The following is a 55,957-nucleotide window of genomic DNA, read 5'->3' on the forward strand; positions in this document are numbered from 1 at the left end:
GATCTCGGACTCGCCGACGCCCGAGGCGTCGACGCGCTGGCGCATGATCGCCACCGCCTGCGCGAGCTGCTCGGCCGTCGGATCGGCGTCCTCGGTCTGCGCCTCCAGCACGATCTGCGTGCCGCCCTGGAGGTCGAGCGCCAGCTCGGGCACCCAGGTGCCGCCCTTGAGGACGTGGGCGCCCAGAGCATTCGCCCCGAACAGCACCGCGGTGATGACCAGCAGACCGGTCAGGACGCGCCAGGCACGGCGCGCAGGAGAGGATGTCGCCACTGGCGTGTCAGCTTTCTGCAGCGGGGGCGGACGGGAGCGCGGGAGGTCAGGCCTTCTTGTCGTCGCCCGGGAGCTCGTCCGCGTCGGGACGGTCGGCGGCGGGCTTCTGCTCCGGCGTCGCGTCCGGGGTCGTGTCGATCAGCGGCTCGTCGGCCGCCTCGGCGTCCGTGGCGTCGACGACCGCGTCGGCCGTGGCCTCCGGCGCGAGGTCGAGCGCCTGGGTGTGCAGCTCGGCGACGACGCCGCGATCTCGACGCGCGCGGGCTTGGACAGGTCGTCCTTGTCGTACTCGACGAGCGTGCCGAACAGGCCGGAGCGCGTCATGACGCGGGCACCCGGGACCATGAGCTGCGCCTTGCGCTCCTGCTCCTCGCGCATCTTCTGCTGGCGGCGGCGCGAGCTGAAGAACATCCAGATCAGCAGCACGGCCAGGACGACGAGAAGAAGGAGGTTCGGATCCATGGGGCGGGGTGTGCCTTTCACGTCAGCGCACGCACCGTCTTCGGCGCGAGGAGGGGGATTCGGCGGGAGCCCGCCAGACCTTCAGCGATTATAGGTCATCGAATTTCAGCGCCCCGTCCGGGTGCGGCACGCCGAGGTGGGTGTACGCCTCCGGGGTGGCGACACGGCCGCGCGGCGTGCGGCCCATGAAGCCGATGCGCACGAGGTACGGCTCGACCACGCTCTCGACCGTGTCGGGCTCCTCGCCGACGGCGACCGCGAGGGTCGAGAGGCCGACGGGTCCGCCGCGGAAGCGCTTCACGAGAGCGTCGAGCACGGCGCGGTCGAGCCGGTCGAGGCCGATCTCGTCGACGTCGTAGAGGTCCAGCGCGGCGCGCACCTCGTCGATGCGCGGCGTCGACCCGCCCGTGTGGACCAGCGCGTAGTCGCGCACGCGGCGCAGCAGCCGGTTCGCGATGCGAGGCGTGCCGCGCGAGCGGCGGGCGATCTCGGCGCGCTGCCGCTCCTTGAGCTCGACCCCCAGCACCGCCGCCGAGCGGCCGATCACGCGCTCCAGCTCGGCCGGCTCGTAGTACTCGAGGTGGGCCGTGAAGCCGAAGCGGTCGCGGAGCGGGTTCGGGAGCATGCCCGAGCGCGTCGTGGCGCCGACCAGCGTGAACGGCGCGAGATCCAGCGGGATGCTGGTCGCGCCGGCGCCCTTGCCGACCATGATGTCGATCCGGAAGTCCTCCATCGCGAGGTAGAGCATCTCCTCGGCGGAGCGCGCCATCCGGTGGATCTCGTCGATGAAGAGGACCTCGCCCGGCGTGAGGCTCGACAGCAGCGCCGCGAGGTCGCCCGCGTGCTGGATCGCCGGGCCGCTCGAGAGCCGCAGCGGCCGGTCGCTCTCGTGCGCGACGATCATCGCGAGCGTGGTCTTGCCGAGCCCGGGCGGTCCCGCGAGCAGGATGTGGTCCGCGGGGCGCTGCTGGATGCGCGCCGCGTCCAGCAGCAGCTGCAGCTGACCGCGGACCTTCTGCTGGCCCACGAACTCGGCCAGCGACCCGGGGCGCAGCGCGCCCTCGATCGCGAGCTCCGTCTCGTCGATCGGGGCCGGCGTCGTCACGTCGAGGTCGCCGTCAGCCACGGGCCGCTCCCTGCTTGGCGGGGCCCAGCAGGGCCAGCGTCAGGCGCAGCAGGGCCTGGACAGAAGCGCGGTCGGCCTCCGACGCCGCCTCGGCGGCCTGCGCGACCGCGTCGCCGGCCACGCGCTCGGGCCAGCCGAGCCCCGCGACCGCCGTCACGACACGCGTGACGACGTCGTCCGGCACCACCGCCGGCGCCGCGCTCGGTGCCGGCGGGGCGAGCTTCCCCTGCAGCTGCACGACGATCAGCTTGGCGGTCTTCGGTCCGATCCCCGACACCTTGCGGAATGGGCGATCGTCGTCCTCCGCGACCGCCGCCGCGATCTGGTCGACCGTGAGCGCGGACAGCACGCCGAGCGCGGACTTCGGTCCGACGCCCGACACGCTCAGCATCGCGCCGAAGACCTCGAGCTCGTCGCGGCTCGCGAAGCCGAAGAGCGACAGCGAGTCCTCGCGCACGATCAGGCTGGTGTGCAGCGCGAGGGTCTCGCCGACCCGCGCGGTGCGCGCGACATCCGGCGGCACGGCGACCGAGAACCCGACTCCCCCGACCTCGACGATGACGCTGTCGGCGCCGGCGTGCAGGACCGTGCCGCGAAGGGAGGAGATCATGCGACCAGCCTACGTGCGGCTTCGCACCTATGTTCGAGCGACACGCGCGCGTCGCGAGCGCTTCTCGGCGTCGGCCCACGCGCGCTGCGCCGGGGTCAGCGAGGTGTCCGCGGCGTGGGCCTGGGCCGACGCACCCCCGCCCCACGCGTGACACAGCGCAAGCGCGAGCGCGTCCGCCGCATCCGCCGGCTGCGGCAGCGCATCCAGCCGCAGCACGCGCGCGATCATGGTCTGCACCTGCCGCTTGTCGGCCGATCCGTAGCCGGTCACGGCGGCCTTCACCTCGCTCGGCGTGTGGGTCGCGGCGGGGATGCCCCGCTCGGCCGCCAGCATGAGCGCGACGCCGCTGGCCTGGGCCGTGCCGGTCACCGAGTGCAGGTTGTGCTGCGCGAACACGCGCTCGACCGCGACGACGTCGGGCCGGTGCGCGTCGAGCACTGCCCGGATGCCGCGGGCGATGGCCGCGAGCCGCTCGGCGATGGGCATGTCGGGCGACGTGCGCACGACATCGACGTGCACGAGCGACGCGCTGCGGTCGCGCGCCACGTCGACGACGCCGACGCCGCAGCGGGTCAGGCCGGGGTCGATGCCCAGCACACGCAGCGAGCTCACCCGCCCAGCGTAGGCGCGGCATCCGACGCGACCCGCGCGAAGCGCCGCGCAGTTCCGAAGACCGGACGGATGAGGCCACGGCGGCGGCTGCGACCCCACCCTCCTCACCAGCAACACCCATCCGGTTTTCGGAACCGGGCACGGATGATCAGGCGCGCAGTCGATCCGCGTCGCGACGGTACATCGCCGCGTGGCCCCTGAGGTCGTCGCGGCCGGTGGCGCGCGCGTGCTCGTCGGTCCACGCCGCCAGCTCGTCGAGCCGGGGCGAGATCGCGGCCCGGAGGTCCGCGACCGACCACGGGCCGCCGTACGCCTCCACGAGCAATGCGACGCGTTCATCCGGCGAGCCGTGCCGCCCGGGATCGAACCTCTCGGCATCCTCGGCGTACGGCGCGATGCGGTACGCGAGATACGCGACGTCCCAGATCCGCGGCCCCGGCGACGCGAAGTCGAAGTCGATCGCGCCGACCAGGCGCCCGTCGCGCACGATGAGGTTGTAGGGCGCGAAGTCGTTGCGACAGACGACCTCGGCAGGACGGTGCACGGGAGCCCGCCAGGTCAGGGACCGTCTGGTGAGCGGTGCGCCCGCGTCGTGGATCCGGCGCAGGAGCCGCGCCGCATCCCGGAGCGCGTCCCGGCTCCACTGGACGTCGGATCCGGCGAGCACCTCCCCCGGCAGGAACGACAGGATCTCGCGACCGTGCTCGTCGATTCCCCGCACGCGCGGGGTGCCGTCCACGCCCGCTTCCTCGCAGCTGATCAGGAGCGCATGGACCGCGGGCGTCCACGGACCGGTCTCGCGGCGCACCGTGTCCCCGACGCGTACGACGGGCGCGATGTTGCCTCCGCCCAGCGCCTCGCCCTCGCCCACGCGCCCACCGTAGCGTTCCGAACGCCGGACGTATGCGACGACAGCGACGGATGGGACCTCACCCACCTCACGAGCACCACCCATCCGGTTTTCGGAACCGCCGGCGCAGACGACGCCGCCCCACCCGGGATCCGGATGGGGCGGCGTCAGAAGGCGTGGTTACTCATCGTCCTGCTCCAGCTCGGCCTGCACCTCGGGCGAGAGGTCGATGTTGGTGAAGACGTTCTGCACGTCGTCGCTGTCCTCGAGCGCGTCGATCAGCTTGAAGACCTTGCGGGCGGTCTCGGCGTCGACCGGGACCTTGACGTTCGCGACGAACTCGGCGTCGGCCGACTCGTACTCGATCCCGGCGTCCTGCAGCGCCGTGCGGACGGCGACCATGTCGCTCGCCTCGGTCACGATCTCGAAGCCGGACGGGTGCGGCTCGACCTCGAGCGCGCCGGCCTCGAGTGCGGCGAGCATGACGTCGTCCTCGGTCGTCCCCTCGCTCGAGGCGACGATGACGCCCTTGCGCTCGAAGTTGAACGACACGCTGCCCGGATCGGCCATGTTGCCGCCGTTGCGGGTGACGGCCGTGCGGACCTCGGCGGCCGCGCGGTTCTTGTTGTCGGTCAGACACTCGATCAGCATCGCGACGCCGCCCGGGGCGTAGCACTCGTACATGATCGTCGTGTAGTCGACCGACTCGCCGCCGATGCCGGCGCCGCGCTTGATCGCGCGGTCGATGTTGTCCTTCGGGACCGAGGTCTTCTTCGCCTTCAGCACCGCGTCGAACAGCGTCGGGTTGCCCGCCAGGTCGGGGCCGCCGAGCTTCGCCGCGACCTCGATGTTCTTGATGAGCTTCGCCCACGACTTCGCGCGCCTGGCGTCGATGACCGCCTTCTTGTGCTTGGTCGTGGCCCACTTGGAATGCCCGGACATATCTCTCCCGCTCTGCTGACGTGGCCCGAGGGCCTCGGGACATTCTACGAGAACCCGTCGGCCGGCTCGCGGTCGCGACCCTCGCGCGGCGGTGCGAGGATCGAGGGATGAAGATCCTCTCGATCCAGTCGGCGGTCGCGTACGGCCACGTGGGCAACTCGGCCGCGGTGTTCCCGCTGCAGCGCATCGGCGTCGAGGTCCTGCCGGTCTACACCGTGAACTTCTCGAACCACACCGGCTACGGCGCCTGGCGCGGTCCGCTCATCGCGCCGGACGACGTGCGCGAGGTCATCACGGGCATCGAGGAGCGCGGCGCCTTCCCGCGCATCGACGCCGTGCTGTCGGGCTACCAGGGCGGCGAGGGCATCGCGGACGTGATCGTCGACGCGGTCGCCCGCGTCAAGGCCGCGAACCCGGATGCGATCTACGCGTGCGACCCGGTGATGGGCAACGCGAAGTCCGGCTGCTTCGTCGCCCCGGCGATCCCGGATCTGCTGCGCGACAAGGTCGTGCCGGTGGCCGACCTGATCACGCCGAACCAGTTCGAGCTGGGCTACCTGACGGGCACGACCCCGCTCGATCTGGAGTCGACGCTCGCCTCCGTGGACCTGGCCCGCGACATGGGCCCGCGCACCGTCCTCGTCACGAGCGTCGAGCGCCCGGACCGCGAGGACGGCACGATCGAGATGCTCGCGGCCGACGACGCGGGTGCCTGGATCGTCCAGACGCCGCACCTGCCATTCAAGGCGAACGGCTCCGGTGATGTCACCGCCGCGCTGTTCACCGCGCACTACCGGGCGACGGGATCGGCGGCCGAGGCCCTCGCGCGCACCGCGTCCAGCGTTTTCGGGCTGCTGGAGCAGACCCTGGCGTCGGGCGAGCGCGAGCTGCAGCTCGTCGAGGCGCAGGAGCACTACGCGAACCCGCGCCTGGAGTTCGAGGCGCGCCAGGTGCGCTGATCCGTGTCTCACTTCGGGCCGGAATCCGCCTGGGATTCCGGCCCGAAGTGAGACATGCGAGTGGGACGTCAGGCCGCCGCGGCGACCTTGTCGAGGAACCGGCGGTGGAACCGGAGCTCCCCCGTCGCCTCGGGATGGAACGAGGTGCCGAGCAGCGCGCCCTGCTCCACCGCGACCACGCGCCCGTCGGGCAGCGCAGCGAGCGCAGACGCGGCGCCGAGCTCCTCGACGACGGGGGCTCGGATGAACGCCGCGCGCACCGGCGGCTCCCCCAGCACGGGCACGTCGAGGTCGGTCTCGAACGACTCCACCTGACCGCCGAACGCGTTGCGGCGGACCGTGACGTCGAGACCGCCGAAGGTCTCCTGACCTTCGATCGCGCCGTGGATCCGGTCGGCCAGCAGGATCAGCCCGGCGCACGTCCCGTAGACCGGCAGGCCGCGGGCGATCGCGTCGCGGATGGGCTGCTGCAGGTCGAATGCGCGCGCGAGCTTGTCGATCACGCTCGACTCGCCGCCTGGCAGCACGAGGCCGTCGACCTCGGCGAGCTCCGACGGCCGGCGCACGAGGGTCACCCGCGCGCCGAGCTCCTCCAGCACCCGGGCGTGCTCGCGGACGTCGCCCTGCAGGGCGAGCACGCCCACGCGCGGGGCCGCCATCGTCACCAGCCGCGCTCGGCCAGGCGGTGCGGCGCGGGCAGGTCGGCGACGTTGATGCCGACCATGGCCTCGCCCAGGCCGCGGGACACCTCGGCGATCACGGACGGGTCGTCGTGGAACGTCGTGGCCTTGACGATCGCCGCGGCGCGCTTGGCCGGGTCGCCCGACTTGAAGATGCCCGAGCCGACGAACACGCCGTCCGCGCCGAGCTGCATCATCATGGCCGCGTCGGCCGGGGTGGCCACGCCGCCCGCGGTGAACAGCACGACCGGCAGCTTGCCCGTCTCGGCCACCTCGGCGACCAGCTCGTAGGGCGCCTGCAGCTCCTTGGCGGCCACGTACAGCTCGTCCTTCGTGAGCGACCGCAGGCGGTTGATCTCGCCCGTGATGGTCCGGATGTGCTTGGTCGCCTCGGACACGTCGCCCGTGCCCGCCTCGCCCTTCGAGCGGATCATGGCGGCGCCCTCCGTGATGCGGCGCAGCGCCTCGCCCAGGTTGGTCGCGCCGCATACGAACGGCACCGTGAAGGGCCACTTGTCGATGTGGTTCACGTAGTCGGCCGGCGAGAGCACCTCGGACTCGTCGATGTAGTCGACGCCGAGCTGCTGCAGCACCTGGGCCTCGACGAAGTGGCCGATGCGGGCCTTCGCCATGACCGGGATCGAGACGGCCTCGATGATGCCGTCGATCATGTCGGGGTCGCTCATGCGGGAGACACCGCCCTGGGCCCGGATGTCGGCGGGCACGCGCTCGAGCGCCATGACGGCGACGGCGCCGGCGTCCTCGGCGATGCGGGCCTGCTCGGGCGTGACGACGTCCATGATGACGCCGCCCTTCAGCATCTCCGCGAGGCCGCGCTTGACGCGGCCGGTGCCCGTGGTCGGGTTCGACGCCGTGGGGTTCGACATGGGATCTCCTGGGGTGGGGACGCGCGTCAGGGTCGCGCAGGGTGGGTTTGATCTAGGCCAAAAAATACCACGATCCAGACCATAGACTCGACGGGATGACATCCCCCACCGGCACGGACGAGATCCACGGCGGTACGGCCGCCGAGATCGGCGCGAGCGTGCGCGAGCTCGTCGAGCGCGGCGCCCTCGCCCCGGGCGACGCGCTGCCCCCGGTGCGGGCGCTCGCGGAGCGACTGGGCGTCAACCGGAACACCGCCGTCGCCGCGTACCGGCTGCTCGCCCGGTCCGGGCTCGTGGTGTCGCAGGGCCGCGCCGGCACGCGCGTCGCGGGCGGCGCCCGCGTGGCGCAGGAGGGCTACTCCCCCGGCTCGGCGCTGCGGGACGTGGCCACCGGCAACCCTGATCCGGCGCTCATCCCGGATCTCTCGCGCGCGCTGCAGGCCGCCGCGGGACGTCCCGTGCTGTACGGCGAGCCCGTGATCGACCAGGCCGTCGAGGAGTGGGCGCGCGGCTGGCTCGCGCCGGACACGCCGTCGGACGACTTCCGCGTCACGGTGACAAGCGGCGCCGTCGACGCGATCGAGCGCCTGCTCGCCCAGGCGCTGATGCGCGACGACGCCGTCGCGCTCGAGGATCCGTGCTTTCTCGCGAGCATCCACACGGTCCGCCTGGGCGGCTACCGGGCGGTGCCCGTGCCGGTCGACGCCGAGGGCATGACGCCGGACGGCCTGCGCGCCGCGCTCGAGGACGGCGTGCGCGCCATGGTCTGCACGCCCCGCGCCCAGAACCCCACCGGGGCCGCGGTCACCGCCGGGCGCGCCGCCGAGCTGCGCGACGTGCTGGCGGATCATCCGTACGTGCTCGTGATCGAGGACGACTACTTCTCGCTGCTCTCTCGCCGCCCCTTCCATTCGATCGTGGGGCCGGGCCACCGTCGCTGGGCGCTCGTGCGCTCGGTGTCGAAGTTCATCGGGCCCGACATGTGCCTGGCCGTGACGGCCTCGGACCCGAAGACCGCCGGCCGGCTCGCCATGCGCCTGAGCCCCGGCACGACGTGGGTGAGCCACCTGCTCCAGCGACTGTCGCACGCCATGCTGTCGGATCCGGACGTGCTGGCGCAGATCGACCGCGCGGGCGCGCATTACGCGGAGCGGAACGAGACGTTCACGCGGCTGCTCGCCGCGCAGGGGATCCAGGCGAGCGCGGGCGACGGCCTGAGCCTCTGGATTCCGGTGGGCGCGCCCGCGCGCGACGTCGCCGAGCAGCTCATGCGCCGCGGCTGGCTCGCCCGCACGGGTGACGAGTTCCAGCTCCGCGAGGACGCTCCCCCGTCGCAGCACCTGCGCGTCACGGTCCACGACCTCACGGACGACGAGATGAAGACCCTCGCATCAGACCTGGCGGCATCAAGAACAGCTTCCTTTTAGCTCGCTTCGCTCGCGCGTCGCACGCTCTCGGGCACCCGCTTCGCGGATGCCGCTCGGCGAGCGACACGCCGTCGCTCCGCTCCGTCGGAGGCGTGCGCTTCGCGCCCGCAGGGTCGCTTCGCTCCACGCTCGCTACGCTCGCACGTCATCCAGCGTCGCGAGCAAGGAAGTCAGGAAACCGGCCAGGCGTCAAACAGGGTGCGACGGACATCGCCGAGCAGCTGCGGCAGGGCCTTGGTGCGGGCGATGATCGGGAAGAAGTTCGCGTCGCTCGCCCAGCGGGGCACGATGTGCTGGTGCAGGTGCTCCTCGACGCCCGCACCCGCCACGTGACCCTGGTTCATGCCGATGTTGAAGCCGTCGCAGCGCGAGACCTCCTTGAGCACCCGCATGGCCGTCTGCGTCAGCTCGCCGATCTCGGCGACCTCCTCCGGCGTGGCCTCGTCGTACATGCCGATGTGGCGATACGGGCACACGAGCAGGTGGCCCGAGTTGTACGGGAACAGGTTCAGCAGGACGAACGCCGTGCGGCCGCGGTGGACGATCAGGCCGGCCTCGTCGTCCTTACCGGGCGCCGCGCAGAACGGGCAGCCCGACCCGCGGTTCACGTCCGCGCCGGCGGCGATGTACACCATCCGATGCGGGGTCCACAGGCGCTGGAACTGATCCGGCACCCCGCTGAAGTCGGAGGCGTGCTCGAGGCGGCCGTCCACGTGGACGTGCCCCTCGGCGCCCGCCTCCGCGGTCACACCAGGTCCTCTGCCGTCTGGATGAGCGCGTGCTGCGCGATCGCCCCCGTCACGAGCGCGACCGCCTCGTCGAGCGGCACGCCGTTGCGCTGCGAGCCGTCGCGGAAGCGGAACGACACCGTGCCGGCGGCGCGGTCCTGCTCGCCCGCGATCAGCAGCAGCGGCACCTTGGAGGTCGTGTGCGTGCGGATCTTCTTCTGCATGCGGTCGTCCGAGTGGTCGACCTCGGCGCGTACGCCGGCGGCGCGCAGCCGGGCCACGGCCTCGTCGAGGTACTCCGCGTACTCGCCCGCGACGGGGACGCCCATGACCTGGACGGGCGCGAGCCAGAGCGGGAAGTCGCCCGCGTAGTGCTCGAGCAGGATCGCGAAGAACCGCTCGATGGATCCGAACAGGGCCCGGTGGATCATGATGGGGCGCTGCTTGGATCCGTCGCGGTCGGTGAACTCGAGGTCGAAGCGCTCGGGCAGGTTGAAGTCGAGCTGCACGGTCGACAGCTGCCACGAGCGCCCGATCGCGTCGGTCACCTTGAGGTCGATCTTGGGGCCGTAGAACGCGGCCTCGCCGGGCTCCTCCACGAGGTGGAGCCCCGTCTTCAGCGCGACGCGGCGCAGGGCGTCGGTCGCCGTGGCCCAGACCTCCTCCTCGCCGATCCACTTGCCCTTCTCGTCGTCGCGCATCGACAGCTCGAGGCGGAAGTCGTCGAGGCCGAAGTCCTTCAGGAGCGACAGCACGAACTCGAGGACCTTCGTGGTCTCGGCCTCGAGCTGCTCGGGCGTGACGAACAGGTGCGCGTCGTCCTGCGTGAAGCCGCGCACGCGGGTCAGCCCGTGCAGCGCGCCGGACAGCTCGTTGCGGTACACCGTGCCGTTCTCGGCCAGGCGCAGCGGCAGGTCGCGGTAGCTGCGGGCGCGCTCCTTGTAGATCAGGATGTGCATCGGGCAGTTCATCGGCTTCAGGTAGTAGTCGACGCCCTGCTTGGTGACGTTGCCCTGCTCGTCGCGCTCCTCGTCCATCCGGATCGGCGGCCAGATCCCCTCGGCGTAGGTCACGAGGTGGTTCGAGGTCACGAAGAGGTCCTTCTTCGTGATGTGCGGCGTGTAGACGTAGCTGTAGCCCTCGGCCATGTGGCGGCGGCGTGCGTGCTGCTCCATCTCGCCGCGGACGATGCCGCCCTTGGGGTGCCACACCGACAGGCCGGAGCCGATCTCGTCGGGGAACGAGAACAGGTCGAGCTCCTTGCCGAGCTTGCGGTGGTCGCGGCGCGCGGCCTCCTCGAGGCGCTCCTGGTAGGCGCGCAGCTCGTCCTTCGACGGCCACGCCGTGCCGTAGATGCGCTGCAGCTGCGGGTTCTTCTCGCTTCCGCGCCAGTAGGCGCCGGCGACGCGCAGGATGTCCCAGCCGTTGCCGACCATCCGCGTGGAGGGCACGTGGGGCCCGCGGCAGAGGTCCTTCCAGACGGTCTCGCCCGTGCGGCCGTCGATGTTGTCGTAGATCGTCAGCTCGCCCTCGCCGACCTCGACGCCGGCGCCCTCGGCGGCCTCCTTCTTGCCGCCCTTCAGCCCGATCAGCTCGAGCTTGAACGGCTCGTCGGCGAGCTCGGCGCGCGCCTCGTCGTCGCTGACCGCGCGGCGGCGGAAGCGCTGCGCGTCGCGGACGATGCGCTGCATCTCCTTCTTGATCGCCTTCAGGTCATCGGGCGTGAAGGGCTCGTCCACGCCGAAGTCGTAGTAGAAGCCGTCGGTGATGAACGGGCCGATGCCGAGCTTCGCGCCGGGGCGCAGCTTCTGCACGGCCTGCGCGAGCACGTGCGCGGTCGAGTGGCGCAGGATGTTCAGCCCGTCGGGGCTGTCGATGGTCACCGGCTCGACCGTCTGCGTCTCCGTGACCTCGGTCGCGAGGTCCTTCAGCTCACCGTCGACGCGGATCGCGACGACGTTCTTCTCGGGGTGCAGATCGAATCCGGTGGTCACCCGTCAATCCTAGTTCGCCGTCGCGCGCTCCCCCGCCGACGCGGCCTCAGACCTCGGGCAGGGTGCGCCCGAACATCTGCGCGGTGGCGCGGGCGGACGGGTTGCCGGCATCCGGGTCGGCACCCGCCTTCAGGAGCGTGCGGATGACGTCGTCGTGCTGCTTGAACACCGCGCCGGCGAGCGGGGTCTGCCCCCGGCCGCTCACGCGGTCCACGTCGGCGCCGCGCTCCGCGAGCGCCGCGACCAGCTCGGCGTGCCCGTGGTACGCGGCGAGCATGAGCAGCGTCGATCCCTGCGCGTCCGCGAGATCGACCGGCACCCCGGAGTCGATGCGATCGAGCAGCCGCGCGGACTGACCCGTGCGCGCCATGTCGAACAGGCGGTCGGCGAACTCGGCGACGTCGGCCGGCATCTCATCCGTCATGCCCTCAGTCAACCATCCCCGGATGCGGAGAAGCCCGGGGCCTGAGGGCCGCCGGGCTTCGGAGTGGAGCGGATGACGAGACTCGAACTCGCGACCCTCACCTTGGCAAGGTGATGCGCTACCAACTGCGCTACATCCGCATGAGCCGGATACGGGATCCGCTCGTGCGCGATACTGGGATCGAACCAGTGACCTCTTCCGTGTCAGGGAAGCGCGCTACCGCTGCGCCAATCGCGCTCATCAAGAGCTGTATTCAATTATGACGAGGTGGCGACGGGATTCGAACCCGTGTAAACGGCTTTGCAGGCCGGTGCCTCGCCTCTCGGCCACGCCACCGCGGGGGATCGAAACCCGCATGCCTGGATCTCCGGGGAGATCCCTGCACTCGAGCGGATGACGAGACTCGAACTCGCGACCCTCACCTTGGCAAGGTGATGCGCTACCAACTGCGCTACATCCGCATCGCCCCCGATTCGCACCGGGCACTTGTTACACACTAGCCGACGACGGCGGCAGAGCCAAACCAGCACCGGTGTCCGGGCGTGTCCGGCGGCTGCCCGCCGACGGCAGGGGCGCCGTGTCAAGCCGCTCCCCCGCGGCGGCGGCCACGCCTAGCCTCGAGCCCATGGGAACCACGGACGACATGACCCCGGAAGAGAAGCGCCACGACCAGCTGACCTCCGCCCCGGGCGCGACCGAGGACGACGCGCGGCCCCGCATCGAGGTCTCCGAGCACGACGGAGTGAAGCGCATCGACATCGCCGACGACGCCCCGGTGCGACCCGGCGACCCCACGGAGGATCCCGAGGCCTGACCGTCGCCGGAGACGGCGAGAGCCCCCGGCGTGCCGGGGGCTCTCTGCGGTGGGCGATACCAGACTCGAACTGATGACCTCTTCCGTGTGAAGGAAGCGCGCTACCAACTGCGCCAATCGCCCGTGCTGTTCAGTTCCTCGGCCTTGCGGGCCGAGAAGTCATACTACCCGATCCTGCCTGCGCGTCCGAACCGCGCCCGCACCGGGCGTGGCCCGCGCCGCGCGTCAGCTCCCCGCGCCCCATCCGTAGCGCCGCTGCAGCGCGGCCGCGACGCGCGTGAAGCGGTCGAGATCGAGAGCCGCCGCCTCGCGGCGCATGCCGTCGGCGTGCACGCTGTACAGCTGGTCGAGATCGACCCAGGACTCCCGGCCGGCCGGATCCCAGGGTCCCGAGCCGAGCGGCAGGAACTCGCGATCCCCGTCCTTCGACTTGCTGGTGAGCTTGACCGCGTAGTGGCGATCGGCGCCGTGGCGGGCGATCAGCAGGACCGGGCGGTCCTTGCCCCGGCCGTCGTTCTCGGCGTACGGCACCCAGGTCCACACCACCTCGCCGGCGTCGGCCTCGCCGTCGTGCTGGGGCGCGTAGGACAGCCGCAGTCGGGGGACGTCCTCCGGTCGCAGCTCCACGGTCTGGATGCCGCTCGGGGCCGCGTCCGCACGCGCGTCGCCGAGGCCGCCCGACTCGCCGCGCGATCCGGGCCGCGGGCCGCGGAGGCCGTCGTCGCGCCCCCGCCTCGGCCGGCGGGTCGCCGTCTCCAGCGCGCCGAGCGCCAGCTTCGCGAGCGTGCCGAGGAAGCTCTGTCGTGCCATGGCCCGAGCCTATCGGCCGGGCCGGGGGCCGATCCTCGCGTGGCGCCGCAACACACGGAGGGCGCCGCGGCCGAAGCCGCGACGCCCTCCGCTCGGTGGGGTCTCCCGGTGCTGGGGGCACCGGTGGTGGGGTCAGTTTGCGAGCGTGTAGCCCGTCTCGCCGTGCACGACGGTGTCGACACCGGCGAGCTCGTCCTCGTTCTTCACGCGGAAGCCGATCGTCTTCTCGATCGCGAAGCCGACCGCGAAGGCGATGACGAAGGAGTACAGCGCCACAGCGACCGCGCTGACGGTCTGCAGGACCAGCTGCGAGAAGTCTCCCGTGTAGAACAGGCCCGCGTCCGTGGCGGCGAAGCCGAGGAAGATCGTGCCGATGAGGCCCGCGACGAGGTGGATGCCTACCACGTCCAGCGAGTCGTCGTAGCCGAGCTTCCACTTCAGCTCGATGGCCAGGGCGGCCACGGCACCCGCGATCGCGCCGAGGACCAGGGCCCAGCCCGGCGTCAGGTTGCCGGCCGCCGGCGTGATGGCGACAAGACCCGCGACGGCGCCCGAGGCGGCGCCGACCGAGGTGGCCTTGCCGTCCTTGAGCTTCTCGACGATCAGCCAGCCCAGCACGGCGGCAGCCGGAGCGCCGATCGTGTTGAGGAAGCTCAGGCCCAGGCCCTCCTGGTCGCCGGAGAGGCCGGTGTTGAAGCCGAACCATCCGAACCACAGGATCGAGGCGCCCAGCACCACGAACGGGACGTTGTGGGGCTGGTGGATGCCCTTCTGGAAGCCGATGCGCTTGCCGAGCACGAGAGCGAGGGCAAGGGCCGCGGCACCCGCGTTGATGTGCACCGCGGTGCCGCCCGCGAGGTCGATGACCGCGTAGTCGCCGATGGTCCAGGACTGGATCCAGCCGCCGCCCCACACCCAGCCGGCGACGGGGAAGTACGACAGCGTCGCCCAGACGCCGGCGAAGACCAGCCACGCGCCGAACTTCGCACGGTCGGCGATCGCGCCCGAGATCAGGGCCACGGTGATGATCGCGAACGTCGAACCGAACGCCACGTCGATCAGGTCGATGCCGGGGGCGGTCAGGCCGAAGCCGGCGAACGGGTTGCCGGCGAAGCCGGGGATCAGCACGGCGGCGCCCTCGAAGTACTCGCCGTCACCGCCCGCGCCGGTGTAGATCATGTAGCCGTAGAGGATCCACAGCACGCCGATGAGGGCGATCGATCCGAAGCTCATCATGATCATGCTGATGACGCTCTTGGCCTTGACGAGTCCGCCGTAGAAGAACGCAAGGCCCGGGGTCATGAACAGCACGAGCGCCGCACTGGCGACGATCCAGATGCTTGACGGGGTGAGTTCCATCACTACCTCTCATGTGTTGGATTGCAGGTCCGTCCGGTCTGACCGCGTGCGGATCCGCCATTCGGGTGCGCCAAGTCTCCCGAGCACCCGTTTCCCGGTGGGTGCTCAGCGTGTTTCCTGGGTGTTACGCCGCGATGCGTCAGGTAAACATCGCGTTTCCTGACAGCGCGAATCCACCCAGATGCGTCGCGAAACGCCCCACGTGCGGCCGTGAGCCGCGCGTGGGGCGTTCGAAGGAGGACGGTCGGCGCGTCAGGCGTGCGTCGAGGCGACGAGGCGGGAGATCGCCCGCAGGTACTTCTTCCGGTAGCCGCCTGCGAGCATGTCGTCGCCGAACACCTGGTCGAGCGACAGGCCGGTCGCGCGGACCGGCAGCTCGGCGTCGTAGACGCGGTCGACGAACGCCACGAAGCGCAGCGCCTCCGACTGGTCCGTGAGCTGGCGCACGTCGCGCAGCCCGATGGCGTCGACCCCGTCGATCAGGCGGATGTACCGCGAAGGGTGCACGCGCGCGAGATGGGAGATGAGGGCGTCGAACCCGTCGTCGCTGGCCGTGCCGAAGGCTGCCAGCGCCGCCTCGTACGCCGCCTCGTCCAGGACGGGCGCGTGCCCGGACAGCGAACGCTGGCGGAAGTCCACGCCGTCGATGCGGATGGTCTGGAAGCTGTCGGCCATCGCGTGGATCTCGCGCAGGAAGTCCTGCGCGGCGAAGCGCCCCTCCCCGAGCGCGTTCGGCGGAGTGTTGCTCGTGGCCGCGAGGCGCGTGCCGCCCTTCACGAGCTCGCCGAGCAGCCGCGTCATGACCATGGTGTCGCCCGGGTCGTCCAGCTCGAACTCGTCGATGCACAGCAGCGCGGAGCCCTGCAGGAGGTCCACGGTCTGCCGGTACCCGAGGGCCCCCACGAGGGCGGTGTACTCGATGAACGAGCCGAAGTACTTCCGGCGGGCGGGCACCGCGTGGTAGATCGACGCGAGCAGGTGCGTCTTGCCGACGCCGAACCCGCCGTCGAGGTACACGCCCGGCTTCATCTCGGGCGTCTTCGGCCGGCGCGAGAACAGCCCACCCCGCTTGGCGGGCGGGGCGCCCACCGCGAAGGTCGTGAGCAGCTCCTTCGCCTCCTGCTGGGACGGATACGACGGATCCGCGCGGTACGTGTCGAAAGTCGCGTCGTCGAACTGCGGCGGCGGCACGAGGCTCGCCAGCATCTCCTCGCCGCTGAGCTGCGGCTGACGCTCGGTGAGGTGAACGATGCCGGTCGCGGTGGAGGTCATGGATTTCCGATCGTTACGCGCGCTGCCGGGGCCCCGATGCGCGCCCGCGCGGGGGCGCCTACCCTCGGAACAGGGGCGTGAACAGCCTAATCGCGCGTCGCCCCGCGGCCCATCCGGCCTCCCACCGCCCGGCATCGCACCACCGACATCCCAGGAGCACACGTGAGCGTCGAGTTCGACCCCTCCCCCGCCTTCGCCGACTACGCCGAGCCCGGCCGCCTGGTCTCGACCGCGTGGGTCGCGGAGCACCTGGGCGCGCCGGGCCTGGTCGTCGTCGAGTCGGACGAGGACGTGCTGCTGTACGAGACCGGCCACATCCCCGGCGCCGTGAAGATCGACTGGCACACCGAGCTGAACGACCCCGTCGTGCGCGATTACGTCGACGGCGAGGGCTTCGCCCGGCTGCTGAGCGCCAAGGGGATCTCCCGCGACGACACGGTCGTGATCTACGGGGACAAGAGCAACTGGTGGGCCGCGTACGCCCTGTGGGTCTTCTCGCTGTTCGGCCACGAGGACGTGCGGCTGATGGACGGCGGGCGCGACCGCTGGATCGCCGAGGGCCGTCCCCTGACGACCGAGCCGGCCGCGCGACACGCGACCGAGTACCCGGTGGTCGAGCGCGACGACTCCGTGCTGCGCGCGTACAAGGAGGACGTCCTGGTCCACCTCGGGAGCCCGCTGATCGACGTCCGGTCCCCCGAGGAGTACACGGGCGCGCGCACCACGGCCCCGGCCTACCCCGAGGAGGGCGCTCTGCGCGCCGGCCACATCCCGACGGCCCGCAACGTGCCGTGGGCCCGCGCGGTCGGCGAGGACGGCGGCTTCAAGCCCCGCGCGGAGCTCGAGGCGCTGTACCGCGACGAGGTCGGGCTGCGCGACGGCGACGACATCGTCGCCTACTGCCGCATCGGCGAGCGCTCGAGCCACACGTGGTTCGTGCTGAAGCACCTCCTGGGTTTCGAGAAGGTCCGCAACTACGACGGCTCATGGACCGAGTGGGGCTCGGCCGTGCGCGTGCCGATCGTGACGGGCGCCGAGCCCGGGGAGGCGCCCGCGGGCTGACCCCGCCGCGCGCGCCGATGGGAGGATGGGGAGATGATGCCCGAGTCTCTCCCCGCGCCGCTCGCCGAGATCCGCGACGAGTTCCTCGAGCTGGACGAGCCCGAGCGACTTCAGCTTCTGCTGGAGTTCTCGCGCGAGCTCCCGGAGGCGCCCGAGGAGTACCGCGACCATCCGGAGCTCACGGAGCGCGTGGCGGAATGTCAGTCGCCCGTGTACATCGTGGTGGAGGTCGCGCAGGACGACACCGTGACCATGCACGCCCTGGCCCCCGCCGAGGCGCCCACGACCCGCGGGTTCGCGAGCATCCTGGCGCAGGGCATCAGCGGGCTCACGGCCCAGGAGGTGCTCGCCGTGCCGGGTGACTATCCACAGTCCCTCGGGCTCACGCGCGCGGTCTCGCCGCTGCGCATCGCGGGCATGACCGGGATGCTGATGCGAGCCAAGCGGCAGGTCCAGGCACGCCTCGACGCGCGCTGAGCGCGTCGATCCGGCCGGCGCTCAGCGGGTGGTGCCGAGCCCGCGCGCGGCGAGCCAGTCGCGGATCGCGGTGGTCCAGCGTCGCTCGTCGTAGTTCCAGAGCTTCGTGTGCCGCGCGACCTCGAACGTCTCCATCGTGACAAGGTCGGGGCGCGCCGCAGCGAGCGCGTGCGAGGCGTCGGACGGCACGTAGCCGTCGTCGTCGCTGTGCATGAGCAGGATCGGCACGTCCAGCTCGCCCGCGCGCGCGACCATGTCGAGCTCGTCGAACGGGATCCCGCGCCCGGCACGGACGACGCGGGCCGTGAGCGGCGTGGACAGCGTGCCGATGGCGGCGGACGCGGCGAACGGCGGCACGCCCAGCTCCCGGGCGTGGTAGCGGAGCACCAGACGCCAGTCCACGACCGGCGACTCGAGGATGAGCCCCTCGAGCACGTCGCGGTGCGCGGAGTTGACCGAGGTCTGCAGCGCGATCGCGCCGCCCATCGACCACCCCATGAGCACGATGCGCCGTGCGCCGTGTTCGCGCGCCCAGCCGATCGCGGCGTCCACGTCGCGCCACTCCCGCGCCCCGAGTCCGTACTTGCCCGTGCGGCTCGGCGGCGCCTCGCCGTCGTTGCGGTACGAGACGACGAGGGACGAGATCCCCGCCGCGTGGAGGACCGGCACGGCGCGCAGGCCCTCGGCACGCGTGGTGCCTCGGCCGTGGACGATCACGGCCCACACGTCGCCGCGTCCGGCGGAGAACAGCCACGCCGGCGCGTGGCCGACGGGGGTGTCGACCCACTCCTCGGTGTACGGAAGGTGCAGCTGCTCCGGCGCGTCGAAGTACCAGCCGCTGAACGACGCGTACGGGCCGACCTTGGTCCCGGCCGCGATGTGGCTGAGCAGCTTGCGCGTCACACCGCGGTCGTCGAGCGCGAGGACCGCCCCCAGCTTCACGTAGCCCGCGCCGTTCGTGAACACCCCGTACCGCCCCGGCAGCACCGTGTCGGGAGTGTGCGAGAGCGTGATGGTCTGGGCCGCGCGGTCGATGCCCACGATCTCGACGTCGGCGACGCGGGGAGCCGGGGTCACGACCTTGCGCGCCACGTCGGCGATCCGCACGCTCAGCGCCGTCGCGACGCCGGTGAACAGCACTCCGAGGCCCACCATCGAGACGAGCGCCGATGCGGCGGCTGGGGAAGCGGCGCGCCTGAGGTGCTTCATGACCCTCCCACTCTAATCTGACGTCGTGAGTGGAGAAGGAGGCGCCCCGGCGGCGTTCGCCGCGGCCGAGGAGCAGCTGCGCGCGTCGACGTTCCGCAGCGACTTCGTGGTGCGCGAGATCCCGTCGCCGCAGGGCGTCGCGCCGTTCAGCCTCGCGCTCGCGGGCGACGTCCGGCCGACCGCCGAGGGCGAGTCGCCGTACGGCACCGGCCGCTTCATCCTGCTGCACGACCCGGCCGAACCCGACGCCTGGGGTGGCGCCTGGCGCATCGTGGCGTTCGCGCAGGCTCCGCTGGAGCCCGAGATCGGCACCGATCCCCTGCTCGCCGACGTCGCCTGGTCGTGGCTGGTCGACGCGCTGGACTCCCGTCACGCGCAGTACCACTCCGCCTCGGGCACGGCCACCAAGATCCTGTCCAAGGGCTTCGGCTCGCTGGCCGACGAGGGCGATGGCGCCCAGATCGAGCTGCGCGCGTCGTGGACGCCCGACGGCCCGTTCGGCGCGCACGTGGAGGCGTGGGCCGAGCTGGTCTGCATGCTGGCGGGTCTCCCGCCCGGGTCGGAGGGCATCGCGGTCCTCGGAGAGCGGAGGAACCTGCATGGCTGAGGCCGCGCACTACGACGTCATCGACACCCCGGAGGAGCTCGCGGCCGCGAGCCGGGCGCTGTCAGCCGGCGAGGGTCCCGTCGCCGTGGACGTGGAGCGCGCCTCGGGCTTCCGCTACTCGCAGCGGGCCTACCTCGTGCAGGTGTTCCGTCGCGGCGCCGGCGTCTTCCTGTTCGACCCGCCGGCGCTCGACGACCTGGCCCCGCTCCAGGAGGCGATCGGCGGCGAGGAGTGGGTGCTCCACGCGGCCAGCCAGGATCTGCCCTCCCTGCGCGAGCTCGACCTGGTTCCGGCCCGGATCTTCGACACCGAGCTGGCGGCGCGCCTCCTCGGCTGGGAGCGCGTGGGCCTCGCGGCGGTCGTGGAGGCCACGCTCGGGATCTCGCTCAAGAAGGAGCACTCGGCGGCCGACTGGTCGACGCGCCCCCTCCCCCAGGCGTGGCTCGAGTACGCGGCGCTCGACGTGGAGCACCTCGTCGACGTCCGCGACGCGCTCGTGGCGGCGCTCGCGGAGGCCCGCAAGACCGAGTTCGCGGCCCAGGAGTTCGACGCCACGCTGCACCGCGAGCCCAAGCCGCCCCGCGCGGAGCCGTGGCGCCGGCTGAGCGGCCTGCACACGGTGCGCGGGCGCCGCAACCTCGCGATCGCGCGCCAGCTCTGGCTCGCCCGCGAGGAGTACGCGCAGCAGCAGGACGTCTCCCCCGGCCGCCTGGTTCCGGACCGCGCGCTGGTCGCCGCGGTGATGGCCGCGCCCGGCTCCAAGAGCGAGCTGGCCGCGCTCAAGGCGTTCAACGGCCGCGCGAGCCGGACGCAGCTCGACCGCTGGTGGAACGCGATCGTCGCCGGGCGCGAGAGCGGAGACCTCCCGGTCGAGCGCGTGCCGAGCGACACGCTGCCGCCGCCGCGGGCGTGGGCCGACCGCAATCCCGAGGCGGACGCGCGCCTCAAGCAGGCGCGTCCCGCGGTCGAGGAGCGCGCCGCCGCGCTGTCGATGCCCACCGAGAACCTGCTCACGCCGGATACGCTCCGCCGCGTGGCGTGGGAGCCGCCCGCGCCCGCCGATGCCGCCGCGATCGCCGGGGCGCTGCGCGCGCTCGGCGCCCGCGAGTGGCAGATCGAGCAGACCGCGGAGCTGATCGCGGAGGCGTTTGTGCGGGCCGTTCAATCCCCCGACGACGCCGTCGAAGCGCGTTAGTCGATCCTGGCCAACCGGTTCCAGGCGCACCGGGCCGCTCCCTAGGCTGAACAGCAATCAACACTGGGAGGCAGAGTGGCCGAGCTCTCTGATGTCTATTTCGTCGACGGCACGCGGACCCCGTTCGGGCGCGCCGGCGAGAAAGGCATGTACTGGAACACGCGTGCGGATGACCTCGTCGTCAAGGCGATGAAGGGTCTCATCGAGCGCAATGCGGAGATCCCGAAGGACCGGATCGACGACGTCGCGATCGCCGCGACCTCGCAGACGGGCGACCAGGGCCTGACGCTGGGGCGCACCGCCGCGATCCTCGCGGGGCTTCCGCAGACCGTGCCCGGCCTGGCGGTCGAGCGCATGTGCGCGGGCGCCATGACGAGCGTGACGACCATGGCCGCGTCGATCGGCGTCGGCATGTACGACGTCGCCATCGCGGGCGGCGTCGAGCACATGGGGCGCCACCCCATCGGCTCGAACTCCGACCCGAATCCCCGCTTCGTGGCGGAGCGCATCGTCGACAGCGGCGCGCTCAACATGGGTGTCACCGCCGAGCGCATCCACGACCGGTTCCCGCACCTGACCAAGGAGCGGGCGGACCGCTACAGCATGCTCAGCCAGCACAAGCTGCAGGCTGCCTACGAGGCCGGGAAGATCCAGCCCGACCTGGTGCCGGTCGCCGTGATCGGCCCCGACGGACAGTGGGGCCTGGCGACCGAGGACGAGGGCCGCCGCCCAGAGACGACGATGGAGGGGCTCGCGACGCTCAAGACGCCGTTCCGCCCGCACGGGCGCGTCACGGCCGGTACGTCGTCGCCGCTCACGGACGGCGCGACCGTGAGCCTGCTGGCGAGCGGCGCGGCCGTGAAGGAGTTCGGCCTCGCCCCGAAGATGAAGCTGGTGTCGTTCGCGTTCGCGGGCGTCGAGCCCGAGATCATGGGCATCGGCCCGATCCCCTCGACCGAGAAGGCGCTCGCCAAGGCCGGCCTCACGGTCGACGACATCGGCCTGTTCGAGCTCAACGAGGCCTTCGCCATCCAGGTGCTCTCGCTCCTGGACCACTTCGGCATCGCCGACGACGATCCGCGGGTCAACCCGTGGGGCGGCGCGATCGCGGTCGGCCACCCGCTCGCGGCCTCCGGCGTGCGCCTCATGATCCAGCTCGCCGCGCAGTTCGCGGAGCACCCCGAGGTGCGCTACGGGCTGACGGCCATGTGCGTCGGTCTGGGTCAGGGCGGCACCGTCATCTGGGAGAACCCCCACTACACCGGCAAGAAGAAGAAGAAGCAGAAGTGAGCCAGGCAGTGACCGACTACACCACCATCGACTTCTCCCCCCTCCAGCAGCTCACTGCCGACGAGGTCGTCACCCATTCGCTCGTGAGCGACGTGAAGCTCCCGAGCGGCCGCACCATCGCGCTCGTCACCCTGCACAACGGGAAGGACCACACGCGCCCGAACACGCTGGGCCCCGCGACCCTCCTCGAGCTCGGCGAACGACTCGACGAGCTCAAGGAGCGCGCGGCCGCGGGTGAGATCGACGCGGTGGCCGTGACCGGCAAGCCGTACATCTTCGCCGCGGGCGCCGACCTCTCCGGGGTCGGCGACCTCCCCTCGAAGGACGTCGCGCGGCTGATCGCCCAGCTCGGGCACCACGTCCTCGGCCGGCTGTCGAAGCTGGGCGTGCCGTCGTTCTCGTTCGTGAACGGCCTCGCGCTCGGCGGCGCGGTCGAGATCGCCCTGAACTCGACGTACCGCACGGTCGACTCGTCGGCGGCGGCGATCGCGCTGCCCGAGGTCTTCCTCGGCCTGGTGCCCGGATGGGGCGGCGTCACGCTGCTGCCGAACCTGATCGGCATCGAGAACGCCCTCGAGGTGATCATCTCCAACCCGCTCAAGCAGAACCGGACCCTCAAGCCCCAGCAGGCCTATGAGCTGGGGATGTTCGACGCGGTCTTCGGGCCCGCCGCGTACCTGGAGGACTCGCTGCGCTGGGCCGACGGCGTGCTCTCGGGTGAGATCGAGGTCGAGCGGAAGAACGCTCCGGGCAGGATCGAGCGGCTCACCAAGTGGCCGATCGCGATCAAGGTCGCCCGCGGCATGCTCGAGAGCCGGATCGGGACGGTGCCGCGCGCGCCGTACCTGGCGCTCGAGCTCATGGACAAGGCGCGCTCCGGATCGATCGAGGAGGGCTTCGAGCGCGAGGACGAGGCTCTCGCCGAGCTGATCTCGGGCGACCAGTTCGTGGCGTCGATGTACGCGTTCGATCTCGTGCAGAAGCGGGCGAAGCGCCCGGTCGGCGCACCCGACAAGGAGCTGGCGCGCAAGGTCACCAAGGTCGGCGTGATCGGCGCCGGCCTCATGGCCGGCCAGTTCGCCCTGCTCTTCGCTCGGCGCCTGCAGGTGCCCGTGCTCATCACGGACATCGACCAGGCTCGGGTCGACAAGGGCCTCGCGTACATCCGCGACGAGATCGCCGCGCTCGAGGCCAAGGGGCGCATCGACGCCGACACCGGGAACCGGCTGCGCGCGCTCGTGCGCGGCACGATCGACAAGGCCGAGTACGCCGACTGCGACTTCGTGATCGAGGCGGTGTTCGAGGAGACCGGCGTCAAGCAGCAGGTGTTCCGCGAGATCGAGGCGATCGTCTCCCCCGAGGCGATCCTGGCGACCAACACGTCGTCGCTGTCGGTCGAGGAGATCGGCTCGGTCCTCGCGAACCCCGAGCGGCTCGTGGGCTTCCACTTCTTCAACCCGGTCGCGGTCATGCCCCTGATCGAGATCGTGAAGACGCCGCAGTCCAGCGACGTGGCGCTGTCCACCGCGTTCGTGGTGGCGAAGAACCTCCGCAAGAACGCCGTCCTCACGGCCGACGCACCCGGCTTCGTGGTCAACCGGCTGCTGGCGAAGGTCATGGGCGAGGCCGCGCGCGCGGTCGACGAGGGCACGCCGCTGCTCACGGTCGAGAAGGCGTTCGCGCCGCTCGGGCTTCCGATGACCCCGTTCCAGCTGATCGACCTGGTCGGCTGGAAGGTCGCGGCGCACGTCCAGGACACCATGGTGCGCCACTTCCCCGACCGGTTCTTCGCGTCCGAGAACCTCCATCGCCTCGCCGAGCTCGACCAGGTCGTGGAGAAGGACAGGAACGGCCGCGTGACGGGCTGGACCAAGCAGGCGCAGAAGACGCTCGTGACCGGGAAGAGCCCCGCCGCCGAGGCGGAGATCCTGCGACGCGTCGAGGACGGCCTCGCGAGCGAGATCCGGCTCATGCTCGACGAGGGCGTCGTCCCCGAGGTCGAGGACATCGACCTGTGCCTCATCCTGGGCGCCGGCTGGCCGTTCATCGACGGCGGCGCCTCGGCCTACCTCGACCGCTCGGGCGCCTCGGAGCGCGCGTTCGGGGGCACGTTCCACACGCCGCCCCTCCGCGGAGCGGCAAACCGCTGATGTCGCACGAGGCGCCGGATCCCACGGGTCCGGCGCCTCGTCATGATACGGACCCGCCGACCGCATGTCATGCGCGCCGCGACGCGACACGCGGCGCGTCGTAACATCGCGACTCGGTCCGTAACAGCGCGTCTCCTGCGCTCGCGCGCGGACACGTTCTTCCTAGGCTGTGGCGCGAACCCGACCAGGAGGAGCGTCCGATGACATCGAGCGACACCGAGGCGTCGCCCGTCCCCGTGCGTGGCGCGCGGATCCGGGCGCCGCGACCGTCCAGCAAGCCGAACGGGCAGTGGCGGATCGACGGCACCGCCCCGCTGAACGCCAACGAGGAGTTCAAACAGGCGGACGGCGGTCTCAACGTCCGCGAGCGCATCGAGCGCGTCTACGCGCGCGACGGGTTCGCGTCGATCGATCCGACCGATCTGCACGGCCGCTTCCGGTGGTGGGGGCTGTACACCCAGCGCAAGCCCGGGATCGACGGAGGCCGCACCGCCACGCTCGAGCCGCACGAGCTCGAGGACGAGTACTTCATGCTCCGGGTGCGGATCGACGGCGGTCAGCTGACCACGGAGCAGCTGCGGGTGATCGCCGGCATCTCGAACGACTTCGCGCGCGGCACCGCGGACCTCACCGACCGTCAGAACGTGCAGCTGCACTGGGTGCGGGTCGAGGACGTGCCGGAGATCTGGCGGCGGCTCGAGGCCGTCGGGCTGCACACGACGGAGGCGTGCGGCGACGTTCCCCGCGTCGTGCTCGGCTCCCCCGTGGCGGGGATCGCCGCGGACGAGCTGATCGACCCCACGCCGCAGATCGACGAGATCACGAGCCGCTACATCGGCGATCCCGAGCTGGCGAATCTGCCGCGCAAGTTCAAGAGCGCCGTCACGGGGCACCCCAGCCAGGACATCGTGCACGAGATCAACGACGTCGCGTTCGTCGCGGTGCGGCACCCGGAGCTCGGCGTCGGCTACGACGTCTGGGTCGGCGGCGGGCTCTCCGCGGTGCCGCGGCTCGCGGAGCGGCTGGGCGCCTGGGTCGCGCCCGAGCAGGTCGCCGACGTCTGGCACGGCGTCGCCCGCATCTTCCGCGACTACGGGTACCGCCGGCTGCGCAACAAGGCGCGACTGAAGTTCCTGCTGGCGGACTGGGGCGCCGCGCGGTTCCGCGAGGTGCTCGAGACCGAGTACCTCGGATACGCCCTCGCCGACGGTCCCGCCGCGCCGCGCCCCACCGCGCCCGGCGACCACGTCGGCATCCACCGGCAGAAGGACGGCCTCTTCTACGTGGGCGCCACCCCGATCGTCGGCCGCGTGTCGGGACCGGAGCTCGCGCGGCTGGCGGACCTCGTCGAGGAGCACGGGTCGACCCGGCTGCGCACCACGCCGCATCAGAAGATCGTCGTGCTCGACGTGCCCGAGGACCGCGTCGAGTCGCTCGTCCGCGGGCTCGACGCGATCGGCCTGAGCGCGCGCCCGAGCCTCATCCGTCGCGGCACGATCGCGTGCACCGGGATCGAGTTCTGCAAGCTCGCGATCGTCGAGACCAAGGCGAACGCTCGGCGCGCCGTCCTGGACCTCGAGGAGCGCCTCGCCGGCGTCGAGCTCGACGCCCCGCTGAGCGTGCACGTGAACGGCTGCCCCAACTCCTGCGCCCGCATCCAGACCGCCGACATCGGCCTCAAGGGCCAGCTGATCACCGACGACGAGGGCAAGCAGGTGCCCGGCTACCAGGTGCACCTGGGCGGCGGCCTCGCCTCGTACGATCGCGAGGAGCCGGGCCTCGGGCGCACGGTGCGAGGCCTCAAGGTCGCCGCGGACGGCATCGCGGACTACGTCGAGCGCGTCGCCAAGCGCTACGCGCAGGACCGCGAGGTGGGCGAGTCGTTCGCGCAGTGGGCGCACCGCGCCGACGAGGAGGCCCTGCGATGAGCGTCACCCTCGCCCCGCGCATCGCGCGCCGGCGCACGGCCGCCGAGCTCGAGGCGATCGCCGCCGCCGGAGCGGCCGAGCTCGGCAGTCTCACGGCGGCCGAGGCGACGCCCGAGCAGGTCGTCGACTGGGTCGCCCGCACGTTCGCGCCCGAGACCGTCGCGGTCGCCTGCTCGATGGCGGACGCCGCCCTGCCGCACCTCGTCGCCGAGCGCATCCCGGACGTGGACGTGCTGTTCCTCGACACCGGCTACCACTTCGTGGAGACGCTCGCCACGCGCGACGAGGTCGCGCGGCGGCTGCCCGTGCGCGTCGTCGACGTGCTCCCCGAGCAGACCGTCGCCGAGCAGGACGCGGCGCACGGCAGGGATCTGTTCGCGCGCGATGCTGCGGCCTGCTGCGCCCTGCGCAAGGTCGCCCCGCTGAACGCGGCCCTCGCCGGCTACGAGATCTGGTTCACGGGCGTGCGCCGCGAAGAGGCGCCGACCCGCGCCCGCACGCCGCTCGTGACGTGGGACGCGAAGAACGGCCTGGTCAAGGTGAACCCGGTCGCGGCCTGGACCGCGGATGACCTGTCCGCGTACGCGACCGCGCACGACGTGCCCATGAACCTGCTGCTCGCCCACGGCTACCCGTCGATCGGGTGCCGCCCCTGCACGCGCCCGGTCGCGCCGGGCGAGGACCCCCGCGCCGGCCGCTGGTCGGGCCTCGACAAGACAGAATGCGGACTCCACGTATGACGCTCCAGCCCCTCACCCCCGCCGCGACGCTCGAGCGCACGCGCCTCAGCTCGCTCGACCTCCTCGAGTCCGAGGCGATCCACATCATCCGCGAGGTGGTCGCGGAGTTCGAGAACCCGGTGCTGCTGTTCTCCGGGGGCAAGGACTCGGTCGTCGTGCTGCACCTCGCCGCCAAGGCCTTCCTGCCCGGGCGCGTGCCGTTCCCCGTCCTCCACGTCGACACCGGGCACAACTTCCCCGAGGTGATCCGCTTCCGCGACGAGACCGTGGCACGGCTGGGCCTCACGCTCGAGGTCGCGCGCGTGCAGGACTGGATCGACGACGGCCGGCTCGCCGAGCGCCCCGACGGCACGCGCAACACGCTGCAGACCCTGCCGCTGCTCGACGCGATCGCCGCCGGCCGCCACGACGCGGTCTTCGGCGGCGCACGCCGCGACGAGGACAAGGCACGCGCCAAGGAGCGCATCATCTCGCTGCGCAACGAGTTCGGCCAGTGGGACCCGCGCAACCAGCGCCCCGAGCTCTGGAGCCTCTACAACGGCCGGCACGCCCCCGGCGAGCACGTCCGCGTGTTCCCGGTGTCGAACTGGACGGAGCTCGACATCTGGCGGTACATCGAGCGCGAGGGCATCGCGCTGCCTCCGCTGTACTTCGCGCACGAGCGCCGCGTGTTCCGCCGCGACGGCATGTGGATGGCCGAGGGCCCCGCGTCGCCGCCCCGCGCGGGCGAGCAGGTGGAGACCCGTCTCGTGCGCTACCGCACGGTCGGCGACATGAGCTGCACGGGCGCGGTGGAATCCACGGCCGCCGGCGTCGCCGACATCGTCGCCGAGGTGGCGCTGTCCACGCTCACGGAGCGCGGCGCGACGCGCGCGGACGACCGCATCAGCGAGGCCGCCATGGAGGACCGCAAGAAGGACGGGTATTTCTGATGACCACTCTCGCCCCCGCGACGCTGTTCCGCTTCGCGACCGCCGGCTCCGTCGACGACGGCAAGTCGACCCTGGTCGGGCGCCTGCTGCACGACTCCAAGGCGATCCTGTCGGACCAGCTGGACCAGATCGCGCACGTCTCGCGTCGGCGCGGCTTCGCGCACGCCGACGGCATCGACTTCGCGCTGCTCACCGACGGCCTGAGGGCCGAGCGCGAGCAGGGCATCACGATCGACGTGGCGTACCGCTACTTCGCCACCGCGCAGCGCAGCTTCGTGCTCGCGGACTGCCCCGGCCATGTGCAGTACACGCGCAACATGGTCACGGGCGCCACGACCGCGGACGCGGTCGTCGTGCTGATCGACGGACGCAAGGGCGTGCTCGAGCAGACGCGCCGGCACCTCGCGGTAACCGCGCTGCTGCGCGTGCCGCACGTGATCGTGGCGGTCAACAAGATCGACCTGCTCGACTACGCCGAGGCCGCGTACCGCCCGGTCGAGGCGCAGGTGCGCGCCGTCGCGGGAGAGCTCGGCCTGTCCGACGTCCACGTCCTGCCGGTCTCGGCGCTCGAGGGCGACAACGTCGTGGATCGCTCGGGCCGCACGCCCTGGTACGACGGGCCCGCGCTCGTGGAGCTGCTCGAGACGCTGCCCTCCGCGGACGAGCTCGACCGCGACCAGGAGCCGCTGCGCCTCCCCGTCCAGATCGTGCTGCGCCCGCAGGGCGCCCTGTCGCCCGAGCTCGTCGCCGCGGATCCCGGAGCCGTCGACCGGCTGCGCGATTACCGTGCGGCCGCCGGTCGCATCGCGTCGGGCCGGATCCGGGTGGGCGACCGCGTCCAGGTGCTCCCCTCGGGGATCGCGACCACCGTCGCCGCCGTCGAGCTCAGCGGTGTCCCGCTCGCCGAGGCCGCCGCGCCGCAGTCGGTCGCCATCCGCCTCGCCGACGACGTCGACGTCGCCCGCGGCAGCACGATCGTGGCGGAGGGCACCGCGCCCGAGCCGTCCAAGGAGATCTCGGCGCAGCTGTTCCTGCTCGACGAGCGGCCGCTCGCCACGGGCGATCGGGTGCTCGTCAAGCACGGCACGAGCACCGTGCCCGGGATCGTCGCCGAGATCACCGAGCGCCGCGACCTCGACACGCTCGCCCACGTCCCCGCGGACCGGCTCCACGTCAACGAGATCGGGCGGGCGCGCATCCGCCTCGCCGAGGCGCTCCCCGTCGAGCCGTACCGCGTGTCGCGCGAGTCGGGCTCCTTCCTCGTGATCCGGCCGGCCGACGGCCACACGATCGCGGCCGGCACCGTCGATGGATGAGGCGCGCGAGGGTCGCGTCACCCTGGTCGGCGCCGGTCCGGGAGACGCGGGCCTCCTCACGCTGCGGGGCCTCGCGGCGCTGCAGTCCGCGGACGTGATCGTCGCCGACCGCCTCGGCGCGCGCGCCGTTCTCGATCAGCTGCGCGAGCAGGGCATCCGGATCGACGCCGAGGTGATCGACGTCGGCAAGACCCCGGGCCTGCATCCCGTGCCGCAGGAGAGGATCTCGCAGGTCCTGGTCGATCTCGCCCGCGACGGGCGCGACGTCGTGCGCCTGAAGGGCGGCGATCCGTTCGTGTTCGGCCGCGGCGGCGAGGAGCTGCTGCACTGCCGCGCCGCGGGTCTCGTGGTCGAGGTGGTGCCCGGCGTGACGAGCGCGGTGGCCGTGCCGGCCATCGCGAGCATCCCGCTGACGCACCGCGGCCTCGCCACCGCGTTCACCGTGGTCACCGGCCACGACCAGCTCACGCAGGTCGTCGGCGGCGGCCGCGACCACACGGTCGTCCTGCTGATGGGCGTCGGCACGCTCGCGCACTCGGCGCACGTGCTCGCATCCGGTGAGCGCGGCGCCGACTGCCCGGTCGCGATCGTCGAGGACGGCTACGGCCCCGGCCAGCGCGTCACGTTCGGCACCCTCGCGACCATCGCCTCCCAGGCCGCCCTGCGCCAGGTGCGCAACCCCGCCGTGGTCGTGGTCGGCGACGTCGTGACCCTCAGCCCCTACTCCCCCGAGGACCTGTCCGCCGACGTGCGGCACCTCCTCCCCGATCGAAAGGTCCTGACATGAGCCTCGAGAACCTGCGCGTCGCGATCGTCGGCGCGGGCCCGGCCGGCATCTACGCCGGCAACCTGCTCGCCGACGCCGTCGAGGCGGCCGGCGGCAGCGTGACGATCGACCTCATCGAGTCGCTGCCCGCGCCGTACGGACTGATCCGCTACGGCGTCGCGCCCGACCACCCCCGCATCAAGGGCATCGTCGACTCGCTGCACGAGATGCTCGACTCCGGACGGATCCGCTTCCTCGGCAACGTCGAGGTGGGCCGCGACGTGACGATCGACGATCTCAAGGCGCGCTACCACGCCGTCATCCTGGCGACCGGCGCGATCCGCGACGCGGCGCTCGACATCCCCGGCATCGACAAGCGCGGCTCGCACGGCGCGGCCGACTTCGTCGCCTGGTTCGACGGGCACCCGGATGTGCCGCGCACGTGGCCGCTGGACGCCCAGCAGGTCGCCGTGATCGGCAACGGCAACGTCGCGCTCGACGTCGCGCGCATGCTCGCCAAGCACGCGCGCGACCTCGTCACGACCGAGATCCCCGACAACGTCCTCGAGGGCCTCGAGGCGTCGGCCGTGACCGACGTGCACGTGTTCGGACGCCGCGGCCCCGCCGACATCAAGTTCACGCCGATCGAGCTGCGCGAGCTCGGCGAGGTCCCCGACGTCGACATCGTGCTGGACGATGCGGACTTCGAGGGCGTCGACCCCGCCGCCGCGCCGACGAACCAGCTGAAGGTCATGCTGCGCACCCTGCAGTCCTGGCGCGGCAAGGAGCCCACGGGGGCGTCGCGCCGACTGCACCTGCACTTCTGGCACGCGCCGGTCGAGGTGCTCGGCGACGAGCGGGTCGAGGGTGTGCGCTTCGAGCGCACGCGCAGCGTGGACGGCGCCGTGGTCGGCACGGGCGAGTTCGTCGACTACCCGCTGCAGGCGGTGTACCGCGCGGTCGGCTACTACGGCACCCGCGTGGAGGGCGCGCCGTTCGACGAGGCCCGCGGCGTGATCCCGAACGAGGCCGGCCGCGTGCTCGAGAGCCCGGGACTGTACGCGACGGGCTGGATCAAGCGCGGCCCCGTCGGCCTGATCGGCCACACCAAGTCGGATGCCATGGAGACCGTCGGCCACCTCGTCGACGACGCGCGCGCCGGACTCCTGCCGGCTCCCGCCGAGGGCGACCTGGTGGCGCTGCTCGAGGAGCGCGAGGTGGAGTTCACCACGTGGGACGGCTGGCGCGCACTGGACGCGCACGAGCGGCACCTCGGCGAGACGCACCGGCACGCCCGTCAGCGCGTCAAGCTGGTCCCGCGCGAGGAGCAGGTCGAGATCGCGCGCGCCGGCGCGCTCGCCGTCTCGTGACGTACGTCATCGCACTCCCGTGCGTGGACGTCAAGGACCGCGCGTGCATCGACGAGTGCCCGGTCGACTGCATCTACGAGGGTGAGCGCAGCCTCTACATCCACCCGGACGAGTGCGTGGACTGCGGTGCGTGCGAGCCGGTGTGCCCGGTCGAGGCGATCTACTACGAGGACGACCTGCCCGACGAGTGGCAGGACTACTACAAGGCGAACGTCGAGTTCTTCGACGAGATCGGCTCGCCCGGCGGCGCCGCCAAGGTCGGCGTAATCCCCAAGGACCACCCCATCATCGCGGCCCTGCCCCCGCAGGGCGACGCACACGCCTGAACCAGCCGCCACAGACCGACGGAAGGGCGGGACCGGATCATCCGGTCCCGCCCTTCCGTGCGTGGTCGGCGCGGATGGTCAGTCCGCGACCAGCACCCGGTCGTCGAGGTCGTCGATCTCCTCCGCGACGGCCCCCGCCTCGGCGCGTGCCGCGGCGCGGGCGGCCAGGTGCGCGCGCACCGACCACGCGACCGCGGCGGCCCACAGGACGCCCGCGACGGCGATCCACAGCGCGAACGTCGCGCCGTCCGCCTCAAGCGAGGTGAGGATCGTGCGCAGGTTGGTGAGGACGATCACGCCGCCCACGGCGGAGCCGAGGATGCGGGCAGGGAGATGCCGCACGAGCCAGGCCGCGATCGGCGCAGCCGCGACGCCGCCGAGCAGCAGCGCGAGGAACCACGTGAAGTCGATGCCGGCGCCGCCCAGGCCGATGAGGAAGCCGACCGACGCGGCCACCGCCACGAGGAACTCGCTGGCGTCGATCGTGCCGATCACCTTGCGGGGCTCCAGGCGCCCGCTCGACAGCAGCGCCGGCGTCCCGACGGGCCCCCACCCGCCGCCGCCCGACGCGTCGAGGAAGCCTCCGAACAGGCCGAGCGGGGCGAGGAACGCCAGGGGCAGGCGGCGGTCCGTCCGGCGCTGGGGCAGGCCGCGCACCGTGAAGCGGACGAGGATGTACAGGCCCAGGCCGAGAAGCAGCGCGCTCGCGTAGGGAGCCGCGACGTCGGCCGACAGCGCCGACAGGAACGTCGCGCCGGCGAACGCGCCGATCGCGCCGGGGATGCCGATCTTGAGGACCACGCGCCAGTCGACGTTGCCGAAGCGCCAGTGCGACAGGCCCGAGGCGAGCGTCGTGCCGATCTCGGCGAGGTGCACGGAGGCGCTGGCCGCCGCGGGGGCGACCCCCGCCGCGAGCAGCAGGCTCGTTGACGTCACGCCGTAGGCCATCCCGAGCGACCCGTCGACGAGCTGGGCGGCGAGTCCGACGAATGCGAGGACGAGTATGGTCTGCATGCGCCCGACACTATGGATTCGCGCGCGACCCCGCCGCTCTCGCTAAACCCGGGGTAACACTTCCCAACACGGCGTAACACTCGCGCCGTCGCGCGGGCCGATGTGCCTAGCGGCCGGGCGCGTGCAGGTCGAACTCGCCCGTGATCGCGGGCAGGCCGCGGCCCTCGTCGCGGCGGGCCATCGGCACGCGCGTGCCGAGCACCTGGGCGACGACGTCCTGCGCGATCTTGGCGGGCGTGAGGCCCGCGTCCTCCAGGATCTGCTCGCGCGTCGCGTGGTCAAGGAACTCGTCCGGGAGGCCCAGCTCGTCCACCGCGGTGTCGACGCCGGCCTCACGCAGCACCTGGCGGACACGGGTGCCGATGCCGCCCACGCGGATGCCGTCCTCGAGCGTGATGACGAGCCGGTGGCGCGCGGCCAGGTCGACGATCGATCCGGGCACGGGGACGACCCAGCGCGGGTCGACGACCGTCGCCCCGATGCCCTGCGCGCGCAGCCGCTCCGCGACGTCCAGGCCCAGGCGCGCGAACGGGCCGATGCCCACGATCAGCACGTCCGAGGAGTCGCCCCGGGCCAGCACGTCCACGCCGTCCGCCAGACGCTCGAGCGCGGGGATGTCCTCGGCCACCGCCCCCTTCGGGAACCGGATGACCGTGGGCGCGTCGCGCACGTCGACGGCCTCGCGGAGCTCCTCGCGCAGGCGGGCCTCGTCGCGCGGAGCCGCGATCCGGATGCGGGGCACGATGTGCAGCAGGGCGAGGTCCCACATGCCGTGGTGGCTCGGGCCGTCCGGGCCCGTCACGCCCGCGCGGTCGAGCACGAACGTCACGCCCGCGCGATGCAGGGCGACATCCATCAGCACCTGGTCGAATGCGCGGTTCACGAAGGTCGAGTACAGGGCGACGACCGGGTGCAGCCCGCCGTAGGCGAGACCCGCGGCGGACGCGACCGCGTGCTGCTCGGCGATGCCGACGTCGTACACGCGGTCGGGGAACCGCTCGGCGAACGGCGCGAGGCCCGTCGGCCGGAGCATGGCGGCCGTCATGGCGATGACGTCGGGACGCTGCTCGCCGATCGCGACCAGCTCCTCGGCGAACGCGTCGGTCCATCCCGCGATCGAGGAGCCGAGCGGCCCGCCCGTGACCGGGTCGATGCGCCCCACGGCGTGGAACTGGTCGGCCTCGTCGTCGAGCGCCGGCTGGTAGCCGCGGCCCTTCTCCGTGATGGCGTGCACGATCACCGGAGCGCCGTACGACTTCGCCAGCTCGAGCGTCTCGATCAGGGCGCCCAGGTCGTGCCCGTCCACCGGACCGAGGTACTTCACGTCCAGGTTCGAGTACAGCGACGTGTTGTTTGTGAAGCGCGACAGGAAGCCGTGCGTCCCTCCGCGGACGCCGCGGTACAGCGCGCGCCCGACCGCGCCGAAGCGGCCGGCGATGCGCGACGAGCGCAGCGACAGGTCGCGGTACGTCTCGGCGGTCCGCACCCGGTTGAGGTGGCGCGCCATGCCGCCGATCGTGGGCGCGTAGGAGCGGCCGTTGTCGTTCACGACGATCACCAGGTTGCGGTCGTTGTCGTCACTGATGTTGTTGAGCGCCTCCCACGTCATGCCGCCCGTGAGGGCGCCGTCGCCCACCACCGCGACCACGTGGCGGTCGTTGCGGCCGGTGCGCTGGAACGCGCGGGAGATGCCGTCGGCCCAGCTCAGCGAGCTGGACGCGTGCGACGACTCGACCACGTCGTGGTCGCTCTCGGAGCGCTGCGGGTAGCCGGCGAGCCCGCCGCGCGCTCGCAGGGCCGAAAAGTCCTGTCGGCCCGTGAGGAGCTTGTGCACGTACGACTGGTGTCCCGTGTCGAAGATGATCGGGTCGTCCGGCGAGTCGAACACGCGGTGCAGCGCGATCGTCAGCTCCACCACGCCGAGATTCGGCCCCAGGTGGCCGCCCGTCCGCGCCACGTTCTCGACGAGGAACTCCCGGATCTCGGCGGCGAGGTCCGTCAGCTCCGCCTCGGTGAGGCCGTCCAGGTCGCGCGGGCCGCGGATCCGGTCGAGAAGACTCATGCTCCGAGCCTACGCCGGTCCCTGGGATTCCCGGGAACGCCGAACGGCCCCCGGGAGCTCCCGGGGGCCGTTCGATGCGGTGCGTCAGACGAGGCTGCGCAGCACGTACTGCAGGATGCCGCCGTTGCGGTAGTAGTCCGCCTCACCGGGGGTGTCGATGCGGACGATCGCGTCGAACTCGATCGTCTGCTTGCCCTCGGGCGAGTGCTCGCTCGGCTCGGCGACGACGTGCACCGTCTTGGGGGTGACGCCCTCATTGAGCTGCTCGAGGCCCTGGATCGACACGATCTCGGTGCCGTCGAGACCCAGCGACTCCCAGCTCTCACCGGCCGGGAACTGGAGCGGCACGACGCCCATGCCGATGAGGTTCGAGCGGTGGATGCGCTCGAAGCTCTCGGTGATGACCGCCTTGACGCCCAGCAGGCGCGTGCCCTTGGCCGCCCAGTCGCGCGACGAGCCGGAGCCGTACTCCTTGCCGCCGAAGATGACCAGCGGCGTGCCCTGGGCCTGGTAGTTCTGCGACGCGTCGTAGATGAACGACTGCGGGCCCTCGGGCTGCGTGAAGTCGCGCGTGTAGCCGCCCTCGATCTGCTGACCGTCGTTGACCGCCTTGACGAGCGCGTTCTTCAGGCGGATGTTCGCGAACGTGCCGCGGATCATCACCTCGTGGTTGCCGCGACGCGAGCCGTACGAGTTGAAGTCGCGCTGCGCGACGCCGTGCTCGGTCAGGTACTGCGCGGCCGGCGTGCCCGCCTTGATGTTGCCCGCGGGGCTGATGTGGTCGGTCGTGACCGAGTCGCCGAGCGTGGCCAGGACGCGCGCGCCGGTGATGTCCTCGACCGGCGTGAGCTCCATGGTCATGCCGTCGAAGTACGGCGCCTTGCGGACGTAGGTCGAGTTCTCGTCCCACTCGAACACCGGGCCGGTCGGCGTCGGCAGGTTCTTCCAGCGCTCGTCCCCGTCGAACACGGTGGCGTACTGCTTGATGAACTGCTCGCGCGAGATCGACGAGTCGATGATCTGCTGGACCTCGTCGGGCGAGGGCCAGATATCCTTCAGGAACACGTCGTTGCCGTCCGCGTCCTTGCCGAGCGCGTCGGTCTCGAAGTCGAAGTTCATCGAGCCGGCCAGCGAGTAGGCGACGACCAGCGGGGGCGACGCGAGGTAGTTCATCTTCACGTCGGGGCTGATGCGGCCCTCGAAGTTGCGGTTGCCCGAGAGCACCGCGGTCACGGCCAGGTCGTGCTCGTTGATGGCCTCGGAGACCTCCTCGATGAGGGGGCCCGAGTTGCCGATGCAGATCGTGCAGCCGTAGCCGACGGTGTAGAAGCCGAGGCCCTCGAGGTCCTTGTCGAGGCCCGACTTCTCGTAGTAGTCGGTGACGACCTTGGAGCCGGGGCCGAGCGTGGTCTTGACCCAGGGCTTGCGCTTGAGGCCCTTGCTGAGCGCGTTGCGCGCCAGCAGGCCGGCCGCGATCATGACCGAGGGGTTCGACGTGTTGGTGCACGACGTGATCGCCGCGAGCGTCACGGCGCCGTTGTCGAGCAGGTACGAGTCGCCCTCGGGCGTCGTGACGCGCACGGGGTTCGACGCGGCGTGCGGCTCGCCGCTCGCGACGACCACCGACTCCTCGTGCTCGTGCTGGTACGACGCGCCGTCCGGCTGGATGTGCTCGTGCTCCACGCCGGGCGCGACACCGGGGTCGGAGGCGGGGAACGTGCCCTCGACCTCGACCGCCTCCTCGGCGTGGTTGGCGTAGTTCAGGATGTCCTTCTGGAACTGCTGCTTCGACTCCGACAGCAGGATGCGGTCCTGCGGGCGCTTCGGGCCGGCGATCGACGGCACCACGGTCGCCAGGTCGAGCTCCATGTACTCACTGAAGACGAGCTCGCGGGCCGGGTCGTGCCAGAGGTGCTGCTCCTTGGCGTACGCCTCGACGAGCGCGACGGTCTGCTCGTCGCGGCCGGTCAGGCGCAGGTAGTCGAGCGTGACGTCGTCGATCGGGAACATCGCGGCCGTCGAGCCGAACTCGGGGCTCATGTTGCCGATCGTGGCGCGGTTCGCGAGCGGCACCGAGGCGACGCCCTCGCCGTAGAACTCGACGAACTTGCCGACCACGCCGTGCTGGCGGAGCATGTCGGTGATCGTGAGCACGACGTCGGTCGCGGTCACGCCGGCGGGGATCTCGCCGGTGAGCTTGAAGCCGACGACCCGCGGGATGAGCATCGACACGGGCTGGCCGAGCATGGCGGCCTCGGCCTCGATGCCGCCGACGCCCCAGCCGAGCACGCCGAGGCCGTTGACCATGGTCGTGTGCGAGTCGGTGCCGACGCACGTGTCGGGGTAGGCGCGGAGCACGCCGTTCACCTGGCGGTCGTAGACGACCTTGGCCAGGTGCTCGATGTTCACCTGGTGGACGATGCCGGTGCCCGGGGGCACGACCTTGAAGTCCTGGAACGCGGTCTGGCCCCAGCGCAGGAACTGGTAGCGCTCGCCGTTGCGCTCGTACTCGATCTCGACGTTGCGCTCGAGCGCATTCTCGGTGCCGAAGAGGTCGGCGATGACCGAGTGGTCGATGACCATCTCGGCCGGCGAGAGCGGGTTGATCCGGTCGGGGTCGCCACCGAGCGCGGTGACGGCCTCGCGCATGGTCGCGAGGTCGACGATGCAGGGCACGCCGGTGAAGTCCTGCATGACCACGCGGGCCGGCGTGAACTGGATCTCGGTGTTCGGCTCGGCAGAGGGGTCCCACGAGCCGAGCGCGCTGATCTGCTCCTTGGTGATGTTCGCGCCGTCCTCGGTGCGGAGCAGGTTCTCGAGCAGCACCTTGAGGCTGAAGGGCAGCTTCTCGTACCCCTCGACCGCGTCGATGCGGAAGATCTCGTAGTCGGTGCTGCCGACCGTCAGGGTGCTCTGGGCACCGAAGCTGTTCACCGTTGACACGGGCTGTCTCCTCCTGGGTCGACCGCGCTTGCGCTCCTTATCCTGCCCGCATCCGGGGCACCAGGCCAGCAAGGCGGGCCTAACCCGGACGGGGCCGCGGGCGGACCCGCGAGGAGCGCAGATTTATCTTGACATCAAGATAAATCTATCACGCGCGCGTCGCGGGATAGAGAGCCCGCACGGCGAGCCACGTCACCGCGACGAGCGGCGCGAACAGCGGCAGCCCCATCAGGAGCTTGAGCGTCCCGAGGAGCGTGGTCTCGTTCGCCAGGTACAGCGGCAGCTGCACCCCCAGTCGGGCGAAGAACAGCGCGGCCCAGGCGAGCGCGAGCCAGAAGAAGACGCGGCGCTTGCGCGCATCCCGGCGCCACGACGTGCCCTCGTTCATGAGGAAGCCCGCCGCGAGCCCGATCAGCGACCAGCCGACGAGCGCCGAGACGAGGAACGCGGTGCCGTAGACCCCGTTCGTGACGAGGCCGATCACGAAGTTGTCGCGCCCCTGCCCGGTGAACAGCGCGAGCGCGGCCGCGGCGCCGGCCGCGATCAGACCGCCCAGCGCCGCGGCCGGCGGCGACTTCTGCGCGAGGCGGACGAGAGTGAAGACCGCGGCCATTCCGACCGACAGCCCCAGGGAGAGGATGAGCGGCTCGGGCGCGAGCGTGTAGACGACGACGAAGACGAGGCTCGGCAGGACGGACTCGAGCACGCCCCGGATGCCGCCCATCGCCTTCCACACGACGCCCCCGGTCGTCGACTCCGCGGCGGGGTCGATCCCGGCACGGCGCGCGGCGCCGCCGATCGCCGCGCCCACGAGATCGGACGCGCGCGGCTCGTCGGCCGGCCGGTCGTCGTCGGGACCGGGTGACTGGGTGGTCATGCGGCCGCGTCAGGCCGACGCGGGAGTCGACGGCATCGTGAGCGGGATCAGGTCGCGCGGGGGCATGGGCGCCGTGCCGCGGACGACCACGATCGAGCGGAACAGGTCCTCGACCTGCTCGGCGGCGGCCGGGTCGCTGGTCGCGGCCCCGCCGATCACGCCGCGGAGGAACCAGCGCGGGCCGTCGACGCCGACGAACCGCGCCAGGCGCATCTGCGGATCCTCGCCGGCCACGACCGGCACCTCGGCCAGCAGCTCGGCGCCCAGGGGACCCTCGCGCTCCTCGACCCGGCCGCCCTGCTGGCGGACCTGGTCGCGGATCTGCGCACGCGTCTCGTCCCACAGGCCCGACGTGCGCGGCGCGGCGAACGGCTGCACCTGCAGCGTGGAGTCGGCGTAGTCGAGGCCCACGGCGACGATCCGCTTGCTCTGCTCCTCGACCTCGAGGCGCAGGTTGAGGCCCTCGCGCGGCAGCACCTTGATGCCGCCCAGGTCGATGTAGGGGCGGACCGGGTTGGCCTCGTTCTCGTCCAGCGGGCCCGCGGTCGCGCGGTCCGCCGGCGCCGCCTTGCGGCTGATCTCGAGCTCGTCGCTCATCGGTTCCCTCCCTGGGACTGGTAGCCGGTCGAGCCGAAGCCGCCGTGGCCGCGCGTGCTGTCGGGCAGCTCCTCGACCGGCAGGAAGCGGGCCCTCGGCACCGGCATCACGATGAGCTGGGCGATGCGATCGCCGATCTCGATGTCGTAGGCCTCGGTCCGGTCGGTGTTGAGCAGCGCGACCTTGATCTCCCCGCGGTAGCCCGCGTCGATCGTGCCGGGCGCGTTGACGATCGTGATGCCGTGCTTGGCCGCGAGGCCGCTGCGCGGGACCACGAACGCCGCGTACCCCTCCGGCAGCGCGATGCGCACGCCCGTGCCGACCAGGGCGCGCTCCCCCGGCTCCAGCCGGACGGCCTCGGACGCCACCAGATCGGCGCCCGCGTCTCCGGGGTGGGCGTACAGCGGCGGCACCGATGCGATGATGGGGACGTCCACGGTTTCGGTCACTCCACGAGGGTAATGCAGAACACACAACGGCCCGTCAGGGAGCCCGCCTCGACCGCTCCCCTCTATCGGGAGCGCCTCTCGCCCTCGCTGTGGATCCTCGGATCCGCGGCCGTCGTCGCTCCGATGGCGAGCCTCGTGTTCGTCCAGATCGACGCGGCGCTCTCGCTCGCGATCGGCCTCGCGGTCGGCGTGGCCGTCGTCGCCGGGCTCATCGCGCTCTCGCCCGTGATCGAGGTGCGCGACGGCGAGCTCCGCGCGGGACGCGCCCACATCGACGTCTCCCTGCTGGGCGATCCCGTCACGCTGACGGATGAGGACGCGCGCACCGCGCGCGGCACGGGGCTCGACCCGCGCGGATGGCACCTGATACGCGGAGGGATCGCCGGGATCGTGGTCCTTCCGGACTCGGATCCCGACGATCCCGTGACGTCGTGGACGCTGTCGTCGCGCACGCCCGACCGCCTCGCGGCGGCCGTGCGTCACGAGCAGCTCAGGCTGCGCAGTCGCGGCAGATAGGGCCGGCCGACTCCTCGTGGTCGATCTGCGAGCGGTGCTTCACGAGGAAGCAGTTCATGCAGGTGAACTCGTCATCCTGCGGCGGGAGGACGACGACGTCGAGCTCCACGTTGGACAGGTCGGCGCCCGGCAGGTCGAAGCTCGACGGGTTGTCGGAGTCCTCCACATCCACCGACCCCGACAGGTTGTCGGGCACGCGCGCCTTCAGGGCCTCGATCGACTCGTTGCTGTCGTCCTCGGTCTTGCGGGGGGCGTCGTAATCGGTAGCCATGTGAGTGGGTCACGCTTCTTTCATCAGCTGCGGTGCGTGCCCCGCCGAGCGGCGGGGCGGCGATAGTCTGCACGTCCTCCGCCGGTTTGGCAAATGCGCGCGGACTCCCCGACGGAACTCGCGGCACGCCCACGGTATTCCCGGCTGTTCCGGCGGGCCCGTGAAACCATGACGACGTCGTGAATGCCAGCGGCGCCAGGCAAGCCAGAGGAGCATGGGCATGGATCAGCTCACCATCATCGGAACCGAGGACGGCCGTCTCGTCCTGGCCACCGAGGCCGGTCAGCGCTTCACGCTCGCGATCGACGACGTGCTGCGCTCCGAGATCCGCAAGGCGCAGCGCGACCAGTCGCCGGCCGAGTCGCGTCCCCCGCTGCCGAGCCCGCGCGAGATCCAGGCGCACATCCGCTCCGGCATGTCCGCCGAGGACGTCGCGCAGCTGCTGGGCGCGCGGGTCGAGGACATCCGCCGCTTCGAGGGCCCGGTGATCGCCGAGCGCGAGCACATCGTGGACCAGGCCCTCGCGGTGCCCGTGCTCATGGGCGTGGACCTCGAGCACGACGAGAACCCCACCTTCGGGGTCGCGATCCGGGCGAAGCTCGCCGAGCTCGGCGCGGTGAACGAGCGGTGGACGAGCTGGAAGGAGAGCTCGGGCTGGATCGTCAAGCTCGAGTTCACGGCGTCCGACGTAGACCACGATGCGCGCTGGACCTTCGAGCCGCGCCGCAGCGCGCTCTCGCCGCTGAACAGCGACGCCACCCAGCTGTCGCGCCAGGGGCCGATGCCCGAGGGGCTCATCCCCCGGCTGCGCGCGCTGGACACCGTCGCGCCGGCCGAGCCCGCCGAGCGCGAGGACGCGCGGTTCGACTCCGGGGCGTTCGGCCCCCGCCGCCTCCCGGAGCCCGACGCCGAGTCGGCTCCCGCCGTGCGCGAGCTCGCGACGAAGCGCGGCACGACCTCCGCGGCGCCGAACCCCGACACCGCCGACCTGCTGGAGGCGCTGCGCCGCCGCCGCGGCCAGCGCGAGCCCGCCCCGTCGTTCGACGCCTTCGACCCCACGCACCCCGAGAGCCCGCGCCTCGAGCGGAGCGGTGAGCGCCCCGGCCCCGAGCGCGGCGGCGGCAGCCCCGTCGCGCTGTTCGAGACCCTCCCCGCCGCCGAGGAGCCGCAGGAGCCCGAGCAGCCGGCCGAGCCCGAGGAGACGCCCCGCCGCCGCGGCCGCGCCTCGATGCCCTCGTGGGACGAGATCGTCTTCGGCGCCCGCAGCGAGGATTAGAGGGTCGAGCCCGCCCGCGGCCGTTCAGGCCGCGTAGGCGCCCAGGCGCAGGAGCGGGACGGTGACCTCCTCCGGGGAGATCGAGCCGTGCTGGCCGATCATGCCCTGCGGACGCTTGTCCTCGAGGCGGTCGTCGTAGAAGGCCCACGCGCCGCGGGCCGCGACCAGCAGGTCCCCGATCCGGGCACGGACCTCGTCGTCGACCGTGCCGAACAGCCCGGCCGAGATCGCCTCGTCGCGCGTCGCCACGTCCGCGCTGCGGCCCGACTCGGCGGACCAGACCGCGGCGGCCGCCGCCGCGTCCGCTCCCGGCTCGAGGTACACGTGCAGGAGGCGCGGCTCGCCGCCGACATGGGCCACGCCGTCGAGGCGCGGGTCGCCGTCCTGCAGCAGCACATGGCGGTGGCGCGGCACGTCGATCATGCCGTGGTCGGCCGTGACGATCGCGCCGACGCCGGGCGGCACCGGCGCCGCGAAGGCGGCGTCGACCTCCTCGAGCGCGGCGATCCACTCCGCGGAGTCCACCCCGTGTCGGTGCCCCGCCTTGTCGATCTCCGGCAGGTAGCAGTAGACGAGCGCGCCGGGCTCGGCGGCCGCGAGCTCGTATGCGAGGCGCACCCGGGCGCGGACCTCGTCCGAGGCGACGTACTCCGCGCCGCGCAGGATCGCCGCCGTCAGCCCGCTGCGGGCGTATTCGGCGAGGCCCACGGTGAACGCGCGCCGCCCCTCGGCGACCGCGCGCTCGAACACCGTGGGGCGGCGCTGCCACGTCATCGGGTCCAGGCCGTCGCGCTCATAGCCGCTGAGCTGATTGATCACCCGGCCCTGCGCGGGGTCCAGGACGCGATACCCCACCAGCCCGTGCCGGCCCGGATCCGCGCCGGTCAGGATCGAGGACAGCGCGGCCGCCGTGGTCGAGGGGAACACCGACCGGGCGACGTCCTTCTTCCCGCCCGCCGCCGCCAGGCGCCGTGCGTGCCCGGCGTGCGCCCGCAGCTGCAGCGCGCCGAGGCCGTCGATCACGAAGAGGACGGCCGAGCGCGCCGGAGCGAGAATCCCGGACGCGCCGGAGAGCGACAGGAGGATCTCCGGCGCAACTCCGGTGAGGCTCCGGGCGGTGGCGGGGCCCGTCGGTACGATGGGGGGCATCCGGGCAAGTCTCGCACAGCGCGCGTCGCCCGCCCCTGGTGAGGGACACGGGCCGCCGGACCCGAAGTCCCCGCCTTCCGTCGAGAGAGCAGTCGAGAGAGCAGTATGGCCCGCAAGTCCTCCGCATCCCCGAGCTCGGCCGTCCCGGTCGAGGAGCGCATCGAGGACATCGACCTCGAGGCGGAGATGCAGGGGTCGTACCTCGAGTACGCCTACTCGGTCATCTACTCGCGCGCCCTGCCCGACGCCCGGGACGGCCTCAAGCCGGTGCAGCGGCGCATCCTGTACCAGATGGCCGAGATGGGGCTCCGCCCCGACCGCGGCCACGTCAAGAGCGCGCGCGTCGTCGGCGAGGTGATGGGAAAGCTCCACCCCCACGGCGACACCGCGATCTACGACGCGCTCGTGCGCCTCGCGCAGGACTTCGCGCTGCGGGTCCCGCTGGTCGACGGCCACGGCAACTTCGGCTCCCTCGACGACGGCCCGGCCGCGGCGCGCTACACGGAGGCCCGGCTCGCGTCGCCGGCCCTGTCGCTGACGGAGGACCTCGACGAGGACGTCGTGGACTTCGTGCCGAACTACGACGGCCAGTTCCAGCAGCCGTCCGTGCTGCCCGCCGCGTACCCCAACCTGCTCGTCAACGGCGCGAGCGGCATCGCGGTCGGCATGGCCACCAACATGGCCCCGCACAACCTCAGCGAGGTCGTCGCGGCCGCCACCCACCTGCTCGAGCACCCGGAGGCCACGACCGAGGAGCTCATGGAGTTCGTGCCGGGACCCGACTTCCCCTCGGGCGGCATCCTCGTGGGCCTCGACGGGGTCCGCGACGCGTACGAGACGGGCCGCGGCGCGTTCAAGCTGCGCGGCAAGGTCTCGATCGAGCAGATCGCGCCGCGCAAGACCGGCATCGTCGTCACGGAGCTGCCCTACATGGTCGGCCCCGAGCGCGTGATCGAGAAGCTCAAGGACGCCGTGCAGTCCAAGAAGCTGCAGGGCATCAGCGACGTCACCGACCTCACGGACCGCAACAACGGCCTGAAGCTCGTGATCGGCGTCAAGACCGGCTTCGATCCGCAGGCTGTGCTCGAGCTGCTGTACCGACTCACGCCGCTCGAGGACTCCTTCAACATCAACAACGTGGCGCTGGTCGACGGCCAGCCGCGCACGCTGGGCCTGAAGGACCTGCTGCGCGTCTACATCGACCACCGCCTGCAGGTCGTGACCCGGCGCAGCCGGTTCCGTCTCGCACGGCGCCGCGAGCGGCTGCACCTGGTCTCGGGCCTCCTGATCGCGATCCTCGACATCGACGAGGTCATCCAGGTCATCCGCTCGTCCGACACGTCCGAGCAGGCCCGCACGCGGCTGTGCACGGTGTTCGACCTGGACGAGGTGCAGGCCGAGTACATCCTCGAGCTGCGGCTGCGCCGCCTGACGAAGTTCTCGCGTATCGAGCTCGAGCAGGAGCGCGACGCGCTGCTGGCCGAGATCGCCCAGCTGGAGGAGCTGCTCGGCAGCGAGGCGCTCCTGCGGGCGCAGGTCGCGCGCGAGCTGGAGGCGACCGCCGACAAGCACGCCACGCCCCGCCGCACGCTGCTCATGAACGGCAGGCCCGCCGCGCCCGCGGCGCGGCGCGGCGCCGGCAAGGCCGCTCCCGACCTGCAGATCGCCGACGGCCCGACGCTGATCGCGCTGTCCACCACGGGGCGCGCGGTGCGCGTGGAGGTGGCCGAGGGTCAGGTGCTGTCGGCTCCCGCGCGTCGGAGCAAGCACGACGCGATCCTGGTCACGGTGCCCGCGACCATCCGGGGCGAGGTCGGGGCCGTCACGTCGAAGGGGCGCCTGGTGCGCTTCTCCCCCGTCGATCTGCCGTCGGTCCCCGCCAACTCCGTGCAGCTGGGCGTCGGCGCCAGGCTCCACGACTACATCGGGCTGACGGACCGGAACGAGCGCATCGTGACCCTGATCGCGCTCGGCGACGACACGCCGGTCGCGCTCGGCACCGCGCAGGGCGTCGTCAAGCGCATCGTGCCGTCCGCCCTCCCGGCCAAGCCCGAGCTCGAGATCATCGGCCTCAAGCCCGGCGACTCGGTCGTCGGCGCGGCGAAGGCCGGCGACGACGACGAGCTCGTGTTCGTCACATCGGACGCCCAGCTGCTGAGGTTCGCGGCGTCCTCGGTGCGACCCCAGGGCGCCCCCGCGGGCGGCATGGCGGGCATCAAGCTCGCGGCGAAGGCGGAGGTCGTGTTCTTCGGCGCCGCGGCGGGCGACGAGACCGTCGTCGTCACGGTGTCGGGCGCGTCCGAGGCCCTCCCGGGCATGGACGCGGGCCGCGCGAAGATCACCGACTTCTCGGAGTTCCCGGCCAAGGGACGCGCCACGGGCGGCGTGCGCGCGCACGCGTTCCTGAAGGGCGAGGACCGGCTGACGCTGGCGTGGGTCGGACCGGATCCGGCGCGCGCCGTCGACACGTCCGGCGCCGTGCGGAAGCTGCCCGAGTCGCTGTCGCGCCGCGACGCGTCCGGCCAGCCGCTCGAGGCCGTCGTCGGCTCGATCGGCCGCACGCTGGTCTGATCCGGCAGCGGCATGGATGCGGCTCACTCGCCGGATCAGCGGCTCAGTGGTCGGATCCCTGGGACGGGTGCTGCGTCATGACTCATCGTGCGTCACACCAGCCCCACGTCTCCTGCGAGTGAGCGACGGATCCGACGACTGAGCGCGATCGCGCATCCGCTCAGGCGTCGATGGCCTCGCGCGACAGGCGGTCGGCGGACTCGATGATGAACTCGCGACGCGGCGCGACCTCGTTGCCCATGAGCATCTCGAACACGCGTCCGGCGGCCTCGGCGTCCTCAAGGCGCACGCGGCGCAGCAGGCGGCCGTCGCGCATCATGGTGGTCTCGGCCAGCTGGTCGGCATCCATCTCACCCAGGCCCTTGTAGCGCTGGATGGGCTCCTGCCAGCGCTTGCCGGCCTTGCGCAGCTTGTCCAGCAGGCGGTGCAGCTCGGCCTCGCTGTACGTGTAGATCGTCTCGTTGGGCTTCGAGCCGGGGTTGATCACGATGATGCGATGCAGCGGGGGCACCGCCGAGAACACGCGGCCGGCCTCCACGAGCGGGCGCATGTAGCGATAGAAGAGCGTGAGCAGGAGGGTCCGGATGTGCGCGCCGTCGACGTCGGCGTCGCTCATCATGATGACCTTGCCGTAGCGCGCCGACTCGAGGTCGAACGTGCGGCCGGAGCCGGCGCCCACGACCTGGATGATCGACGCGCACTCGGCGTTCGAGAGCATGTCGCTGATCGACGCCTTCTGCACGTTCAGGATCTTGCCGCGGATGGGCAGCAGCGCCTGGTACTCGCTGTTGCGCGCCAGCTTCGCGGTGCCGAGGGCCGAGTCGCCCTCGACGATGAACAGCTCGGACTGCGCGACGTCCTGCGTGCGGCAGTCGACGAGCTTGGTCGGCAGCGACGAGCTCTCGAGCGCGTTCTTGCGGCGCTGCGTCTCCTTGTGGGCGCGCGCCGAGACGCGCGCCTTCATCTCGGCGACCACCTTGTCGAGCAGCATCGACGTCTGGTTCTTGTCGTCGCGCTTGGACGACGCGAAGCGGGCCTTGAGCTCCTCGCGCACGACCTTCGCGACGATCGAGCGGACCGCGGGCGTGCCGAGCACCTCCTTGGTCTGACCCTCGAACTGCGGCTCGGGCACCGTGACGGTGAGGACGGCGCTCAGGCCCGCGAGCACATCGTCCTTCTCGAGCTTGTCGTTGCCGACCTTGAGGCGCCGGGCGTTGGCGGCGACCTGATCGCGCAGCTGCTTCAGCAGCTCCTGCTCGAAGCCCTGCTGGTGCGTGCCGCCCTTGGGCGTGGAGATGATGTTCACGAACGACCGGATGGTCGTGTCGTAGCCGGTGCCCCACCGCAGGGCGATGTCGACCTGGCACTCGCGCTCGACCTCGGTCGAGACCATGTGGCCGTTGGGCTGGAGCATCGGCACGGTCTCGGTGAACGTGCCGGACCCGGTCAGACGCCACGTGTCGGTGACGGGGGCGTCGGTGGCGAGGAAGTCCACGAACTCCGAGATGCCGCCGTCGAACCGGTAGGCCGTCTCGCTGGGCTCCTCGCCACGCTCGTCGCGGATGACGATCTCGAGACCCGGCACCAGGAACGCCGTCTGGCGGGCGCGCGTCACGAGCTCATCGAGCTGGAACGCGGCGTCCTTCGTGAAGATCTGCCGGTCGGCCCAGTAGCGCACGCGCGTGCCCGTGACGCCCTTGGCGACCTTGCCGACCACACGCAGCTCGCTGCGCTCCTCGAACGGCGTGAACGGTGCATCCGGGCGGGGCTCGCCCTTGTCGGCGAACACGCCGGGCTCGCCGCGATGGAACGACATGGCCCACGTCTTGCCACCCCGGTCGACCTCGACGTCGAGGCGCTCCGAGAGCGCGTTGACGACCGAGGCGCCGACGCCGTGCAGGCCACCGGATGCCGCGTACGAGCCGCCGCCGAACTTCCCGCCCGCGTGCAGCTTGGTGTACACGACCTCCACGCCGGACAGGCCGGTGCGGGGCTCGACGTCGACGGGGACGCCACGCCCCCGGTCGCGCACCTCCACGCTGCCGTCTGCGTGCAGGATGACGTCAATGCGCGATCCGTTGCCGGCGACGGCCTCGTCGACGGCGTTGTCGATGATCTCCCACAGGCAGTGCATGAGGCCCGGCGAGCCGTTCGAGCCGATGTACATGCCCGGACGCTTGCGGACGGCCTCGAGGCCTTCCAGCACCTGGAGATGATGGGCGGAGTACTCGGCGGTCACAATCTTCGATGCTATCCGCGCGGGCCCGGAACGCCGGGGTGACACTCCCTTCCATGGCGCCTCGGAGACACCGTCATGCCCGGCCATCGGCGCTCGCGTACGCGGTGAGCGAAACATGCCGCGACGCGGGCAGGAATGTCAGGATCCCGTGGTTGTATGTGACGAATCCCGCCACACGTGGATGGATCAAACGAATGAGGAGGCAGACATGACGACGACCGCACCCGAAGCCCCCGCTGTCTACCGCCTCACGGCCATGGACCGTTGCGACTCGTGCGGCGCTCAGGCGTACATCGCCGCCGAGGTCAACGGCAGCGAGCTGCTGTTCTGCGCGCACCACGGCCGCAAGTACGAGGAGAAGCTCCGCGCCGTCGCGACCTCGTGGCACGACGAGACCGCGCGTCTCGCCGAGGCGGACTGATCCCGACAGCCCACAGGCTTCACGAGCCCGTCGCCCTCAGGGCGGCGGGCTCGTCCGTTTCGTCGGCGGTCAGGGCGTGACGACCCGGGGGATGAGCGGGGAGACCCGCAGCACCGGCTCCTCGCCCACCGTGCCGATCGCCTCGGCGAGCGTGGTGGGCGACGACTCCCCCGCGCCGCCCGGCCCGAAGACCGCGACGTCGTCGCCGGGCACGGCGTCCGGCCAGCCCGCCACGCGGCTGGTCGTCAGCCCCACCGAGATCAGCGCGCGCGGCCCGGCGGGCGTGCCGACGTCGACCCTGCCGCCCAGGCTCGAGGGCAGGCCGTCGAGCGAGCCGACGCCGATCTCGACATCGCCGCCCCGCACCGCGGTGACCCGCGCCACCAGGGTGGCGGCCGGCGCGATGCCCGGGATCTCGGGGCCGTCGGCCGATCGGATGCCGTAGCAGAACGCGCCCAGGCGCACGAGGTCGTAGCGGAACTCGGGCCGCGCCCAGCCGGCCGCGCTCGCGGCGAGATGACGGACCTCGGGATCCAGGCCCGCGGCGCGGGCCGTGTCGACCGCGGCGTCGAACAGGGCGCGGGCGACGTCGTCCTCCTCGTCGCTCGCCTCGGCGATGTGGCTCCAGATGCCCGCCACGCGGATGCGCCCGGCCCGCTCGAGCTCGGCGGCGCGCGCCGTGAACGCGGGCCAGTCCTCGCGGCGGACGCCGTTGCGGTGCAGGCCCGTGTCGATCTTGAGGTGCACGACTGCGGTGGTCCGCGCGACGCGCGCGATCCGCTCGAGGTATCCCGCGTCGCCCACCCCGAGCTCGATGCCCGCCTCGAGCGTCGCGGCCGCCTCGTCGGCGCCCAGCGTGAGCCAGCAGAACACGCGGGCCCGGTCCCCTGCCACCGCCTTCGCGCGCAGCGCGCTGCGCGGGTCGATCGCGCCCAGCCAGCGCACCCCCTCCTCCACGGCGACGGCCGCGACCGCGTCGACGCCGTGCGCGTACGCGTCGTCCTTGACGACCATGAGCAGCTCGGCGGGAGCGATCCGGGCGCGCACGGCCGCGATGTTCGCCGCGAGGCGCGACCGGGAGATCCGCAGCTCGGCTTCCATCAGGACACCGCCTCGCGCTCGACATGCAGCCCCACCGCGCACACGAGCTCGGCCGGGGTCAGCCCGGTCGCGCCCGCCCAGGCCGACAGGGCGTCGGCCACCGCTCCCGACCCGAAATACACGGCCTCGTCCCCGGGTGCCACATCCAGGTCGCCCACGTCGATCACGCACACGTCCATGGCCACGCGGCCGACGATCGGGCAGAGACGCCCGCGGAGCTCCACGCCGACCCGGTTGCCCAGCGCGCGCACGACGCCCTCGGCGTAGCCGCCCGCAATCAGCGCGATCGTGGTGTCCGCCGTGGCGCGGTGGGTGTAGCCGTACGACACGGCCTCCCCTGCGAGGAGCGGCTTGGTCGAGAGGACCGGCGTGACGAGCTCGAGCGCCGGCTCCCCGCCCGTGCCCGGGAGGCCGTACAGCACGTCTGACGGGTCCGGCTCGACGTCCACGGCGCGCAGGCCGAGGGCCTCGACGACCGGGATGTCGCGCGCGTCGACGGCGACCGAGACGATGCCCGCCTCGCAGACGGCGCGCCCGACCGTCTCGACGCCGTGGCCCCACGCGTCGCGCCGCAGATCCGCGACGGGATCGCCGCCGGCGGCGCGCATCCGAGCCGCGTTGGCCCGCAGAGCGGCGCGGGAGACGCGCGCGAGCGGAGCGCTGCGGAGGGGCGACGGGGCGGCCGCTGCATCCGGGTGCGCCACGTCCTGCGACAGGGGGCGCCGGGGGTTCGGCCAGGTCACCCATCTAGACTAACCAGGTCCCGTCGACCCCCTTCGGAGTGTGCATGACTGACAACCGCCTCGGCCTCGCCGGCAAGTTCCGCTACCTCGCGGAGCGCGCCCGCCGCATCGACCTCAAGTCGGTCGCGGAGCGCGCCAAGGAGGTGCACGAGCAGCACGGCACCTGGACGCCGAAGGTGTTCGCCGACATGCTCTGGTCCGCCGCGCGACACGACGTCGCGTTCCAGGACTACGTCGACTACGACTTCGCGATGCTCACGAAGCAGGAGCGCGCGACCTACATGACGCACCCGGTCTCGATGCAGCTCGCGGCACGCTTCGCACGCCGCGACAAGCGGGTGCTGTTCGAGAACAAGATCGAGTTCAACAAGGTCTTCGCCGATTTCCTCAAGCGCGACTGGATGATCGTCGAGCCCGGCGGCGCCGACGCCGTGCGCGAGTTCGCTCAGAAGCACGGCACGATCATCGCGAAGGTGCCGGTCAGCCACATGGGCCTGGGCGTGCGCCGCTATCACGCGGCGGACGTGTCCGACTGGGACGCGTTCCACCGCGGTCTCATCGAGCGCGACGAGGTGCTCCTGGAGCAGGTCATCGAGCAGCACGCCGACCTCGCGGCCGTGTGCCCCGGCACCGTGAACACGACGCGCGTGACGGCGTTCTTCGACGGCACGGATGTGCACATCCTCGCGATCGCGCAGAAGTTCGGTCGAGGCGCCGTGAGCGACCAGATGTCGTACGGCGGCTTCTACACGATGCTGCACGACGACGGCCGGGCGTTCGGGCACGGCTACGACTCGCACGGCCACGTGCACGAGAAGCACCCCGACACGGGCTTCCCGATCGCCGATTTCCGCCTGCCGATGATGGACGAGGTGCGCGCGTTCATCGACCAGGTCGCCCGCGTGGTGCCCGAGGTGCAGTACGTGGGCTGGGACGTCGTGGTCTCCCCCGACGGCCCGGTCCTCGTCGAGGGCAACTGGGGCGCCGGCGTGTACGAGAACAAGCCCAGCGTCACGGGCATCCGCACCGGTCACAAGCCCCGCTACCGCAAGGCCATCGGGTTTTGACGCGGGCAGGATTCGGCCCGTTTCGACTCCGGCTCCTTCGTCGCCTCCGCTCAACGACCGGTCGTTGAGCGGAGCGCAGCGGAGACGAAACGGCCCACTCCCATACGAACAAGGCCCCTCCGCGAGGAGGGGCCTTGTTCGTGTCAGGCGGGTCAGGCGGGCCGGACGATGCCGAGCGGCGTGGACTGGTGGCCCTGACCCAGCGGGTTGTCGCCGAGGATGCGCACGAGGCGCTTCTCGCCGGCCTTGTCCAGGGTCGACCCCAGGATGTTCCCGCCGATGTCGTTGATGTCGACCACCGCGACGTCCAGGTCGCCGCCCAGCAGCGCCTTGAGGTGCGCCGCGACCTCGCGCGGCCGCTCCGGCCCGAGCACGACGGCCTGGTTGTACGGCGGGATGGTGCCGCTCGTGGGTCCGTCGATCGCGCGCGCCCTGTCGCCGGCGATGCGGTAGAAGTCGCCCTTGCGGCCCAGCGCCTTGGTCACCGCCGCGACGGCGGCCGCGAACAGGATGCGCGGGGTGCCGCACTCCCGCAGCGCCATCTCCATCGTCTCGGGCATGCCGAGGCCGATCCCGTAAGGCGTCTTGACGACGTACCGCGAGAGGAACCGTGCGAGCGGACGGACCTTGATATCCGTCAGCAGGTACGAGCGCCCCTGCGTGATCGCCACGATCTTCTCCGTCACGAACAGCAGGTCGCCCGGCTGCACCGCGTCCTTGGCGTAGGTGGTGATGATCTCGTCGAGGTCGTCCTCGGGCATGACCACGCGCGTGCGCAGCGGGATTCGCTGCACGCGGTCGCCGTCGATCTCGACCTCGAGGGCCTTGCCCTCGTTCGCGGCGCTCACTCGAGGTAGTCCCGGAGCGACTGCGAGCGGCTGGGGTGACGCAGCTTCGCCATGGTCTTCGACTCGATCTGGCGGATGCGCTCGCGCGTCACGCCGAACGTGTCGCCGATCTGGTCCAGCGTCTTCGGCTGGCCGTCGCCGAGGCCGAAGCGCATGCGGATGACGCCCGCCTCGCGCTCCGACAGCGAGTCGAGCAGGCTCTCGAGCTGGCGCTGCAGCATCGTGAAGCCCACCGCGTCGGCCGGCACGACCGCCTCGGTGTCCTCGATCAGGTCGCCGAACTCGCTGTCGCCGTCCTCACCCAGGGGCGTGTGCAGCGAGATCGGCTCGCGGCCGTACTTCTGCACCTCGATGACCTTCTCGGGGGTCATGTCGAGCTCCTTCGAGAGCTCCTCGGGTGTGGGCTCGCGACCCAGGTCCTGCAGCATCTGGCGCTGCACGCGGGCGAGCTTGTTGATGACCTCGACCATGTGCACCGGGATGCGGATCGTGCGCGCCTGGTCGGCCATGGCGCGCGTGATCGCCTGCCGGATCCACCAGGTGGCGTACGTCGAGAACTTGAAGCCCTTGGTGTAGTCGAACTTCTCGACCGCGCGGATCAGACCGAGGTTGCCCTCCTGGATCAGGTCCAGGAACTGCATGCCGCGGCCCGTGTAGCGCTTGGCGAGCGAGACGACCAGACGGAGGTTCGCGCCCAGCAGGTGCGACTTGGCGCGCTGGCCGTCGCGGGCCACCCACTGCAGGTCCAGGCCCAGCTGGCTCGACTTCTCGGCCGCCGACATCTTGGAGAGCTTCTCCTCGGCGAACAGGCCCGCCTCGATGCGCATGGCGAGGTCGACCTCCTCCGCCGCGTTCAGCAGCGGGACCTTGCCGATCTGCTTCAGGTAGTCCTTGACCGGGTCGGCGGTCGCGCCGGTGATCTGCGTCGAGTAGACGGGGACCTCGTCCTCGTCGCTCGACGTGATGACGATCGCACCCGTGGGCAGCGGCTCGGTCACCACCTTCTTGGGCGCGTCGTCGTCGTCGGAGGTCTCGGCGGACTCGTCCTTACCGGCCTCGACGTCGGCGACGTCGTCGATCGCGACGTCCTCGATCTCGACGGCCTCGTCGTCCTCGGGCTCGTCCGACTTCTTCTTGGCGGCGGCCTTCTTGGGAGCGGCCTTCGCGGCGGTCTTGCGCGCCGGCGCCTTGCGGGCGGGCTTCTCGGCGGCCTCGCCCTCCGCCTTCGCGGCGGCGGTCTTGCGCGCCGACGTCTTCGCGGCGGGCTTCTTCGCGGCCGCGCTCTTCGGGGCGGCGGCCTCTGCGGCCTCGTCCACCTCGGCGGTGTCGTTGTTCTTCGCGGTGCTCCGCGGAGTCTTCGTGGCAGTAGTCACGTTTCGCCTTTCACCGGCGGCGCCGCGCGCCGCGCCCCCGGGTGTGTTCGGGCACTAGTAAGACCCTTGTCAAGTCCGGCGCCGTCTCACGCGCCCCCTCGACAACGGGTCGGACATCCATTGTCTCATAGGTCGAGCGGCGCGCCGGACGACGCGTGGTGCGTCACCGGATGAGAACGACGTCACGTCTTCCGGTATTCCCCGCGCGCGGCCGGCGCGTCAGCTGCCGCGCTTGTCCTCGTCGCCCGTCTGGCGGGTCGCCAGGTAGCGCTCCAGCTCGGCCGCGAGCTCGTCGGCGCTCGGGAGCTCGCCCTCGCGGAAGCCGCCGACTCCGGTCGGCACCCCGCCGCCCGAGAGGCCCGCGGCGTAGGCGTCATAGCGCTCCTCGAGCCCCTGGACCATGCGGCCCAGCTCGTCGTTCCCGGCGATCTGCTCCTCGACCTTGCCCAGGTACTCGCGGTTCTCGGCGTACAGGTCGTCCATCGTGAACACGAGCCCGGTCGCCGCCATGACCTTGTCGAGCGCGGCGATCGTGCTGGCGGGGTAGTCGGTCTCGGCGAGGTAGTGCGGCACGAGCAGGACGAAGCCCGCCGTGTCGAAGCCCGCCTCGACGAACCGGTACTCGAGCAGGTGGCCCACCGTGGCGGGCACCTGCGTGCGCGGGTGCCAGATGGAGTGCGCCTCGATCAGGTCGGCGCGGTTGCCGCTCACGGTGACGCCCAGCGTGCGCGTGTGCGGGACAGGCATCGCGATCGCATGGACCCAGGTCATGGAGCGGACCGAGAACAGGTCGGCGAAGTCCAGCGCGGCCTCCGCGAACGCGTCCCACGCGAAGTCCGGCTCGTACCCGGACAGCAGCAGGAACGGCTGCCCCAGCGCGTCGTGCACCAGCGAGAGCTCCAGCCGCGGCGGCCGGTAGTCGCTCAGGTGGTCCTGCTCGAAGGTGACGATGGGACGACGCGCGCGGTAGTCCAGCAGGGTGTCGTTCGAGAACACGACGACGGGCCGTGGATCCAGCTCGTCGCGGGCGAAGTCGATCAGCCCTGCGACCGCTCCCCCGGCGTCCGTGAAGCCGGTCATCAGGATGACCAGCGGCAGGCCGTCCGGCACCACTGGGGCGTTCGCGACCCGCTCGTAGATATCACCAGTCGAGGGCATGCATCCATGCTACGAGCCGCGACGGACCCCGGGTCCGGTTCCGCTGAGCGCGTACGCGGCGCGCGCGAGCCCGCTCCGCCCGCGCGGACGGCGCGTACCTAGGATGGACGACATGCCGATTCCCGCTCTCGCGCTGACCACCGATCCGTTCCCCGCTGGCGGCGCCGAGGCCGCGATCCTGGCGATCCCCTCGTTCGGTGAGGGCGACGAGCCCGCCGCGGGCTTCCCGGGGCTGCGCACGGCGCTCGAGGCGATCGGGTTCACCGGCGCGAAGAACGCGTTCGCGCGGGTCTACGCGCCCGACGTGTCGCCGCGCCCGCTCGCGGTGGTCGGGCTGGGCGCCGAGCCGGACGCGAACGCCGTGCGCGAGGCCGTCGGCGCCGGGGCACGGCAGCTCACGGGCTTCGACACCGTCGCGGTGTCGGTGCTCGCCGACGTCGACGGCGCGTGGCGCGCCGCGGCCGAGGGCGCCGCGCTCGGCGCGTACCGGTTCGAGGGGTACAAGAGCGAGAGCGCCGAGAAGTCCGCGCGCAGGCGCCGCGCTTCCTCCTTCCTGATCCACGTGCCCGGCCCCGTGGACGACGCCGCGCTCGCGGCCGTGCGCGCCGGCGCCGAGGCCGTCGCGCTCGTGAAGGACCTCGTCTCGACGCCCGCGGACCGGCAGAGCCCCGCACAGCTCGCCGAGGCCGCCGTCACGGCGGTCGAGGGGCTGGGCGTCGACGTCACGGTCTACGACGAGCAGGCGCTGGCCGAGGGCGGCTTCGGCGGCATCCTGGGCGTCGGCCAGGGCTCGGAGCGGCCGCCCCGCCTGGTGCGCCTCGAGTGGGCCCCCGAGGACGCCGAGCGCCACATCGCGCTCGTCGGCAAGGGCATCACGTTCGACACCGGAGGCCTCTCGCTGAAGCCGGCGGCATCGATGGTCGGCATGAACGAGGACATGACCGGCGCCGCCGAGGTGCTGGCGGTCATCCGGGCGGCCGCGCAGCTGCGCCTGCCCGTGCGCGTCACGGCGTGGATGTGCATCGCCGACAACATGCCGTCCGGTCGTGCGACGCGCCCCGGCGACGTCCTCACCATGCTCGACGGGACCACGGTCGAGGTCACGAACACCGACGCCGAGGGCCGGCTGGTGCTCGCCGACGGCCTGGTCGCGGCGAGCCGCGAGCATCCCGACGTGATCGTCGACGTCGCGACCCTGACCGGGGCCATCCTGGTGGCGCTGGGCACGCGCCACACCGGCGTGATGGGCCACGGCGACGCGGTCGACGCGTTCCTGCGCTCTGCCGACCGCACGGGCGAGCTCGCCTGGCCCCTCCCTCTGCCGGAGCACATCGCCGAGCAGCTCGACTCGCGCATCGCCGACATGCGCAACGCCGACATGGGCAACCGCAACGGCGGCTCGCTGTTCGCCGGCCTGTTCCTGCAGCGCTTCATCGGCCGCACCGGCGAGGGCGACGACGCCCCGCGCATCCCGTGGGTGCACCTGGACATCGCGGGGTCCGCGATGAGCTCGACCGCCGCCTACGGGTTCACGGACAAGGGCCCCACGGGCGCCACGGTGCGCGCGCTGATCGACTTCGTCGCGGCCGGCGGGGAGGTCCAGTGATGGCGCACGAGTTCGACGTCGTCGTCCTGGGCGGCGGCAGCGGCGGATACGCCGCGGCCCTGCGCGCCGCGGAGCTCGG

General features: G+C 71.9%; 53 protein-coding genes and 5 tRNA genes (2 of these 58 running past the window's edge). 23 read left to right on the forward strand and 35 right to left on the reverse strand.

Annotated elements, in window-relative coordinates:
• The 7 genes from secD to B5M43_RS00575 form a co-directional block, all read right to left on the reverse strand.
• Positions 1-273, reverse strand: partial view of a protein translocase subunit SecD gene (secD, locus tag B5M43_RS00545; protein ID WP_134745045.1) — the start only. 1,464 nt of this gene lie to the left of the window's left edge; the window shows 273 of its 1,737 coding nt (coding positions 1-273); it begins with the start codon at positions 271-273; its stop codon lies off the left edge, out of view.
• Between the two features lie 138 nt (positions 274-411).
• Complete coding sequence (locus B5M43_RS00550) at positions 412-735, reverse strand: preprotein translocase subunit YajC (protein WP_230667472.1); 324 nt, start codon at positions 733-735, stop codon at positions 412-414.
• An 88-nt stretch (positions 736-823) separates the two neighbouring features.
• The gene (ruvB, locus tag B5M43_RS00555) at positions 824-1,861 is read right to left on the reverse strand and encodes a Holliday junction branch migration DNA helicase RuvB (RefSeq protein WP_134745044.1); all 1,038 of its coding nucleotides are present in this window, start codon (positions 1,859-1,861) and stop codon (positions 824-826) included.
• Positions 1,854-2,471 (reverse strand): Holliday junction branch migration protein RuvA, encoded by a 618-nt coding sequence (ruvA, locus tag B5M43_RS00560; RefSeq protein ID WP_055988354.1) that lies wholly within the window; start codon positions 2,469-2,471, stop codon positions 1,854-1,856. The genes ruvB and ruvA overlap by 8 nt, the downstream gene beginning before the upstream one ends.
• A 27-nt stretch (positions 2,472-2,498) precedes the next feature.
• Positions 2,499-3,083: a crossover junction endodeoxyribonuclease RuvC gene (ruvC, locus tag B5M43_RS00565; RefSeq protein ID WP_055988355.1), complete on the reverse strand. Its 585-nt coding sequence runs from the start codon at positions 3,081-3,083 to the stop codon at positions 2,499-2,501.
• Between the two features lie 148 nt (positions 3,084-3,231).
• Positions 3,232-3,954, reverse strand: coding sequence for a phosphotransferase (locus tag B5M43_RS00570; RefSeq protein ID WP_055988357.1), 723 nt, complete (start codon positions 3,952-3,954; stop codon positions 3,232-3,234).
• Positions 3,955-4,113: 159 nt separating this feature from the next.
• Positions 4,114-4,875: a YebC/PmpR family DNA-binding transcriptional regulator gene (locus B5M43_RS00575; protein ID WP_055988359.1), complete on the reverse strand. Its 762-nt coding sequence runs from the start codon at positions 4,873-4,875 to the stop codon at positions 4,114-4,116.
• 107 nt (positions 4,876-4,982) lie between these two features.
• On the opposite strand from B5M43_RS00575, the gene pdxY reads away from it, so the two are divergent.
• The gene (gene pdxY, locus B5M43_RS00580; protein ID WP_055988361.1) at positions 4,983-5,834 is read left to right on the forward strand and encodes a pyridoxal kinase PdxY; all 852 of its coding nucleotides are present in this window, start codon (positions 4,983-4,985) and stop codon (positions 5,832-5,834) included.
• 68 nt (positions 5,835-5,902) lie between these two features.
• Here the strand turns inward: pdxY and pdxT are convergent, their stop codons facing one another.
• On the reverse strand, positions 5,903-6,493 hold the full coding sequence (gene pdxT, locus B5M43_RS00585; protein WP_055988363.1) for a pyridoxal 5'-phosphate synthase glutaminase subunit PdxT: 591 nt from the start codon (positions 6,491-6,493) through the stop codon (positions 5,903-5,905).
• Between the two features lie 2 nt (positions 6,494-6,495).
• The gene (gene pdxS / locus B5M43_RS00590; RefSeq protein WP_055988365.1) at positions 6,496-7,401 is read right to left on the reverse strand and encodes a pyridoxal 5'-phosphate synthase lyase subunit PdxS; all 906 of its coding nucleotides are present in this window, start codon (positions 7,399-7,401) and stop codon (positions 6,496-6,498) included.
• Between the two features lie 95 nt (positions 7,402-7,496).
• Between pdxS and B5M43_RS00595 the strand changes: the two genes are divergently transcribed.
• Positions 7,497-8,828 (forward strand): aminotransferase class I/II-fold pyridoxal phosphate-dependent enzyme, encoded by a 1,332-nt coding sequence (locus tag B5M43_RS00595; RefSeq protein ID WP_134745042.1) that lies wholly within the window; start codon positions 7,497-7,499, stop codon positions 8,826-8,828.
• A 170-nt stretch (positions 8,829-8,998) separates the two neighbouring features.
• Here B5M43_RS00595 and B5M43_RS00600 read toward each other — a convergent pair whose 3' ends face one another.
• From B5M43_RS00600 to B5M43_RS00630, 7 genes are all read right to left on the reverse strand, one after another.
• Positions 8,999-9,577: an HIT domain-containing protein gene (locus B5M43_RS00600; protein WP_055988369.1), complete on the reverse strand. Its 579-nt coding sequence runs from the start codon at positions 9,575-9,577 to the stop codon at positions 8,999-9,001.
• Positions 9,574-11,550: a threonine--tRNA ligase gene (gene thrS / locus B5M43_RS00605; protein ID WP_055988371.1), complete on the reverse strand. Its 1,977-nt coding sequence runs from the start codon at positions 11,548-11,550 to the stop codon at positions 9,574-9,576. The genes B5M43_RS00600 and thrS overlap by 4 nt, the downstream gene beginning before the upstream one ends.
• 46 nt (positions 11,551-11,596) lie before the next feature.
• Positions 11,597-11,974, reverse strand: coding sequence for an ankyrin repeat domain-containing protein (locus tag B5M43_RS00610; protein ID WP_055988373.1), 378 nt, complete (start codon positions 11,972-11,974; stop codon positions 11,597-11,599).
• Between the two features lie 64 nt (positions 11,975-12,038).
• Positions 12,039-12,114: transfer RNA gene (locus tag B5M43_RS00615), tRNA-Gly, on the reverse strand.
• A 25-nt stretch (positions 12,115-12,139) separates the two neighbouring features.
• Positions 12,140-12,211 (reverse strand) — tRNA-Val (locus B5M43_RS00620).
• Positions 12,212-12,239: 28 nt separating this feature from the next.
• Positions 12,240-12,310 (reverse strand) — tRNA-Cys (locus B5M43_RS00625).
• 52 nt (positions 12,311-12,362) lie between these two features.
• Positions 12,363-12,435, reverse strand: a tRNA-Gly gene (locus B5M43_RS00630).
• A gap of 164 nt (positions 12,436-12,599) precedes the next feature.
• Here B5M43_RS00630 and B5M43_RS00635 point away from each other — a divergent pair.
• Positions 12,600-12,788, forward strand: coding sequence for a hypothetical protein (locus B5M43_RS00635; RefSeq protein ID WP_055988375.1), 189 nt, complete (start codon positions 12,600-12,602; stop codon positions 12,786-12,788).
• Between the two features lie 50 nt (positions 12,789-12,838).
• Here B5M43_RS00635 and B5M43_RS00640 read toward each other — a convergent pair.
• From B5M43_RS00640 to zapE, 4 genes are all read right to left on the reverse strand, one after another.
• Positions 12,839-12,911 (reverse strand) — tRNA-Val (locus tag B5M43_RS00640).
• Between the two features lie 102 nt (positions 12,912-13,013).
• Positions 13,014-13,598, reverse strand: coding sequence for a type II toxin-antitoxin system PemK/MazF family toxin (locus B5M43_RS00645; protein WP_055988377.1), 585 nt, complete (start codon positions 13,596-13,598; stop codon positions 13,014-13,016).
• Between the two features lie 132 nt (positions 13,599-13,730).
• Positions 13,731-14,957, reverse strand: a complete 1,227-nt coding sequence (locus B5M43_RS00650) for an ammonium transporter (RefSeq protein ID WP_055988379.1) — start codon at positions 14,955-14,957, stop codon at positions 13,731-13,733.
• Between the two features lie 252 nt (positions 14,958-15,209).
• Positions 15,210-16,229, reverse strand: coding sequence for a cell division protein ZapE (zapE, locus tag B5M43_RS00655; protein ID WP_055988381.1), 1,020 nt, complete (start codon positions 16,227-16,229; stop codon positions 15,210-15,212).
• 162 nt (positions 16,230-16,391) lie between these two features.
• Here zapE and B5M43_RS00660 point away from each other — a divergent pair, with 162 nt between their 5' ends.
• Together B5M43_RS00660 and B5M43_RS00665 are read left to right on the forward strand one after the other, a co-directional pair.
• Entirely contained in the window at positions 16,392-17,291 is a 900-nt protein-coding gene (locus B5M43_RS00660) for a sulfurtransferase (protein ID WP_134745040.1), read from the forward strand.
• Positions 17,292-17,324: 33 nt separating this feature from the next.
• Positions 17,325-17,768 carry a SufE family protein gene (locus B5M43_RS00665; RefSeq protein WP_134745038.1) on the forward strand — a complete coding sequence of 148 codons (444 nt, stop codon included), beginning with the start codon at positions 17,325-17,327 and terminating at the stop codon, positions 17,766-17,768.
• A gap of 21 nt (positions 17,769-17,789) precedes the next feature.
• On the opposite strand, the gene B5M43_RS00670 is transcribed toward B5M43_RS00665, so the two are convergent.
• Entirely contained in the window at positions 17,790-18,977 is a 1,188-nt protein-coding gene (locus tag B5M43_RS00670) for a S9 family peptidase (protein ID WP_134745036.1), read from the reverse strand.
• Between the two features lie 25 nt (positions 18,978-19,002).
• Between B5M43_RS00670 and B5M43_RS00675 the strand changes: the two genes are divergently transcribed.
• From B5M43_RS00675 to fdxA, 11 genes are all read left to right on the forward strand, one after another.
• Complete coding sequence (locus B5M43_RS00675; RefSeq protein ID WP_055988387.1) at positions 19,003-19,584, forward strand: DUF3000 domain-containing protein; 582 nt, start codon at positions 19,003-19,005, stop codon at positions 19,582-19,584.
• Positions 19,577-20,779 carry an HRDC domain-containing protein gene (locus tag B5M43_RS00680; RefSeq protein ID WP_055988390.1) on the forward strand — a complete coding sequence of 401 codons (1,203 nt, stop codon included), beginning with the start codon at positions 19,577-19,579 and terminating at the stop codon, positions 20,777-20,779. Before B5M43_RS00675 ends, B5M43_RS00680 begins: the two co-directional genes overlap by 8 nt.
• 75 nt (positions 20,780-20,854) lie before the next feature.
• Positions 20,855-22,069 carry a thiolase family protein gene (locus B5M43_RS00685; RefSeq protein WP_134745035.1) on the forward strand — a complete coding sequence of 405 codons (1,215 nt, stop codon included), beginning with the start codon at positions 20,855-20,857 and terminating at the stop codon, positions 22,067-22,069.
• Between the two features lie 8 nt (positions 22,070-22,077).
• Entirely contained in the window at positions 22,078-24,219 is a 2,142-nt protein-coding gene (locus tag B5M43_RS00690) for a 3-hydroxyacyl-CoA dehydrogenase NAD-binding domain-containing protein (RefSeq protein WP_134745140.1), read from the forward strand.
• A 200-nt stretch (positions 24,220-24,419) separates the two neighbouring features.
• Positions 24,420-26,147, forward strand: coding sequence for a nitrite/sulfite reductase (locus B5M43_RS00695; protein ID WP_134745033.1), 1,728 nt, complete (start codon positions 24,420-24,422; stop codon positions 26,145-26,147).
• Complete coding sequence (locus tag B5M43_RS00700) at positions 26,144-26,887, forward strand: phosphoadenylyl-sulfate reductase (RefSeq protein WP_134745031.1); 744 nt, start codon at positions 26,144-26,146, stop codon at positions 26,885-26,887. Before B5M43_RS00695 ends, B5M43_RS00700 begins: the two co-directional genes overlap by 4 nt.
• Positions 26,884-27,819, forward strand: a complete 936-nt coding sequence (gene cysD / locus B5M43_RS00705) for a sulfate adenylyltransferase subunit CysD (RefSeq protein WP_134745029.1) — start codon at positions 26,884-26,886, stop codon at positions 27,817-27,819. Before B5M43_RS00700 ends, cysD begins: the two co-directional genes overlap by 4 nt.
• Positions 27,819-29,135, forward strand: a complete 1,317-nt coding sequence (locus tag B5M43_RS00710) for a sulfate adenylyltransferase subunit 1 (RefSeq protein ID WP_134745027.1) — start codon at positions 27,819-27,821, stop codon at positions 29,133-29,135. The genes cysD and B5M43_RS00710 overlap by 1 nt, the downstream gene beginning before the upstream one ends.
• The gene (gene cobA, locus B5M43_RS00715) at positions 29,128-29,922 is read left to right on the forward strand and encodes a uroporphyrinogen-III C-methyltransferase (protein WP_134745026.1); all 795 of its coding nucleotides are present in this window, start codon (positions 29,128-29,130) and stop codon (positions 29,920-29,922) included. Before B5M43_RS00710 ends, cobA begins: the two co-directional genes overlap by 8 nt.
• Positions 29,919-31,271, forward strand: a complete 1,353-nt coding sequence (locus tag B5M43_RS00720) for an FAD-dependent oxidoreductase (protein ID WP_134745025.1) — start codon at positions 29,919-29,921, stop codon at positions 31,269-31,271. Before cobA ends, B5M43_RS00720 begins: the two co-directional genes overlap by 4 nt.
• Positions 31,268-31,597 (forward strand): ferredoxin, encoded by a 330-nt coding sequence (gene fdxA / locus B5M43_RS00725; RefSeq protein ID WP_230667474.1) that lies wholly within the window; start codon positions 31,268-31,270, stop codon positions 31,595-31,597. Before B5M43_RS00720 ends, fdxA begins: the two co-directional genes overlap by 4 nt.
• Before the next feature lie 78 nt (positions 31,598-31,675).
• On the opposite strand, the gene B5M43_RS00730 is transcribed toward fdxA, so the two are convergent.
• The 6 genes from B5M43_RS00730 to dut form a co-directional block, all read right to left on the reverse strand.
• Positions 31,676-32,611, reverse strand: a complete 936-nt coding sequence (locus tag B5M43_RS00730) for a sulfite exporter TauE/SafE family protein (protein WP_055988410.1) — start codon at positions 32,609-32,611, stop codon at positions 31,676-31,678.
• A gap of 106 nt (positions 32,612-32,717) precedes the next feature.
• Entirely contained in the window at positions 32,718-34,673 is a 1,956-nt protein-coding gene (gene dxs / locus B5M43_RS00735) for a 1-deoxy-D-xylulose-5-phosphate synthase (protein WP_134746629.1), read from the reverse strand.
• Between the two features lie 84 nt (positions 34,674-34,757).
• Positions 34,758-37,616, reverse strand: a complete 2,859-nt coding sequence (locus tag B5M43_RS00740) for an aconitate hydratase (protein WP_134746627.1) — start codon at positions 37,614-37,616, stop codon at positions 34,758-34,760.
• A gap of 148 nt (positions 37,617-37,764) precedes the next feature.
• On the reverse strand, positions 37,765-38,493 hold the full coding sequence (locus B5M43_RS00745; protein ID WP_134746625.1) for a DUF3159 domain-containing protein: 729 nt from the start codon (positions 38,491-38,493) through the stop codon (positions 37,765-37,767).
• 9 nt (positions 38,494-38,502) lie between these two features.
• Complete coding sequence (locus B5M43_RS00750; protein ID WP_055989225.1) at positions 38,503-39,090, reverse strand: DUF3710 domain-containing protein; 588 nt, start codon at positions 39,088-39,090, stop codon at positions 38,503-38,505.
• Positions 39,087-39,539, reverse strand: coding sequence for a dUTP diphosphatase (gene dut / locus B5M43_RS00755; protein WP_200941069.1), 453 nt, complete (start codon positions 39,537-39,539; stop codon positions 39,087-39,089). Before dut ends, B5M43_RS00750 begins: the two co-directional genes overlap by 4 nt.
• 12 nt (positions 39,540-39,551) lie before the next feature.
• On the opposite strand from dut, the gene B5M43_RS00760 reads away from it, so the two are divergent.
• Entirely contained in the window at positions 39,552-40,055 is a 504-nt protein-coding gene (locus B5M43_RS00760) for a DUF3093 domain-containing protein (RefSeq protein ID WP_134746623.1), read from the forward strand.
• Here the strand turns inward: B5M43_RS00760 and B5M43_RS00765 are convergent.
• Positions 40,030-40,326 carry a DUF4193 domain-containing protein gene (locus B5M43_RS00765; RefSeq protein ID WP_055989234.1) on the reverse strand — a complete coding sequence of 99 codons (297 nt, stop codon included), beginning with the start codon at positions 40,324-40,326 and terminating at the stop codon, positions 40,030-40,032. The two genes, B5M43_RS00760 and B5M43_RS00765, sit on opposite strands and share 26 nt — an antisense overlap.
• A gap of 220 nt (positions 40,327-40,546) precedes the next feature.
• Here B5M43_RS00765 and sepH point away from each other — a divergent pair, with 220 nt between their 5' ends.
• Positions 40,547-41,602: a septation protein SepH gene (gene sepH, locus B5M43_RS00770; protein WP_134746621.1), complete on the forward strand. Its 1,056-nt coding sequence runs from the start codon at positions 40,547-40,549 to the stop codon at positions 41,600-41,602.
• Positions 41,603-41,626: 24 nt separating this feature from the next.
• On the opposite strand, the gene B5M43_RS00775 is transcribed toward sepH, so the two are convergent.
• Positions 41,627-42,751 (reverse strand): alkaline phosphatase family protein, encoded by a 1,125-nt coding sequence (locus B5M43_RS00775; RefSeq protein ID WP_134746619.1) that lies wholly within the window; start codon positions 42,749-42,751, stop codon positions 41,627-41,629.
• Positions 42,752-42,856: 105 nt separating this feature from the next.
• On the opposite strand from B5M43_RS00775, the gene B5M43_RS00780 reads away from it, so the two are divergent.
• The gene (locus tag B5M43_RS00780) at positions 42,857-45,322 is read left to right on the forward strand and encodes a DNA topoisomerase (ATP-hydrolyzing) subunit A (protein WP_230667476.1); all 2,466 of its coding nucleotides are present in this window, start codon (positions 42,857-42,859) and stop codon (positions 45,320-45,322) included.
• A 160-nt stretch (positions 45,323-45,482) separates the two neighbouring features.
• On the opposite strand, the gene B5M43_RS00785 is transcribed toward B5M43_RS00780, so the two are convergent.
• Positions 45,483-47,561, reverse strand: coding sequence for a type IIA DNA topoisomerase subunit B (locus tag B5M43_RS00785; RefSeq protein ID WP_134746617.1), 2,079 nt, complete (start codon positions 47,559-47,561; stop codon positions 45,483-45,485).
• Positions 47,562-47,769: 208 nt separating this feature from the next.
• Here B5M43_RS00785 and B5M43_RS00790 point away from each other — a divergent pair, with 208 nt between their 5' ends.
• A complete protein-coding gene (locus B5M43_RS00790) occupies positions 47,770-47,982 on the forward strand; it encodes a hypothetical protein (protein ID WP_055989247.1) in 213 nt (70 codons plus the stop codon).
• 69 nt (positions 47,983-48,051) lie between these two features.
• On the opposite strand, the gene B5M43_RS00795 is transcribed toward B5M43_RS00790, so the two are convergent.
• Both B5M43_RS00795 and B5M43_RS00800 read right to left on the reverse strand, forming a co-directional pair.
• Positions 48,052-49,083 (reverse strand): alanine racemase, encoded by a 1,032-nt coding sequence (locus B5M43_RS00795; protein WP_134746616.1) that lies wholly within the window; start codon positions 49,081-49,083, stop codon positions 48,052-48,054.
• Entirely contained in the window at positions 49,083-49,826 is a 744-nt protein-coding gene (locus B5M43_RS00800; RefSeq protein WP_230667478.1) for an alanine racemase, read from the reverse strand. Before B5M43_RS00800 ends, B5M43_RS00795 begins: the two co-directional genes overlap by 1 nt.
• A gap of 44 nt (positions 49,827-49,870) precedes the next feature.
• Between B5M43_RS00800 and B5M43_RS00805 the strand changes: the two genes are divergently transcribed.
• Positions 49,871-50,893, forward strand: a complete 1,023-nt coding sequence (locus B5M43_RS00805) for a sugar-transfer associated ATP-grasp domain-containing protein (RefSeq protein ID WP_055989256.1) — start codon at positions 49,871-49,873, stop codon at positions 50,891-50,893.
• Between the two features lie 152 nt (positions 50,894-51,045).
• Here the strand turns inward: B5M43_RS00805 and B5M43_RS00810 are convergent, their stop codons facing one another.
• The 3 genes from B5M43_RS00810 to B5M43_RS00820 all read right to left on the reverse strand — a co-directional run bounded on the left by B5M43_RS00810 (position 51,046) and on the right by B5M43_RS00820 (position 54,272).
• Positions 51,046-51,741 (reverse strand): coenzyme F420-0:L-glutamate ligase, encoded by a 696-nt coding sequence (locus tag B5M43_RS00810; protein ID WP_134746614.1) that lies wholly within the window; start codon positions 51,739-51,741, stop codon positions 51,046-51,048.
• Positions 51,738-53,114: an RNA polymerase sigma factor gene (locus B5M43_RS00815; protein WP_134746612.1), complete on the reverse strand. Its 1,377-nt coding sequence runs from the start codon at positions 53,112-53,114 to the stop codon at positions 51,738-51,740. Before B5M43_RS00815 ends, B5M43_RS00810 begins: the two co-directional genes overlap by 4 nt.
• Before the next feature lie 219 nt (positions 53,115-53,333).
• A complete protein-coding gene (locus B5M43_RS00820; RefSeq protein WP_134746610.1) occupies positions 53,334-54,272 on the reverse strand; it encodes a proteasome assembly chaperone family protein in 939 nt (312 codons plus the stop codon).
• Between the two features lie 112 nt (positions 54,273-54,384).
• Between B5M43_RS00820 and B5M43_RS00825 the strand changes: the two genes are divergently transcribed.
• Together B5M43_RS00825 and lpdA are read left to right on the forward strand one after the other, a co-directional pair.
• Positions 54,385-55,878, forward strand: a complete 1,494-nt coding sequence (locus B5M43_RS00825) for a leucyl aminopeptidase (protein WP_134746608.1) — start codon at positions 54,385-54,387, stop codon at positions 55,876-55,878.
• A protein-coding gene (lpdA, locus tag B5M43_RS00830) for a dihydrolipoyl dehydrogenase (RefSeq protein WP_134746606.1) crosses the window boundary here: on the forward strand, positions 55,875-55,957 show its start. Its footprint extends 1,291 nt past the window's final position; only the first 83 of its 1,374 coding nucleotides appear in the window; the start codon lies at positions 55,875-55,877; its stop codon lies off the right edge, out of view. Before B5M43_RS00825 ends, lpdA begins: the two co-directional genes overlap by 4 nt.

It is taken from the genome of Microbacterium sp. MEC084 (assembly GCF_004514465.2).
Classification (GTDB): domain Bacteria; phylum Actinomycetota; class Actinomycetes; order Actinomycetales; family Microbacteriaceae; genus Microbacterium.

Coding starts and splice junctions, on each gene's coding strand:
- B5M43_RS00550 (WP_230667472.1), bottom strand. CDS start 735: ATGGATCCGAACCTCCTTCTTCTCGTCGTCCTGGCCGTGCTGCTGATC.
- ruvA (WP_055988354.1), bottom strand. CDS start 2,471: ATGATCTCCTCCCTTCGCGGCACGGTCCTGCACGCCGGCGCCGACAGC.
- B5M43_RS00575 (WP_055988359.1), bottom strand. CDS start 4,875: ATGTCCGGGCATTCCAAGTGGGCCACGACCAAGCACAAGAAGGCGGTC.
- pdxY (WP_055988361.1), top strand. CDS start 4,983: ATGAAGATCCTCTCGATCCAGTCGGCGGTCGCGTACGGCCACGTGGGC.
- pdxT (WP_055988363.1), bottom strand. CDS start 6,493: ATGGCGGCCCCGCGCGTGGGCGTGCTCGCCCTGCAGGGCGACGTCCGC.
- pdxS (WP_055988365.1), bottom strand. CDS start 7,401: ATGTCGAACCCCACGGCGTCGAACCCGACCACGGGCACCGGCCGCGTC.
- B5M43_RS00595 (WP_134745042.1), top strand. CDS start 7,497: ATGACATCCCCCACCGGCACGGACGAGATCCACGGCGGTACGGCCGCC.
- B5M43_RS00610 (WP_055988373.1), bottom strand. CDS start 11,974: ATGACGGATGAGATGCCGGCCGACGTCGCCGAGTTCGCCGACCGCCTG.
- B5M43_RS00635 (WP_055988375.1), top strand. CDS start 12,600: ATGGGAACCACGGACGACATGACCCCGGAAGAGAAGCGCCACGACCAG.
- B5M43_RS00645 (WP_055988377.1), bottom strand. CDS start 13,598: ATGGCACGACAGAGCTTCCTCGGCACGCTCGCGAAGCTGGCGCTCGGC.
- B5M43_RS00650 (WP_055988379.1), bottom strand. CDS start 14,957: ATGGAACTCACCCCGTCAAGCATCTGGATCGTCGCCAGTGCGGCGCTC.
- zapE (WP_055988381.1), bottom strand. CDS start 16,229: ATGACCTCCACCGCGACCGGCATCGTTCACCTCACCGAGCGTCAGCCG.
- B5M43_RS00665 (WP_134745038.1), top strand. CDS start 17,325: ATGATGCCCGAGTCTCTCCCCGCGCCGCTCGCCGAGATCCGCGACGAG.
- B5M43_RS00670 (WP_134745036.1), bottom strand. CDS start 18,977: ATGAAGCACCTCAGGCGCGCCGCTTCCCCAGCCGCCGCATCGGCGCTC.
- B5M43_RS00680 (WP_055988390.1), top strand. CDS start 19,577: ATGGCTGAGGCCGCGCACTACGACGTCATCGACACCCCGGAGGAGCTC.
- B5M43_RS00695 (WP_134745033.1), top strand. CDS start 24,420: ATGACATCGAGCGACACCGAGGCGTCGCCCGTCCCCGTGCGTGGCGCG.
- B5M43_RS00700 (WP_134745031.1), top strand. CDS start 26,144: ATGAGCGTCACCCTCGCCCCGCGCATCGCGCGCCGGCGCACGGCCGCC.
- cysD (WP_134745029.1), top strand. CDS start 26,884: ATGACGCTCCAGCCCCTCACCCCCGCCGCGACGCTCGAGCGCACGCGC.
- B5M43_RS00710 (WP_134745027.1), top strand. CDS start 27,819: ATGACCACTCTCGCCCCCGCGACGCTGTTCCGCTTCGCGACCGCCGGC.
- cobA (WP_134745026.1), top strand. CDS start 29,128: ATGGATGAGGCGCGCGAGGGTCGCGTCACCCTGGTCGGCGCCGGTCCG.
- B5M43_RS00720 (WP_134745025.1), top strand. CDS start 29,919: ATGAGCCTCGAGAACCTGCGCGTCGCGATCGTCGGCGCGGGCCCGGCC.
- B5M43_RS00730 (WP_055988410.1), bottom strand. CDS start 32,611: ATGCAGACCATACTCGTCCTCGCATTCGTCGGACTCGCCGCCCAGCTC.
- dxs (WP_134746629.1), bottom strand. CDS start 34,673: ATGAGTCTTCTCGACCGGATCCGCGGCCCGCGCGACCTGGACGGCCTC.
- B5M43_RS00745 (WP_134746625.1), bottom strand. CDS start 38,493: ATGACCACCCAGTCACCCGGTCCCGACGACGACCGGCCGGCCGACGAG.
- B5M43_RS00750 (WP_055989225.1), bottom strand. CDS start 39,090: ATGAGCGACGAGCTCGAGATCAGCCGCAAGGCGGCGCCGGCGGACCGC.
- B5M43_RS00760 (WP_134746623.1), top strand. CDS start 39,552: ATGCAGAACACACAACGGCCCGTCAGGGAGCCCGCCTCGACCGCTCCC.
- B5M43_RS00765 (WP_055989234.1), bottom strand. CDS start 40,326: ATGGCTACCGATTACGACGCCCCCCGCAAGACCGAGGACGACAGCAAC.
- sepH (WP_134746621.1), top strand. CDS start 40,547: ATGGATCAGCTCACCATCATCGGAACCGAGGACGGCCGTCTCGTCCTG.
- B5M43_RS00775 (WP_134746619.1), bottom strand. CDS start 42,751: ATGCCCCCCATCGTACCGACGGGCCCCGCCACCGCCCGGAGCCTCACC.
- B5M43_RS00780 (WP_230667476.1), top strand. CDS start 42,857: ATGGCCCGCAAGTCCTCCGCATCCCCGAGCTCGGCCGTCCCGGTCGAG.
- B5M43_RS00790 (WP_055989247.1), top strand. CDS start 47,770: ATGACGACGACCGCACCCGAAGCCCCCGCTGTCTACCGCCTCACGGCC.
- B5M43_RS00795 (WP_134746616.1), bottom strand. CDS start 49,083: ATGGAAGCCGAGCTGCGGATCTCCCGGTCGCGCCTCGCGGCGAACATC.
- B5M43_RS00805 (WP_055989256.1), top strand. CDS start 49,871: ATGACTGACAACCGCCTCGGCCTCGCCGGCAAGTTCCGCTACCTCGCG.
- B5M43_RS00820 (WP_134746610.1), bottom strand. CDS start 54,272: ATGCCCTCGACTGGTGATATCTACGAGCGGGTCGCGAACGCCCCAGTG.
- B5M43_RS00825 (WP_134746608.1), top strand. CDS start 54,385: ATGCCGATTCCCGCTCTCGCGCTGACCACCGATCCGTTCCCCGCTGGC.